Origin of the sequence: Micromonospora costi, assembly GCF_003626655.1 — a bacterium.
GTDB lineage: Bacteria > Actinomycetota > Actinomycetes > Mycobacteriales > Micromonosporaceae > Micromonospora > Micromonospora costi.
The window spans coordinates 511,007-566,268 of sequence record NZ_RBAN01000003.1 but is presented as its reverse complement, the minus strand read 5'-3'; the positions used below and the strand labels follow the sequence as shown (position 1 = coordinate 566,268).

At 74.3% G+C, this 55,262-nt stretch carries 56 protein-coding genes and 2 pseudogenes (2 of these 58 running past the window's edge); 39 read left to right on the top strand and 19 right to left on the bottom strand.

What is annotated here, in order from left to right; translation table 11 throughout:
• A protein-coding gene (gene thiC, locus D7193_RS19165; protein ID WP_120780889.1) for a phosphomethylpyrimidine synthase ThiC crosses the window boundary here: on the top strand, nt 1–882 show its 3' portion. It extends 711 nt beyond the left edge of the window; only the last 882 of its 1,593 coding nucleotides appear in the window; the start codon falls outside the window, past its left edge; the stop codon is at nt 880–882.
• A gap of 101 nt (nt 883–983) precedes the next feature.
• On the opposite strand, the gene D7193_RS19160 is transcribed toward thiC, so the two are convergent.
• The 4 genes from D7193_RS19160 to D7193_RS19145 form a co-directional block, all read right to left on the bottom strand.
• On the bottom strand, nt 984–3,971 hold the full coding sequence (locus D7193_RS19160) for a hypothetical protein (RefSeq protein WP_120780888.1): 2,988 nt from the start codon (nt 3,969–3,971) through the stop codon (nt 984–986).
• A gap of 77 nt (nt 3,972–4,048) precedes the next feature.
• Nucleotides 4,049–4,366: a cupin domain-containing protein gene (locus D7193_RS19155; protein ID WP_120780887.1), complete on the bottom strand. Its 318-nt coding sequence runs from the start codon at nt 4,364–4,366 to the stop codon at nt 4,049–4,051.
• On the bottom strand, nt 4,363–5,313 hold the full coding sequence (locus D7193_RS19150) for an LLM class F420-dependent oxidoreductase (RefSeq protein ID WP_120780886.1): 951 nt from the start codon (nt 5,311–5,313) through the stop codon (nt 4,363–4,365). Before D7193_RS19150 ends, D7193_RS19155 begins: the two co-directional genes overlap by 4 nt.
• Nucleotides 5,314–5,315: 2 nt before the next feature.
• A complete protein-coding gene (locus D7193_RS19145; protein ID WP_120780885.1) occupies nt 5,316–6,101 on the bottom strand; it encodes an ABC transporter ATP-binding protein in 786 nt (261 codons plus the stop codon).
• Between the two features lie 268 nt (nt 6,102–6,369).
• Between D7193_RS19145 and D7193_RS19140 the strand changes: the two genes are divergently transcribed.
• Nucleotides 6,370–7,398, top strand: coding sequence for an ABC transporter substrate-binding protein (locus tag D7193_RS19140; protein ID WP_120780884.1), 1,029 nt, complete (start codon nt 6,370–6,372; stop codon nt 7,396–7,398).
• Nucleotides 7,399–7,494: 96 nt separating this feature from the next.
• Nucleotides 7,495–8,352, top strand: a complete 858-nt coding sequence (locus D7193_RS19135) for an ABC transporter permease (RefSeq protein WP_120780883.1) — start codon at nt 7,495–7,497, stop codon at nt 8,350–8,352.
• A 70-nt stretch (nt 8,353–8,422) separates the two neighbouring features.
• Here D7193_RS19135 and D7193_RS19130 read toward each other — a convergent pair whose 3' ends face one another.
• Nucleotides 8,423–9,604 carry an ABC transporter substrate-binding protein gene (locus tag D7193_RS19130; RefSeq protein ID WP_120781367.1) on the bottom strand — a complete coding sequence of 394 codons (1,182 nt, stop codon included), beginning with the start codon at nt 9,602–9,604 and terminating at the stop codon, nt 8,423–8,425.
• Between the two features lie 447 nt (nt 9,605–10,051).
• Between D7193_RS19130 and D7193_RS19125 the strand changes: the two genes are divergently transcribed.
• The 4 genes from D7193_RS19125 (at nt 10,052) to D7193_RS19110 (ending at nt 14,608) form a co-directional block, all read left to right on the top strand.
• Nucleotides 10,052–13,150 (top strand): sensor histidine kinase, encoded by a 3,099-nt coding sequence (locus D7193_RS19125; RefSeq protein ID WP_120780882.1) that lies wholly within the window; start codon nt 10,052–10,054, stop codon nt 13,148–13,150.
• The gene (locus D7193_RS19120; protein WP_120780881.1) at nt 13,147–13,554 is read left to right on the top strand and encodes a roadblock/LC7 domain-containing protein; all 408 of its coding nucleotides are present in this window, start codon (nt 13,147–13,149) and stop codon (nt 13,552–13,554) included. The genes D7193_RS19125 and D7193_RS19120 overlap by 4 nt, the downstream gene beginning before the upstream one ends.
• A gap of 87 nt (nt 13,555–13,641) precedes the next feature.
• Complete coding sequence (locus D7193_RS19115) at nt 13,642–14,004, top strand: DUF742 domain-containing protein (RefSeq protein ID WP_120780880.1); 363 nt, start codon at nt 13,642–13,644, stop codon at nt 14,002–14,004.
• The gene (locus tag D7193_RS19110; RefSeq protein WP_120780879.1) at nt 13,985–14,608 is read left to right on the top strand and encodes a GTP-binding protein; all 624 of its coding nucleotides are present in this window, start codon (nt 13,985–13,987) and stop codon (nt 14,606–14,608) included. The genes D7193_RS19115 and D7193_RS19110 overlap by 20 nt, the downstream gene beginning before the upstream one ends.
• Before the next feature lie 49 nt (nt 14,609–14,657).
• On the opposite strand, the gene D7193_RS19105 is transcribed toward D7193_RS19110, so the two are convergent.
• The gene (locus D7193_RS19105; RefSeq protein ID WP_120780878.1) at nt 14,658–15,782 is read right to left on the bottom strand and encodes a uroporphyrinogen-III synthase; all 1,125 of its coding nucleotides are present in this window, start codon (nt 15,780–15,782) and stop codon (nt 14,658–14,660) included.
• 159 nt (nt 15,783–15,941) lie between these two features.
• Between D7193_RS19105 and D7193_RS19100 the strand changes: the two genes are divergently transcribed.
• From D7193_RS19100 to glmM, 6 genes are all read left to right on the top strand, one after another.
• Entirely contained in the window at nt 15,942–16,637 is a 696-nt protein-coding gene (locus D7193_RS19100; RefSeq protein WP_120780877.1) for a class I SAM-dependent methyltransferase, read from the top strand.
• A gap of 139 nt (nt 16,638–16,776) precedes the next feature.
• Nucleotides 16,777–17,034 carry a DUF6364 family protein gene (locus tag D7193_RS19095; protein ID WP_120780876.1) on the top strand — a complete coding sequence of 86 codons (258 nt, stop codon included), beginning with the start codon at nt 16,777–16,779 and terminating at the stop codon, nt 17,032–17,034.
• Nucleotides 16,973–17,317 (top strand): type II toxin-antitoxin system PemK/MazF family toxin, encoded by a 345-nt coding sequence (locus tag D7193_RS19090; RefSeq protein ID WP_174242666.1) that lies wholly within the window; start codon nt 16,973–16,975, stop codon nt 17,315–17,317. The genes D7193_RS19095 and D7193_RS19090 overlap by 62 nt, the downstream gene beginning before the upstream one ends.
• 195 nt (nt 17,318–17,512) lie before the next feature.
• Entirely contained in the window at nt 17,513–17,956 is a 444-nt protein-coding gene (gene rplM / locus D7193_RS19085) for a 50S ribosomal protein L13 (RefSeq protein WP_120780874.1), read from the top strand.
• A gap of 20 nt (nt 17,957–17,976) precedes the next feature.
• Nucleotides 17,977–18,441 carry a 30S ribosomal protein S9 gene (gene rpsI, locus D7193_RS19080; RefSeq protein ID WP_076466623.1) on the top strand — a complete coding sequence of 155 codons (465 nt, stop codon included), beginning with the start codon at nt 17,977–17,979 and terminating at the stop codon, nt 18,439–18,441.
• A 114-nt stretch (nt 18,442–18,555) separates the two neighbouring features.
• Nucleotides 18,556–19,914, top strand: a complete 1,359-nt coding sequence (gene glmM, locus D7193_RS19075; RefSeq protein WP_120780873.1) for a phosphoglucosamine mutase — start codon at nt 18,556–18,558, stop codon at nt 19,912–19,914.
• A gap of 6 nt (nt 19,915–19,920) precedes the next feature.
• Here the strand turns inward: glmM and D7193_RS19070 are convergent, their stop codons facing one another.
• Nucleotides 19,921–20,667 (bottom strand): ABC transporter ATP-binding protein, encoded by a 747-nt coding sequence (locus D7193_RS19070; RefSeq protein ID WP_120780872.1) that lies wholly within the window; start codon nt 20,665–20,667, stop codon nt 19,921–19,923.
• 3 nt (nt 20,668–20,670) lie between these two features.
• Nucleotides 20,671–23,499 (bottom strand): FtsX-like permease family protein, encoded by a 2,829-nt coding sequence (locus D7193_RS19065; RefSeq protein WP_120780871.1) that lies wholly within the window; start codon nt 23,497–23,499, stop codon nt 20,671–20,673.
• A gap of 78 nt (nt 23,500–23,577) precedes the next feature.
• On the opposite strand from D7193_RS19065, the gene D7193_RS19060 reads away from it, so the two are divergent.
• Entirely contained in the window at nt 23,578–24,186 is a 609-nt protein-coding gene (locus D7193_RS19060) for a PadR family transcriptional regulator (RefSeq protein WP_120780870.1), read from the top strand.
• Nucleotides 24,187–24,194: 8 nt separating this feature from the next.
• On the opposite strand, the gene D7193_RS19055 is transcribed toward D7193_RS19060, so the two are convergent.
• From D7193_RS19055 to D7193_RS19045, 3 genes are all read right to left on the bottom strand, one after another.
• A complete protein-coding gene (locus D7193_RS19055; RefSeq protein WP_120780869.1) occupies nt 24,195–25,400 on the bottom strand; it encodes a pyridoxal phosphate-dependent aminotransferase in 1,206 nt (401 codons plus the stop codon).
• A gap of 34 nt (nt 25,401–25,434) precedes the next feature.
• Nucleotides 25,435–26,139, bottom strand: a complete 705-nt coding sequence (locus D7193_RS19050; protein WP_120780868.1) for an MmpS family transport accessory protein — start codon at nt 26,137–26,139, stop codon at nt 25,435–25,437.
• A gap of 67 nt (nt 26,140–26,206) precedes the next feature.
• Nucleotides 26,207–27,037 (bottom strand): MmpS family transport accessory protein, encoded by an 831-nt coding sequence (locus D7193_RS19045; RefSeq protein WP_120780867.1) that lies wholly within the window; start codon nt 27,035–27,037, stop codon nt 26,207–26,209.
• A 254-nt stretch (nt 27,038–27,291) separates the two neighbouring features.
• Between D7193_RS19045 and glmS the strand changes: the two genes are divergently transcribed.
• Nucleotides 27,292–29,205, top strand: coding sequence for a glutamine--fructose-6-phosphate transaminase (isomerizing) (gene glmS / locus D7193_RS19040; RefSeq protein WP_120780866.1), 1,914 nt, complete (start codon nt 27,292–27,294; stop codon nt 29,203–29,205).
• Between the two features lie 99 nt (nt 29,206–29,304).
• Here glmS and D7193_RS19035 read toward each other — a convergent pair whose 3' ends face one another.
• Together D7193_RS19035 and D7193_RS19030 are read right to left on the bottom strand one after the other, a co-directional pair.
• Complete coding sequence (locus tag D7193_RS19035) at nt 29,305–30,903, bottom strand: alpha/beta hydrolase (RefSeq protein ID WP_120780865.1); 1,599 nt, start codon at nt 30,901–30,903, stop codon at nt 29,305–29,307.
• Nucleotides 30,900–31,196 carry a hypothetical protein gene (locus tag D7193_RS19030; protein ID WP_120780864.1) on the bottom strand — a complete coding sequence of 99 codons (297 nt, stop codon included), beginning with the start codon at nt 31,194–31,196 and terminating at the stop codon, nt 30,900–30,902. Before D7193_RS19030 ends, D7193_RS19035 begins: the two co-directional genes overlap by 4 nt.
• A gap of 173 nt (nt 31,197–31,369) precedes the next feature.
• On the opposite strand from D7193_RS19030, the gene D7193_RS19025 reads away from it, so the two are divergent.
• The 6 genes from D7193_RS19025 to ung all read left to right on the top strand — a co-directional run bounded on the left by D7193_RS19025 (nt 31,370) and on the right by ung (nt 36,820).
• Complete coding sequence (locus D7193_RS19025; protein ID WP_120780863.1) at nt 31,370–31,738, top strand: holo-ACP synthase; 369 nt, start codon at nt 31,370–31,372, stop codon at nt 31,736–31,738.
• Between the two features lie 55 nt (nt 31,739–31,793).
• Nucleotides 31,794–33,263 (top strand): NAD(P)H-hydrate dehydratase, encoded by a 1,470-nt coding sequence (locus D7193_RS19020; protein ID WP_120780862.1) that lies wholly within the window; start codon nt 31,794–31,796, stop codon nt 33,261–33,263.
• Nucleotides 33,264–33,366: 103 nt separating this feature from the next.
• A complete protein-coding gene (alr, locus tag D7193_RS19015) occupies nt 33,367–34,485 on the top strand; it encodes an alanine racemase (protein WP_120780861.1) in 1,119 nt (372 codons plus the stop codon).
• Nucleotides 34,482–35,570 (top strand): alpha/beta fold hydrolase, encoded by a 1,089-nt coding sequence (locus tag D7193_RS19010; protein ID WP_120780860.1) that lies wholly within the window; start codon nt 34,482–34,484, stop codon nt 35,568–35,570. The genes alr and D7193_RS19010 overlap by 4 nt, the downstream gene beginning before the upstream one ends.
• Complete coding sequence (tsaE, locus tag D7193_RS19005; RefSeq protein ID WP_120780859.1) at nt 35,567–36,049, top strand: tRNA (adenosine(37)-N6)-threonylcarbamoyltransferase complex ATPase subunit type 1 TsaE; 483 nt, start codon at nt 35,567–35,569, stop codon at nt 36,047–36,049. The genes D7193_RS19010 and tsaE overlap by 4 nt, the downstream gene beginning before the upstream one ends.
• 72 nt (nt 36,050–36,121) lie before the next feature.
• Nucleotides 36,122–36,820, top strand: coding sequence for a uracil-DNA glycosylase (gene ung / locus D7193_RS19000; RefSeq protein WP_174242665.1), 699 nt, complete (start codon nt 36,122–36,124; stop codon nt 36,818–36,820).
• 4 nt (nt 36,821–36,824) lie between these two features.
• Here the strand turns inward: ung and D7193_RS18995 are convergent, their stop codons facing one another.
• Entirely contained in the window at nt 36,825–37,496 is a 672-nt protein-coding gene (locus tag D7193_RS18995) for a helix-turn-helix domain-containing protein (RefSeq protein ID WP_241563196.1), read from the bottom strand.
• Between the two features lie 56 nt (nt 37,497–37,552).
• Here D7193_RS18995 and D7193_RS18990 point away from each other — a divergent pair, with 56 nt between their 5' ends.
• The 7 genes from D7193_RS18990 to D7193_RS18960 all read left to right on the top strand — a co-directional run bounded on the left by D7193_RS18990 (nt 37,553) and on the right by D7193_RS18960 (nt 43,883).
• Nucleotides 37,553–37,780, top strand: coding sequence for a hypothetical protein (locus D7193_RS18990; protein WP_120780856.1), 228 nt, complete (start codon nt 37,553–37,555; stop codon nt 37,778–37,780).
• Between the two features lie 27 nt (nt 37,781–37,807).
• Entirely contained in the window at nt 37,808–38,500 is a 693-nt protein-coding gene (tsaB, locus tag D7193_RS18985) for a tRNA (adenosine(37)-N6)-threonylcarbamoyltransferase complex dimerization subunit type 1 TsaB (protein WP_120780855.1), read from the top strand.
• Nucleotides 38,497–38,949, top strand: a complete 453-nt coding sequence (gene rimI / locus D7193_RS18980) for a ribosomal protein S18-alanine N-acetyltransferase (RefSeq protein ID WP_120780854.1) — start codon at nt 38,497–38,499, stop codon at nt 38,947–38,949. Before tsaB ends, rimI begins: the two co-directional genes overlap by 4 nt.
• Before the next feature lie 3 nt (nt 38,950–38,952).
• A complete protein-coding gene (gene tsaD, locus D7193_RS18975) occupies nt 38,953–39,999 on the top strand; it encodes a tRNA (adenosine(37)-N6)-threonylcarbamoyltransferase complex transferase subunit TsaD (RefSeq protein ID WP_120780853.1) in 1,047 nt (348 codons plus the stop codon).
• 10 nt (nt 40,000–40,009) lie between these two features.
• The gene (locus D7193_RS18970; RefSeq protein ID WP_120780852.1) at nt 40,010–40,264 is read left to right on the top strand and encodes a hypothetical protein; all 255 of its coding nucleotides are present in this window, start codon (nt 40,010–40,012) and stop codon (nt 40,262–40,264) included.
• Between the two features lie 80 nt (nt 40,265–40,344).
• Nucleotides 40,345–42,045, top strand: coding sequence for an ABC transporter transmembrane domain-containing protein (locus D7193_RS18965; RefSeq protein ID WP_120780851.1), 1,701 nt, complete (start codon nt 40,345–40,347; stop codon nt 42,043–42,045).
• Nucleotides 42,045–43,883 (top strand): ABC transporter ATP-binding protein, encoded by a 1,839-nt coding sequence (locus D7193_RS18960; protein ID WP_120780850.1) that lies wholly within the window; start codon nt 42,045–42,047, stop codon nt 43,881–43,883. The genes D7193_RS18965 and D7193_RS18960 overlap by 1 nt, the downstream gene beginning before the upstream one ends.
• A gap of 135 nt (nt 43,884–44,018) precedes the next feature.
• On the opposite strand, the gene D7193_RS18955 is transcribed toward D7193_RS18960, so the two are convergent.
• The 3 genes from D7193_RS18955 to ybaK all read right to left on the bottom strand — a co-directional run bounded on the left by D7193_RS18955 (nt 44,019) and on the right by ybaK (nt 45,839).
• Nucleotides 44,019–44,759, bottom strand: coding sequence for a DUF4142 domain-containing protein (locus D7193_RS18955; protein WP_120780849.1), 741 nt, complete (start codon nt 44,757–44,759; stop codon nt 44,019–44,021).
• 206 nt (nt 44,760–44,965) lie between these two features.
• A complete protein-coding gene (locus tag D7193_RS18950; RefSeq protein WP_120780848.1) occupies nt 44,966–45,259 on the bottom strand; it encodes a DUF1707 SHOCT-like domain-containing protein in 294 nt (97 codons plus the stop codon).
• A 94-nt stretch (nt 45,260–45,353) separates the two neighbouring features.
• Nucleotides 45,354–45,839: a Cys-tRNA(Pro) deacylase gene (gene ybaK / locus D7193_RS18945; protein WP_120780847.1), complete on the bottom strand. Its 486-nt coding sequence runs from the start codon at nt 45,837–45,839 to the stop codon at nt 45,354–45,356.
• A 248-nt stretch (nt 45,840–46,087) separates the two neighbouring features.
• Between ybaK and D7193_RS18940 the strand changes: the two genes are divergently transcribed.
• The 7 genes from D7193_RS18940 to D7193_RS18910 all read left to right on the top strand — a co-directional run bounded on the left by D7193_RS18940 (nt 46,088) and on the right by D7193_RS18910 (nt 49,581).
• The gene (locus D7193_RS18940; protein WP_120780846.1) at nt 46,088–46,624 is read left to right on the top strand and encodes a MauE/DoxX family redox-associated membrane protein; all 537 of its coding nucleotides are present in this window, start codon (nt 46,088–46,090) and stop codon (nt 46,622–46,624) included.
• Between the two features lie 11 nt (nt 46,625–46,635).
• Entirely contained in the window at nt 46,636–47,160 is a 525-nt protein-coding gene (locus tag D7193_RS18935) for a hypothetical protein (protein WP_120780845.1), read from the top strand.
• A gap of 223 nt (nt 47,161–47,383) precedes the next feature.
• A complete protein-coding gene (locus D7193_RS18930) occupies nt 47,384–47,956 on the top strand; it encodes a hypothetical protein (protein ID WP_120780844.1) in 573 nt (190 codons plus the stop codon).
• The gene (locus tag D7193_RS18925; RefSeq protein WP_120780843.1) at nt 47,953–48,381 is read left to right on the top strand and encodes a hypothetical protein; all 429 of its coding nucleotides are present in this window, start codon (nt 47,953–47,955) and stop codon (nt 48,379–48,381) included. Before D7193_RS18930 ends, D7193_RS18925 begins: the two co-directional genes overlap by 4 nt.
• A gap of 13 nt (nt 48,382–48,394) precedes the next feature.
• Entirely contained in the window at nt 48,395–48,937 is a 543-nt protein-coding gene (locus D7193_RS18920; RefSeq protein WP_120780842.1) for a thioredoxin domain-containing protein, read from the top strand.
• Complete coding sequence (locus D7193_RS18915; RefSeq protein WP_120780841.1) at nt 48,934–49,257, top strand: hypothetical protein; 324 nt, start codon at nt 48,934–48,936, stop codon at nt 49,255–49,257. Before D7193_RS18920 ends, D7193_RS18915 begins: the two co-directional genes overlap by 4 nt.
• Nucleotides 49,258–49,323: 66 nt before the next feature.
• A complete protein-coding gene (locus D7193_RS18910) occupies nt 49,324–49,581 on the top strand; it encodes a hypothetical protein (protein WP_120780840.1) in 258 nt (85 codons plus the stop codon).
• Nucleotides 49,582–49,633: 52 nt separating this feature from the next.
• Here the strand turns inward: D7193_RS18910 and D7193_RS18905 are convergent, their stop codons facing one another.
• Entirely contained in the window at nt 49,634–50,851 is a 1,218-nt protein-coding gene (locus tag D7193_RS18905) for a THUMP-like domain-containing protein (protein ID WP_120780839.1), read from the bottom strand.
• A gap of 250 nt (nt 50,852–51,101) precedes the next feature.
• Here D7193_RS18905 and groES point away from each other — a divergent pair, with 250 nt between their 5' ends.
• From groES to D7193_RS18890, 4 genes and pseudogenes are all read left to right on the top strand, one after another.
• Nucleotides 51,102–51,416 (top strand): co-chaperone GroES, encoded by a 315-nt coding sequence (gene groES / locus D7193_RS18900; protein WP_018222648.1) that lies wholly within the window; start codon nt 51,102–51,104, stop codon nt 51,414–51,416.
• A gap of 69 nt (nt 51,417–51,485) precedes the next feature.
• Nucleotides 51,486–53,132, top strand: a complete 1,647-nt coding sequence (groL, locus tag D7193_RS18895) for a chaperonin GroEL (RefSeq protein WP_120780838.1) — start codon at nt 51,486–51,488, stop codon at nt 53,130–53,132.
• A 124-nt stretch (nt 53,133–53,256) separates the two neighbouring features.
• Nucleotides 53,257–53,727 (top strand): annotated as a pseudogene (locus tag D7193_RS34890) (molybdopterin-binding oxidoreductase); the annotation flags it as partial.
• 159 nt (nt 53,728–53,886) lie between these two features.
• A pseudogene (locus D7193_RS18890) lies at nt 53,887–55,083 on the top strand (molybdopterin-dependent oxidoreductase); the annotation flags it as partial.
• A 77-nt stretch (nt 55,084–55,160) separates the two neighbouring features.
• Here the strand turns inward: D7193_RS18890 and D7193_RS18885 are convergent.
• Nucleotides 55,161–55,262 carry the 3' portion of a WhiB family transcriptional regulator gene (locus tag D7193_RS18885; protein ID WP_120781366.1) on the bottom strand. 282 nt of this gene lie beyond the right edge of the window, so 102 of the gene's 384 nt are visible here — the last part of the coding sequence; the start codon falls outside the window, past its right edge; it ends in the stop codon at nt 55,161–55,163.

Below are 55,262 nucleotides of genomic sequence, written 5' to 3'. Positions count from 1 at the left end.
GTGCACGCCGGCGTCCGGCTGCCGTACGTGCCGATGGCCGTCGACCGGGTCACCGGGATCGTGTCGCGGGGCGGCTCGATCATGGCGGCGTGGTGCCTCGCGCACCACGAGGAGAACTTCCTCTACACGCACTTCGAGGAGCTGTGCGAGATCCTCGCCCGGTACGACGTGACGTTCTCCCTCGGTGACGGGTTGCGTCCCGGCTCGATCGCGGACGCGAACGACGAGGCGCAGTTCGCCGAGCTGCGGACCCTCGGCGAACTCACGAAGGTCGCCTGGGCACACGACGTCCAGGTGATGATCGAGGGTCCGGGTCACGTGCCCATGCACAAGATCAAGGAGAACGTGGACCTCCAGCAGGAGTGGTGCCACGAGGCGCCGTTCTACACGCTCGGGCCGCTGACCACCGACATCGCCCCGGCGTACGACCACATCACCTCGGCGATCGGGGCCGCGATGATCGGCATGTTCGGCACCGCGATGCTCTGCTACGTCACCCCGAAGGAGCACCTCGGCCTGCCGGACCGGGACGACGTGAAGGCCGGGGTGATCGCGTACAAGATCGCGGCGCACGCGGCCGACCTGGCGAAGGGCCACCCCGGCGCTCAGGCCTGGGACGATGCGCTCTCGAAGGCGCGGTTCGAGTTCCGCTGGGAGGACCAGTTCAACCTCGCGCTCGACCCGGAGACCGCGCGGGCGTACCACGACGCGACGCTGCCGGCCGAGCCGGCGAAGAGCGCGCACTTCTGCTCGATGTGCGGACCGAAGTTCTGCTCGATGAAGATCACCCAGGAGCTCAAGGACTACGCGGCGCGCGGGATGCGGGACAAGTCGGCGGAGTTCGTCTCGTCCGGCGGGCGCGTCTACCTGCCGTTGGCCTGACCCTCTGCGCCGCTGGCCTGACCACGTCGGCGGCGGCCCTGCCGACAGACACGACGCCCGGGGCACGAGCCCCGGGCCCCGGGCGTCAGTGTCGTGTCGGGTCAGTCCCGGTGATGGCGACCGCTCGAACGCAGCGAGCGCCGGCCGTTCTCCTGCTCGGGTTCGTTGTCCGCCACCGACCGGCCCAGGCCGGTCACCCAGTCGACGTACTCCTCGTCCTGCGCGGCGAGCGGTTCCGACTCGGCGTCGCTGCCGGTGGCCTCGCGGGAGCGGTTGCGCCGGAACAGCCCGAGCCGCCCGCGACCCCGGCCCGCCGACTGGTCCGCGCCGCTCTGGTCCTCGGCGGAGCCCTCGGCCGACGTGTCCGCCGCAGCCGCCTCGGTCGCCGGGCCGGCCGATGCGGTCGCCTCCAACGGTGCGTCCTGCGCCGTGTGGCGCGGGCCGGTCGACTGCGGCCCGGCGCGCCGCGCGGTGGCCAGGGCCTCCCAGCTCGCCGCCCGGTTCAGGTCGGGCAGCGGTGCCCGGTGCCGCGCGCGCGGCGGCGGTTCCTCCCCGGACGCCGGTACGCCCGTCGCCTCCCGGGCCACCTCGTCGCCGACCGGCGCGGGCCGGGACGGCACCGGCCACGCGGGCCTGGCGTGATCCGGCAGGGCAGGCTGTGCCGGAAGGCCGTGGGTCGGCGCGGTCGCGGTGGCGGGGTCCTGCGGCGCGGGCTGTGCGGCCAGGCCGTGGGTCGGTGCGTCGGCCGCTGTGGCGGGGAGGCCGCGGGTCGGCGCACCGGCCGGGCGCTGCGGTTCGGTCTCTCGGCGCGCGCTGGGCTGCCGGTCCGCCGTCGGCCGGGTGTCGCGGCGGCTCGTCACGTCGTCGGCAGCCGGGGCCGGCGTCCCAGTCGGCTCGCCGTCGACCTGCGGTTCCCCAGCGGCCGTGCGCGCCCTGCCGGCCGTGCGCACCCTGCCGCCGGTGGTTGCTCTGCCCGCGGTGGCTGCCCCGTCGGCTGGGCCGTGCGCCGCTGGGTCGGCTCCGATCGGTTGGGCGGATGCGGCGGAAGCGCGTTTCGCGCTGCCCGTGGTCGGCGCCGTGCCACGGTCGGCGGCCTCCGCTGCGGTGCTCGCGGCGTGTGCCGTGCCGCCGCTCGTGGCGTCTGCCGTGCTGTCGGACAGGGCGGCGGGCTTCGACGTGGAACGGGCCTTGCGCGCACGCCGGGCCTTCGGTGCCGGCGCCGACTCCGCGCCCTCCTCCGGCGCACCGGCCTGCTCTGGCGCGTCCGCTGCCTTCGGGTTGCCTGTCTTCGGGTCGCCTGCCGACTCTGCCGGCCCTGTCCCGCTTGCCGGCCCTGTGGACGTCGGCGTGCCCGACGCAGGCGATGGCGTGGACGCTGCGGCCGAGCCGGCCGGGCGGGTGGAACGACGGCGGGGCCGGGGTGTCGTCCCGGCGTCCGTCGCCGGCTGAGGATCGGGCTCACCGTTGTCGGTCAGCCGGCGCGGGTCGAGCGTCGAGCCCTGGTCGACTGGCTGGGGAGCAGCTACCTGTTCTGGGCTTGATGCCTCAGAGGCATGAATATGACTCTGAGGCATCACGCTCGATGGGGAACCATCGGCCCCACGACCGGCGGAGTCGGGATCCGCGCGACGGGTCTCGGCCAGCTCGCCACTGAGGGCCGGCGCCGACGCGTGCGCGCCGGCAACCCGGGCCGTCCCGGAGGCGGTCTCCACACCCTGGCCGGGCTGTTCGGCGATCGGGCCGCGATCGGCGCCCGGGCCTAGCCGCTCGGCGGCGGAGACGGGCTCCGTGGCGGGGGCGGGCTCCGTGGCGGAAGCCGGCTCCGTGGCGGGGGCGGTGCGTTCGACCGGCCGGCCCAGCGTCGACGTGACGGTCAGCGGCGCCGTGGGCAGGTCGTCGGTGAGGGGTCGGCGAGCGGGATCGGCGCTCGACCGGTGCGCCGTGTGGGTGCCGGCCTCGGGCCAATCCCAGTGGGCCGGGGCACCGGAACGGCCGACACCGCCGCTACCGCCGACACCGCCGCGCGCGCTACCGCCGCTGCGGACGGCGCCGGTCGCGGGCACCGTACCGCCGGATCGGGCCGCCACGTCGGCGCCGGCCGGTTCCGCCCGATCCTCGTCGGGACGGTCGGCGCTCGTGGCGGCGGCGGTCGTGGCGGCGGAGGTGGGCAGGGCGGGACCGGCGGGCAGCGGGCGCAGGATGTCGCTCGGTTCGATGGCGTGGGCGCCGGCGCTGCGGGTGCCGGCCGGCCAGCGGAGCAGGGCGGCGGCCGCCGCGCCGAGGGCGCCGGCGGCGACCGCGATCAGCGCGCCGTAGTAGGGCGTGGTCTGGTACCGGTCGACCGCGTCACCGGGGCCGGCGGTCAGGTACGCGAACGCCGCGAGCACCGGGCCGGCCACCCCGGTCGCGCCGCTGACCAGCGGCACGTGGCCGCGCCGGCGGGCCAGGCCGGCGCTCGCCGCCCCGGCGAGCAGCGCCACGATCGGCAACAGCAGCAGGGACAAGCGCTGGGCGGCGTCGGCGTCCAGCCAGGTCGGCTCCAGCACACCGAGCCGGACGCTGCGCAGAGGCCCGCTCGCGCCGAGCGACGGCAGCGCCGAGACCAGGGCGAGCAGCCAGACGGCGCCGGCGACCGCCGCCACGTTCCAGCCCAGCGGCGGGTTGAGCAGGACGGCGATGGCCGCCCCGGCCCCCACGATGGCGCCGAGCACGGCACAGATGCCGACCGCGAAGACCGGGTCGACGGACACCAACTCCGCGGCGCGGGCGGGCTGCATGCACAACGGCGCCACGGTGGACGCGCCCAGCGCGGCCACCGCACCGACGGCCAGTTGCCGGCCCGTGGTGGCCGGCGGCCCGTCGCGACGGGCGAGGCGCTCGGTGAGCACCGCACCGACGACGGCGGCGTTCGCCGAGAACCAGCCGACCCAGACGAGCTGGGCGGGCCACTGGTTGACGGTCGCGCCCGTGAAGGCGCCGGTGAGCCGGACGATGCCGAAGCCGTACGCGATGCCCAGCTGCCCGGCCCCGGCCAGCACGCTCACCCCGAGCGCCGTGAGCAGCAGTCTGCCCCAGGTCCGAAAGGCCATGTCCGGCACGTTACGCACCTGGTGCACCGGATCGCCACCGGCACGCCGCGTGACGGCCGGCCGCGCGACCTGCCGAACTACTTGAGTTCGACCAGGCGGGCGAGGTACGTCGTGTTCCCGACGTTGGTGAGCATGTGCACCGCGCCCGGGTCCCGGTAGACGACCCCACCGGTCGGCTCGTCCGCGTCGATGCGGGTGCCGTCGACGGTCTGCACCACGTTCTTCGCGCCCTCGATCGCCACCACCAGGTACGGGTGGTCGTGGCGGTGCAGCGGCTGCCGCTCACCCGGCTCCAGGCGGATGTGCCAGACCCGCACCCGGTCGTTCTCGTACACGATCTCCTGACCCACCGGCCCGAGTTCGAGGCCGTCGGTCACGTCGGTCACGTCGCTCATCGGTCTCCGTCCAACTGCGGCAGCACGTCGCTGGCGATCAGTTCCAGGTGGTCGAGGTCGGCGAGCTCGATGAGGCGCAGGTGCACCCGGGAGGCGCCGATCGCCGCGAACTCGCCGATCCGGTCGACCAGTCGGGCGGGGGAGCCGACCACCGCGTCCTCCGGCGGCAGCGCGCTCGCGACGTGCAGCGGCGCGGCCCGCCGCTGCGCCTCGGCGTCGGACCGGCCGATCGCCACCACGATGCCGGCGGAGAGGACCAGCGGCGCACGCCCCGCCTCCGCCCGGCCGGTCCGGTCGCAGGCCTCGCGCACCCGCTCGTACGCTCCGGCGGTCTCCTCGACCGACTTGAACGGCATGTTGAACTCGTCGGCGAAGCGCGCGGCCAGGTCCGGGGTCCGCTTCGGCCCGCGGCCACCCACGATGACCGGTGGGCCGGGCACCTGCACCGGCTTGGGCAGCGCCGGGGCGTCCACCAGCCGGTAGTGGTCGCCGGTGAAGCTGTACGTCTCGCCGGGCGGGGTACGCCACAGCCCGGTGATCACCTCGAGCTGCTCGGCGAGGCGGTCGAAGCGCTCGACCACCGCGGGGAACGGGATGCCGTACGAGGTGTGCTCCCGCTCGTACCAGCCGGCGCCGATGCCCAGCTCGACCCGGCCGCCGCTCATCTGGTCCACCTGGGCCACCATCACGGCCAGCGGCCCCGGCAGGCGGAACGTGGCCGAGGTGACCAACGTGCCGAGCCGGATCCGGGTGGTCTCCCGGGCCAGCGCGGCGAGGGTCAGCCAGGCGTCGGTCGGCCCGGGCAGCCCGAGGTCGGCCCCCATGGACTGGTAATGGTCGGCGCGGAAGAAGCCCTCGAAGCCGAGGTCCTCCACGGCGCGGGCGAAGCGGAGCTGGTCCTCGTACGTGGCGCCCCGGTGCGGCTCGATGAACACCGACACCCGCATGGTCATCGTCCTTCCGCGCCGGCCACCGCCGGCTCGTCACGTTCCATCAGCAGCTCGTGCAGATCCGCGCTGACCCGGGCGACGTCGGCGAGGTGCGCGTTGCGGCCGAGCGTGCGCGGCCGGGGGATCTCCACCTCGACCACCTTGCGGATCCGGCCCGGTCGAGGGCTGAGCACGACCACCCGGTCGGCCAGCAGCACCGCCTCGTCGATCGAGTGGGTGACGAAGACGATCGTCGCGGCGCTCTCCATGTGCACGCGCTGGAGTTCGCCGGAGAGTTCCTCGCGGGTGAGCGCGTCCAGCGCCGAGAACGGCTCGTCCATGAGCATCACGCGGGGTTCGCCGATCAGCGACCGGCACAGCGAGACGCGCTGCTGCATGCCTCCGGACAGCTCGTGCGGCAGGCGCTTCTCGAAGCCGGCGAGCCCGGCCAGGTCGAGCAGTTCCCGGGCCCGGTCGCGGTACTTCGCCCGGCTCCAGCCGAAGATCTCCACCGGCAGCAGGACGTTGTCGAGCACCGTCCGCCAGGGCAGCAGGGCCGGCCTCTGGAACAGCATCGCGATGTCCCGGCGGGGCTTGCCGACCGGCGTGCCGCCGACGGTGATCTCGCCGGAGGTCACCGGTAGGAGCCCGGCGATCAGTCGCAGGAGCGTGGACTTGCCGCAGCCGGAACGGCCGAGGATGGCGACGAACTCGCCCTCGGCGACGTCGAGGTCGATGCCCCGCAACGCCTCGACGCGGCCGCTGCGGCCGTCGAAGGTGCGGGACACACCGGACAGTCGAATCATCGCCGGCGGGCCTCCCCTGATTGGGTGGTCAGGAATCTGCCAAAGGCTAGCGGTCGTGCGTCCCCATCGCACCGTCCGGGGTGGACATCAGTTTGTTTCCGTTCCGCAATCCGGCACGCCTGGCGTCGCAAAGGTGGGGTTCTCGTACGCTGTGCCCGCGAAGAGTCCCCTCACGACGGTGGTGCCGGCCTGCCCCCTTCACGCCGGTGCCCCGCGACAACCCCTCCGGCGGCCTGCCGGCCCCGGTCGGAAAGGACATGGTGCACTGATGAGAAGGCTGACCCGTACGGTCGCCGCGGCCGCGATGGCCGCCGCTCTCGCCCTGGTGGCCGGATGCAGCGGCGATTCGGACTCCTCCGACGACGCGAACGGCGGCGGATCGCTGGAGAAGGTGACCTACCTCACCTCGTTCGGCAACTTCGGCCGTGACGCCTACGCCTGGGTGGCGAAGGACAAGGGCTTCTTCAAGGAGGCCGGCTTCGACGTCGACATCAAGCCCGGGCAGGGCACCGGCGCCGTCATCCAGACCATCGTCGGCGGCCAGGCCGACTTCGGCCCGATCGACCTGACCGGTGGTCTGCTCCAGCTCGGCAACGGCCAGGCGAAGGACTTCGTGGCGGTGGCCGCGATCCAGCAGCGCACCATGGCCGCCATCGCCACCCTCGAGGGCAAGAAGATCGCCTCTCCGAAGGACCTGGAGGGCAAGAAGCTCGCGGACACCCCCGGCTCCGTCGTCCGCAACCTCTTCCCGACGTACGCCCGGATGGCCGGCATCGACGCGAGCAAGGTGACGTGGGTCAACGGTGAGGCCCAGTCCCTGATCGGCACGCTCGCCACCGGCCAGGTCGACGGCATCGGCCAGTTCGTCGTCGGCCAGCCGACGATCGAGGGCGTGGCCAAGGGCAAGAAGGCCGTCATGCTGCCGTACAGCAACGTGATGCAGGACCTCTACGGCAACGTGCTCATCACCTCGGCGAAGATCGCCAAGGAGAAGCCGGAGATGGTCAAGAAGTTCACCGCGGCGCTCATGAAGGGCCTGGAGTACAGCCTGGCCAACCCGCAGGAGGCGGCGGACATCCTGAAGAAGAACGTGGACGCCACCAACCCCGCCTCGGCCGCCGCCGAGCTGCAGCTGATGGCCGGGTACGTCCGCTCCAGCAACTCCGGCACCGCGCTGGGCACGCTGGACAGCGGCCGGGTGGCCAAGAGCATCGCGATCCTCCAGGGCGCCGGCACGCTGAAGCAGAACATCACCCCCGAGCAGATCATCGACTTCAGCCTCACGCCGAAGGCCTGATCAGCGCAGTGACCCGGGGTGCGTCCCGCCGGACTCCGGTGGGACGCACCCCGTCCGGCGTTCCGGCCACCGGCCGGAGGAACCAAGGAGGACACCATGACCGAGGTCCGCTCGGCGGAGCCGGCGACCGAGCCCGCGACCGCGGAGACCGTTCCCGCGGGCGCCCCGCGCAGGGCCGTCGGCGCACGGGCCGCCGGGGCCGGCGCCTCGCTGCTGCCCGCCGTGGGTCTGCTGATCGCTTTCGCGGTGTGGTGGCTCACCGCCCGGCTGGAGCTGATCCACCCGGCGGCCCTGCCACCACCGGGGGACGTGCTCACCGCGTTCGTCGACAAGCCGGCGCTGATGCTGGAGCACACCGGCGACACGATGCTGGAGATCCTCATCGGGTTCGCGCTGTCCGTGGTGGCGGGCGTCCTGATCGGGCTGGCGCTGGCGACGTCCCGCACGGTGGAGCGGATGTTCACGCCGCTGCTCGTCGCCGTGAACGCGGTACCGAAGATCACGCTGGGGCCGCTGCTGGTGGTGGCCTTCGGCTGGGGCCAGAAGCCCATTCTCACCATGGTCTTCCTGCTCTGCTTCTTCCCGATCGTGCTCTCCACGGCGACCGGCCTCACCACCACGCCGGCGGACCTCGCGGAGCTGGTCCGCTCCTGGAACGCCTCGCGGTGGCAGGCGTTCCGCAAGGTGCGTTTCCCGGCCGCGTTGCCGCAGATCTTCGTCGGCCTCAAGGTCGGTATGCCGCTGGCCGCGATCGGCGCGGTCATCGGTGAGTTCCAGGCCGGCGAGGGTGGCCTCGGCTACGTCATCCAGCAGTACGCGGGCGTGGGCGACACGGCCACCTCCTGGGCGGCGATCATGCTGGTGGCGTTGGTCAGCATCCTGCTCTACGCGGCCCTCGCGCTGATCGAGCGCCTGGCCCTGCCGTGGGTCCGGGCCACCACCAGCAGCCGCTGACCGGACGGAATCTCCCGGAACGCACCGCGGGCCGGCCCCCTGTCAGGGGAGCCGGCCCGCGGTGCGTCGGTCAGCCCGCGAGACGCCAGCGGCCGTTACGGGCCACGAGCGTGGTGAGAGCCTGCGGCATCAGCCCGGAGTGGTTGTCCGGCGTCATCCGGATGGGGCCGGAGAGACCGTCCAACTGCGACGTCTCGAGCACGTCGCGGATGCCGTCGCGGTTGACCCGGTCGGCCGGGCCGCCGGCCCGCAGCTGCGCGTCCGCGATGAGCTGCACGGCGTCGGCCGCGAACGACGACGCGCCGTTGTACCCACCGAACCGGGCCGTGTAGTCCTGGAACCACTGCCGGCGGGCCGCCTTGGCGGGCGTCGTGGCGATCACGTCGTCGATGACCATGGTCTGGGTGAAGATCAGCGTGGCCCGTTCGGTGGCCTTGGCGGACTCGCCGAGGAACAGGTCGCCGGCGGCGCCCGCGTCGAAGTAGAGCGAGCCGCTGAAGCCGACCTGCTGCGCCGCGGCGGCCGCCAGCATCGCCTGCTCCGGCGGGGTCCAGACGATCAGCGCGTCGGGCTTGCGCGAGGTGAGCGTCCGCACCGGCTGGCTGACGTCCGTGTCGGTGATCCGGACGGCGGCCTCGCGTACCGACTTGACACCGGACTTGCCGAACTCACGCTGGAGGGCGGTGAGCCCCTCGCGGCCGTAGTCGTCGGCGCTGTGCAGCAGGGCGACCTCGCGGATGCCCCTGCGGTCCAGCTCGGAGGCGAGGGCCGCGGCGCTGTCCGCGGCGTTCGGGCCGAGCTTGAACACGTACCGCCGGTCGGCGACCGGGCTCGCCACCGCGCCGGACGTGGCGAGGGCGATGGTGGGGATCTTCTTCTCGTTGATGGTGCGGACCGCGCCGATCGCGCATTCGTTGCAGCCGCCCATGATGATCGCGCTCACCTGGCCGTCGCTGCTGAAATCGCCGATGTTGCGCAATGACTCGCTGGCGTCGGAACGGTTGTCCTTCACCTTCAGTTCGATTCGCCGGCCACCGAGCGCACCCGAGGAGTTCAGCTGTTCGACCTTCAGTTCCAGCGCACGTTGGTACGCCTTGCCGACGGGTGCCGCGGCGCCGGAGAGTTCGAGGTCCGCGGCGATCACAATCGGACTCGCCGCCGCCTCCTCGGCGCCGAACGAACAGCCGGTGAGTGTGCCGGCCAGCACGACGGATGCGAGAGCCGCGATGGTCGTGGAGCGGATGGGGCTCAAGTCGTCCTCCAGGTGCGGGCGCGGGCGCTGCCCGGTCACCGCCGCTAGTCCGTCCTCAGTGGAGGGACGGGAAGAGTGTGCCGTACCGTGTGCGCGAAGCCTGCAAAACCTTGCCAACGGTGGGGCGCTGCGGTCAAGCGCGGGCGTCAACGGTCGTTTCGGGACGGCCGTCCCACATGTTGGGGACACGCGATGTTTGCAAACCGTCACGGTGCATACACGTGTGACCACTCTGGAGTCACATGCCCTGTTCACGGGCTTGCGGAATTGAAGGTATCAGTTGACCGGAACACGGGGTGCGCGCGGTGCGACCGTTATCTGCCCGGCTGCGGCTTCCCAAACAGGAGCGTCTCTGATGAAATCGCGGCCGTGCCGCGCGTGCCGCCGCCCACCGCGCCCGGCACGGTTTCTCGGTTCAGGCGTGGAAGAAACGACGGAGGCGATGTCGTGAGCACCGGACCGACGACCCTGCCCGAGACCCGTGCGAACGCGCGGCCGTCCCGTCGTCGACTGCCGCGGCTGCGCGACGCCCGGATCCGGTCGAAGCTGGCGCTCATCCTGGTGGTGCCCGTCGCCGCGGTCATCGCGCTGGCCACGGTCCGCCTCATCTCGGTCGGGCAGGGCGCGTACGAGGCGAGCGAGGCCCGGTCACTGACCGAGCTGTCCCGTGACGTCTCCGCCCTCACCCAGGATCTGCAGGCCGAGCGGATGGCCGCGGCGGCCTACCTGGCCGCGCCCCAGCAGCAGGCCGACGCCTACAACCTGCGCGTGCGCCAGACGCAGCAGCGCATCGACGCGTACCGCGAGGAGCGCCGGCGCATCGGTGAGGTGCCGACGTCGGTCCAGGACCGGCTGGCCGCCATCGACGGTCACCTGGAGACGCTGGACAGCACCCGGCAGGAGGTGCTGGACCGCCGGCAGATGGCCGTCGCCGAGGCGGTGCTCCGCTACGGCGTCATCCTCACCGACCTCGTCTCGTACGGCGACGGGCTCGCCCAGCTGCCCGGCAGCGAGCGCCTGTCCGACAGCCGGCGCGCCGTCGCGGCGTTCGCCCGCGCCAAGGCGGCGGTCGCCGAGGAGCAGGCGGTCGCCTTCACGGCGCTCAGCGCCGGCCAGCTCGACGAGGAGCAGTTCTCCGCGTTCGTGGCCACGCTCACCAGCCAGCAGGAGGCGCTGCTCGCCTTCTCGCTGGCCGCCGACCCGTCGCAGCGGGCCCTCGTGAACAGCACCGTCTCCGGTGACGCCGTCGGTCTCGCCGACCGGGTGGCCGCCGACATCACCCGCTCGGTCGGGCAGCGTCCGCTCGTCACCGCGCAGGACGCCACTGCCGCCATCGGCGCCGTCAACGACCTGATGCGCTGGGCCGAGGTCCAGTTGCAGAACCAGCTCTACGCACAGACCGACCAGGCGCGGTCGGACGTCATCCGGCAGGCCGTACTCGAATCGGTCCTGGTGCTGCTGACCCTGGTCATCGCGGTCTCGCTCGCCGTGGTGCTGGCCCGGTCGCTCAACGACTCGCTGCGCCGGCTCCGGGAGGGCGCCCTGTCGGTGGCCAACCGCGACCTGCCCGACGCCGTGCAGCGCCTGCAGAACATGGGCAGCGTCGGCGAGGGCGGCGTGGACGAGATCGTCCGCGAGGTCCACGACCCCATCAAGCTGACCAACCGCGACGAGGTGGGCCAGGTCGCCTCGGCCTTCAACGTCGTACACCGGGAGGCGGTGCGTATCGCGGCCGAGCAGGCCGCGCTGCGGACGAGCGTCTCGGCGATGTTCCTCAACCTGGCACGGCGCAGTCAGACGCTGGTCGACCGGATGATCGGCGAGCTGGACGCGATCGAGCGGGGTGAGGAGGACCCGAAGCGGCTGGCCCAGCTCTTCGAACTCGACCACCTGGCCACCCGGATGCGCCGCAACGACGAGAACCTGCTGGTCCTCGCGGGCGCCGACTCGGCCGTGCCGCGGCGCGACGACGCCCTGCTCGTGGACGTGCTGCGGGCCGCGCAGTCCGAGGTCGAGCTGTACGCGCGCATCGAGTTCGGCACGGTGGACACCGACATCTCGGTGGCCGCGCACGCGGTCAACGACGTCGTCCGGCTGGTCGCCGAACTGCTCGACAACGCCACCCGCTTCTCGCCGCCGAACACGGTCGTGGTCGCCGACGGCCGGCGCATCCGCGACTACGTGCTGATCCAGATCGAGGACCGGGGCCTCGGTCTCACCGACGAGCAGCTGGACTCGCTGAACCGCCGGCTCGCCGCGCCGCCGACGGTGGACGTCGCGGCGTTCCGGCTCATGGGTCTCGCCGTGGTGAGCCGGCTCGCGTCCCGCTACGGCATCCGGGTGGAGCTGCGTCGCAACGTGGAGGGCGGCACCGTCGCGCAGGTGACGTTGCCGAACTCGACGGTGGTGCTTCCCGCCCAGCGGGGTCGGGACCAGGCGCTGACCCGGCCGCGCCAGCCGATGGCGGTCGAGCAGGCGCCGCTCAGCCCGGTCGCCGTGGCCGAGCCGCGTACCGGCCTCACCTCGGCGGCGACGCTGACCGAGCAGTGGCCCACCAGCGCACCCGCCCCGGCGCCGTGGCCGTCGCCCGTGGACGCCCGGGCTACCGCGCCGACCGTGTCGGCCGGTGGCCTGACGGCGACCCCGCCGCCGGCCCAGCCGTCGTACGGCGGGCTGGCCGCGGACAACCCGACCGCCGCCCACCCGACCCTCGCCCCGCTGCCGCGGCGCGCGCCGGCCAGCGGCCTCACCGACACGCCGGCCCCGTCGGCGCGGCAGTTCGGCTCGCTCGCCGGCACCACGCCCGCCGCGCCGCCGGCCTCTCCCGTCGTGCCGCCGGCGGCGCCGGCTCCGCCGCCCATGCCGGCCATGCCGCCCGCGATGCCGGCCACGCCGCCGCCCATCGCGGCCCGGCCGGAGCCCGTGGCCGAGGCCCCGATCTTCCGGGACCTGGAGGCGGTGTGGTTCCGCTCCCACGGCAACGACGCCACCGCCATCTTCGCCCGGCCGCAGTTCGACGAGCCGCCGGCCGGAGCCGGGAACACCACCGCGCCGGCCACGGGTGCCCCGGCCCCCGCGGCGGCGCCTCCGCTGCCCACCCGCACTCCCGGGAGCACCGGCACCACTCCGCCGCCGCAGCCGCCACCGCCGTCGTACGCGCCGCCGGTCAGCACACCGCCCGTGGCCGCCACGCCTCCCGAGGCCCCGGTGGCGTCAGCGGCCCCGGCAGCGTCCGCCGCGTCGTCGGCGACCCCGTCGGCGGCGACCGACCCGGAGGCCTGGCGGACGGCGGCCGACGAGGGCTGGTCGCGTGCCAGCCGGGCGGCCGAGCCGGCCAGCGCGGGTACGACCCGTTCCGGCCTGCCGAAGCGGGTGCCCCAGGCGCAACTCGTGCCGGGCGGCATCGAGCCGCGCGGCGGCCGGGAACGCACGCGGCGCACCCCGGATGACGTACGTGGTCTGTTGTCGGCCTACCACCGCGGCGTGCAGCGCGGCCGGACGGCCGGAACGGACCAGACCCGCACCTCGACCAAGGAGACCCGATGAACAGGCCAGCGGCCATGCAGGACATGGGTTGGCTGCTCACCAACTTCGCCGACAGCGTGGCGGGCATCGCCCACGTGGTGGCGGTGTCCGCCGACGGGCTGCTGCTCGCCTCGTCCCGGGACCTCCCCCCGGACCGGGCGGACCAGCTCGCGGCGATCACGTCCGGTGTGGTGAGCCTGACCGACGGCGCCGCCCGGATGTTCAGTGCCGGTGGGGTGCTGCAGACGGTCATCGAGATGGACAGCGGCTACCTCTTCCTGATGTCGATCAGCGACGGCTCGTCGATGGCCGTGCTGGCCGCGCGCAGCTGCGACGTGGGCCAGGTCGGGTACGAGATGGCGCTGCTGGTGGAACGGGTCGGCGCCGCGCTGGTGCCGCTGCCCCGGGACGCGGTGCGCTCGTAGCCCACCGGGCGCCCCGGCCGGACGGCGACCGGGGGGCGGGGAACAGGAGGACCGGCAGGCGCCGGCACGGAGAGGAGGTGATCGCGGATGGAACCACGGCGCGACCCGCGCGGTGCGCTGGTACGGCCGTACGCGGTCACCCGCGGCCGTACCGAGCCCCGTCAGGACATCGCCCTGGAGGCGGTCCTCATGGCCACGGCCACCCAGGCCGCCGAGTCCCGCTTCGCGGGGCATGACAAGCACCGCATCGCCACCGTCTGCGAGGGCCGGGCGCAGTCGTTGGCGGAGATCGCCGCGTACACCCGGATGCCGCTCGGCGTCGCCCGGGTGCTGGTCGCCGACATGGTGGCAGAGGGCCTGCTGACGTTACACGCTGCTGCTCCCGCCGAGGGGTTCGAGGAGCGGATGGAACTGCTGGGAAGGGTGCTAAGTGGACTTCGCAGGCTATGACCCCGCGAGGGGGCAGCAGAGCCGCGGGATCGTGTCCGCCAAGATCGTCGTCGCGGGCGGTTTCGGCGTCGGCAAGACGACGCTGGTCGGCTCGATCTCCGAGATCACACCGCTGACCACGGAGGCGGTGATGACGGCGGCCGGCGTCGGGATCGACGATCCGTCCAAGGTGCCGGGCAAGGAGACGACCACCGTCGCCATGGACTTCGGCCGTATCACCATGGCGCAGGACCTGATCCTGTACCTGTTCGGTACGCCCGGCCAGACCCGCTTCTGGTTCATGTGGGACGAGATCATCAGGGGGGCGGTGGGCGCCGCCGTGCTGGTGGACACCCGCCGCATCACCGACGCCTTCGCGCCGCTGGACTACTTCGAGAACCGCAACCTGCCGTACGTGGTGGCGCTGAACGCCTTCGACGGCGCGCCGCGGTACGAGCTGGAGGAGGTCCGCGAGGCGCTGGCCATCTCGCCGCAGGTGCCCCTGATCATGACCGACGCCCGGCACCGGGAGTCGGTCAAGCAGGTGCTGGTGACCGTCGTCGAGCACGCCATGGCGCGGCTGCAGGCCGAGCACGGCCGGGGATTCCCGGCGCCCGTCGGCTGATCCGGCGCGGGCGCCGGCGCGGCCCCGGGATCGTCCGGGGCGGCGCGGCTCAGTCGACGCGGAGGCGGTAGCCGCGTTTGACGACGGTCTGCACCAGGCGGGGGGCGCGCAGGCCGGCGCGGAGCCGGGCGACGGCCATCTCCACGGCGTGCTCGTCCGCGCCTCGGGGCAGCGCCCGTAGCAACGCCGTGCGCGACAGCACCCGGCCGGGGTGCCGGGCGAGTTCGCGGAGCACCGCCATGGGGCCCGGCGCGAGCGACCGCAGCTCCCCGTCGATCACCGCGGCATGCCCGCGCAGGGTGAGCAGGTGGCCCGCCGCCTTGCAGGTGATCGCGCGGCCGGGCAGCTCGTCGACGACGGTCTGCACGAGCGCGCCCAGCCGGGCCCGCTCCGGTGTGCGGACCGGCACCCCGTGCCGGCGCAGGGGTTCCGCGGTCACGGCGCCCACGGCGGCGGCCAGCACGTCGGCGCGGAACGCGTCCAGCACGGTGTCGACGCGGTCGCCGGCGGCCCGCAGCAGCGCCTCCACGGCCGGGGCCGCGGTGAAGGTGACCGCGTCGACGAGCCGGCCGGCGACCAGGTCGACGAGCCGGTACAGCGGCGCCGGATCGGTGGGTGGCGCCCACCGGTAGACGGGCACCTCGATCACCGTGGCGCCGGCCGCCTCCAGCGCCCGCGTGCACTCGGGCTGCCGCTCGCCGTGCAACTGCATGGCGACCACCTGCCCGGCGACCCCGCGCCGGCGCAGGTGCTCGACCACCTCCTCGCACGTCTCCGAGGCGGGACTCCACCGGTCGGGCAGGCCGGCGGTCCGGAGCGCGGCGCGCGCCTTGGGGCCCCGGGCCACCACGTACGCGTCGGTGAGCGCCGAGCGCAGCGGGTCCGCCAGCCCCCACCCGTGTGCCGCCTCCAGCCAGCCCCGCATCCCGATGCCGGTGGTCGCCACCAGGACGTCCGGCGGCCGGTCGACGCAGGAGCGGGTCGCCTCGCGCAACTGGGTGTCGTCGGCCAGCGGCACGATCCGCAGCGCCGGCGCGACCACCACGCGGGCCCCGCGCCGTTGCAGCAGCGCGGCCAGTTCGTCGCGCCGGCGGTCGGCGGTCACCCCGACGGTGAAGCCGGCCAGGTCCCGCGCGCCCCCCGACCGGGTGGCCGAGCGTGCACCGTCCGTCATGTCGGCCAAGCGTGCCGCCGGGCGGTTTCCGGCCCGCGTCCGGTCTGTTTCGGCCCGGTCAATCGCGTGGGCACCCCCCGGCGCGGTGTCCCGTTCTCCCGTGGGCCAGGGGGAAGGTTTAGAATATGGGAGCATTGTCCCGCATGATGGGAGACCCCGATGACGGTCGCGGACGCTTTCGACGCCGTCGCCGGCACCTACGACGACGCTCGTCGCCGGCTGGTCCCGTGCTTCGAGACCTTCTACGGCACGGCCGTCGAGGTCGCCGCGCCGCCGCTGCGGGCCGCGCTGGCCGCCGGGCGTACCCCCGAGGTGCTGGACCTGGGCGCCGGCACGGGCCTGCTGTCGCTGCTGCTCGCCGCGGCGGTGCCCGGGGTCCGGCTCACCCTCGTCGACGCCGCGCCCGCGATGCTGGCCGTGGCCGCCGAGCGGCTGCGGGAACGCGGCGTCGCGCACCGGACGCTGCTCGCCGACCTGGCCGACCCCCTGCCCGCCGGCCGGTACGACGCGGTGGTCAGCGCCCTGGCGATCCACCATCTCGACGACCCGGGCAAGCGGGCCCTCTACCACCGGCTGCCGGCCGCCCTGGCGCCCGGCGGCGTCTTCGTGAACGCCGAGCAGGTGGCCGGCCCCACCCCGGCGCTGGACCGCCGGTACGACGAGGTGTGGCTGGAGCGGATCACGGCGCTCGGCTCGGACGCCGAGGAGATCGCCGCCGCCCGGGCGCGGATGGCGTACGACCGGCCGGCGCCGGTCGCCGACCAGTGCGCCTGGCTGGCCGAGGCCGGCCTGGTGGACGTGGACTGCTTCTTCAAGGAGTGGCGGTTCGCGGTGTTCGGAGGACGGGCGGCCTGACCGGGTGGGCAGCCTGACTGGGCGGGCGGCCTGGCTGGGCGGGCGGATCGTCCCGTCCTGGGCGTTCTGGCGGGTCCGGGGCGGTTACCGGCGGCGCGCGGGATGACTGGTGGTCATACCACTGGGTAGTCTCCCGGTCATGACTGCCAAGGTGACACTGTCGTTCTCCGACGAGACGATCGAGGAGGCCCGGCGGTTCGCCAAGCGCGAGGGGCTGTCGCTCTCGGCGTGGATGGACCAGGCGGCCCGGGAGAAGGCGCTGCGCGAGGTCTTCGCGGCGCACGCCGCCGCCGTCGGCCGCGCCGGCATGGATCTCGAGTCGGCCGCCCTGGCCGATGCCCGCGAGGTGGACATGGTCGACGACCTGCTTTTCCGCGGGCGTCCGCGTGCTGCGTAGGGGAGAGGTCTGGCGCATCGAGGGCGCCCGGGAACGGCTCGGCCTGGTGATCAGCTCGGACGTTTACAACTCCACCGACGTACCCATCGTGATCGTGGCCGAGGTGGTCGAGCAGGCGTTGCTGCGCGACTCGCCGCTCGCCGTGCCCATGGGCGGCTACGTGGTGATGCCCGACCGCGTCTCCTCGCCCATGAAGAAGTGGTTCACCGAGTGCGTGGACGTCGCCGACACCGATACGATGCTCCGGGTGGGCCGGGCGCTGCGGATCATCCAGCAGATCTGAGTGTCGCCGCTCACCGCCCGGCCGCGCTGGCGCGCGGGGCGGGACCCCGTTTTGACCAGCCGATGGGGCGTTCGGTATCGTTGCCTGCTGTTGTACGACATCCAGAGGCGTGCCACATCAGGTACGCTTGGTCGTTCGTGCGCGCCTGGTGACCCGGCGCGCGACCCCAGACCGACGACGAGACAAGGTAGACCTGTGCGTACGTACAGCCCGAAGCCGGGTGAGATCGAGCGTCAGTGGCACGTCATCGACGCCTCTGATGTCGTGCTGGGCCGCCTGGCCACCCACGCCGCCACGTTGCTGCGTGGCAAGCACAAGCCGACCTTCGCGCCGCACGTCGACACGGGCGACTTCGTCGTCATCGTGAACGCGGGCAAGGTGGCGCTGACCGGCAACAAGCGGCAGCAGAAGATCGCCTACCGCCACTCGGGCTACCCGGGTGGTCTGAAGCAGGTCGGCTACGACGAGCTGCTCACCAAGCGTCCCGAGCGGGCCATCGAGCTGGCCGTCAAGGGGATGCTCCCGCACAACAAGCTCGGCCGTCAGCTCATCAAGAAGCTGAAGGTCTACGCCGGTGCCGAGCACCCGCACGGCGCCCAGTCGCCGGTGCCGTTCGAGATCAAGCAGATCGCGCAGTGAGCGCGGGCGAAGGAAGCAGCATGACCGACATCACCGCCACCGAGGTCGCCCCCGAGGCCACCGAGGCGCCGGCGCCCGTCGCCCGCGCGCCCCGTGGTGACCGCCCGATCCAGACCGTCGGCCGCCGCAAGGAGGCCATCGTGCGGGTGCGGATCGTGCCGGGCACCGGCAAGATCACCTGCAACGGCCGGGACCTCGAGGCTTACTTCCCGAGCAAGGTGCACCAGCAGCTGATCAAGGACCCGCTGGTGACCGCCGAGAAGCCGGAGGCGTTCGACGTCATCGCCAACCTGCGCGGCGGCGGCATCACCGGTCAGGCCGGCGCGCTCCGGCTGGCCATCGCCCGGGCCCTGATCGTGAACGAGCCGGACGACCGCCCGGCCCTCAAGAAGGCGGGCTTCCTGACCCGGGACGCCCGGGTCAAGGAGAGCAAGAAGTACGGCCTCAAGAAGGCCCGTAAGGCTCCCCAGTACTCGAAGCGCTGACCTTCAGCACCACCTTGTACGTCTGACGGACGGCCGGTCCGCCTCCCCTCGCCTGGGAGGTGGCCGGCCGTTTCGCTTTCTCCTTCTTCGACCGTTCATCGGAGGTTGGCGGGTATGGGTCGGTTGTTCGGCACGGACGGCGTCCGCGGGCGGGCGAACGTGGATCTCACCCCTGAGTTGGCGCTCGCGGTGGCGGTCGCCGCCGCCCACACGCTCGCCGAGACGGACCGGAGCCATCCGCCCGTGGCGGTGGTCGGCCGGGACACCCGGGCCAGCGGCGAGATGCTGGAGGCGGCCGTGGTGGCCGGGCTCACCAGCGCGGGGGCCACCGTGGTCCGCGTCGGCGTCCTGCCCACACCCGCGGTGGCGTTCCTGACCGCGGAGGCCAAGGCGGACCTCGGCGTGATGCTCTCCGCGTCGCACAACCCGATGCCGGACAACGGGATCAAGCTCTTCGCCGCGGGCGGGCACAAGCTCCCCGACGAGATCGAGATGAAGATCGAGGCGGCGGTCGAGGCGAACGCCACCACCGCCTGGGAGCGGCCGGTGGGTGCCGGCGTGGGGCGGGTGCACGACCTGCTCGACGGCGCGGACCACTACGTGCAGCACCTGGTGGGGACCGTGCCGCACCGGCTCGACGGGATCAAGGTCGTGGTCGACTGCGCGAACGGCGCGGCGGCCGACGTGGCCCCGGCCGCGTACCGGGAGGCCGGCGCCGAGGTGATCGCCATCCACGCCGAGCCGGACGGGCTCAACATCAACGACGGGTGCGGGTCGAACCACATCGAGGCGCTGCGCGCCGCCGTGGTCGAGCACGGCGCGCACCTGGGCATCGCGCACGACGGCGACGCCGACCGCTGCGTGGCCGTGACCGCGGCCGGCGACGAGGTGGACGGCGACCAGGTCATGGCGATCCTCGCGCTGGCCATGCGGGAGGCCGGCACCCTCACCGACGACACCCTGGTCGCCACGGTGATGAGCAACCTCGGCCTGCGGCTCGCGATGTCCGCCGAGGGCATCCGCCTGGTCGAGACGAAGGTCGGCGACCGGTACGTGCTGGAGGAGCTGCGCGCGTCCGGGCTGGCGCTGGGCGGCGAGCAGAGCGGGCACATCGTCATGCCGGCGTACGCCACCACGGGCGACGGCGTGCTCACCGGCCTGCACCTCATGTCGCGCATGGCGGCCACCGGCCGCACTCTGGCCGACCTGGCCGCCGTGGTGACCAAGCTCCCGCAGGTGCTCATCAACGTGCCGGTCGGCGACCGTACCGTGGGCGCCGGGGCGCCGGCCGTACGAGCCGAGGTCGAGCGGGCCGAGGCCGAGCTGGACGGCACCGGCCGGGTGCTGCTGCGCCCCTCCGGCACCGAGCCCCTGGTCCGGGTGATGGTCGAGGCGGCCACCGAGTCGACCGCCCGTGCCGTGGCCGAGCGGATCGCCGACCAGGTTCGCAACGCGAGCCCCGTCGGCGCCTAGGACGCGTCAGAGCCGCAGGCGGGCGACCCGGTCGTACGTGTCGGCCGGGTCCTCGCCGTCGGTGAGGTCGAGGTCCTCGACGACCCGGCCGTCGCCCAGCCTCACCAGGCGGTCGCAGCGCGCCGCGACCGCCTGCTCGTGCGTGGCGAGCAGGATCGTCAGGCCGTGCCGCTCCCGGAGGCCGAGCAGCAGGTCGAGGATCTGGGCGCCCGTGGTCGAGTCGAGGTTGCCGGTGGGCTCGTCGGCGAGCAGCAGGCCGGGCCGGCCCATCAGCGCGCGGGCGATGGCCACCCGCTGCTGCTGCCCGCCGGAGAGGTGCGCGGGCAGGGCACGTTCCCGCCCGGCCAGGCCCACGGCGTCGATCAGGTCGCGGGCCTGAGCCAGGTGGTCGGCGCGACCGCGGCGGGGCAGCACGGGAGCGAGCACGTTGTCCAGCACCGTGAGCGCGGGCAGCAGGTGGTAGCGCTGGAAGACGAAGCCGACCCGCTGCCGGTAGCGTGCCAGCCCCGCCCGGCGGAGACCGGTGACGTCCACGCCGTCGACGGTGACCGTCCCCTCGTCGGGCTGCTCGATCGCGCCGATCAGGTGCAGCAGCGTCGACTTGCCCGACCCGCTGGGCCCGGTCAGTGCCACCACCTCACCGGCCCCGATCGTCAACGACACGTCGTCGACCGCCGTCAGCCGCTCCGCGCCGCTGCCGAACCGCCGGACCAGGTGTTCCACCGAGACCGTGCTGCCGGTGTGCTCGCTCATCGTCTACTCCTCTGCCAGTAGGCGTGCCGTCCGGAGGCGGCGCAACAGGGTGGTGGGCACGAGGGCGGCGAGGGAGGTCACCAGCACTCCGCCGAGGGCGACCAGCGTGGCGACCAGGACCAGTGCGCCGGGAAGGCCGCCGATCATCCAGGCCGCGCCGCCGAGACCCACGGCCGCCCCGGTCATCGCGCCCGCAACGCCCAGCGCCAGCCCCTCGTAGCCGACGAGCCGGGCCAGCGCGCCGTCGGTCCAGCCCAGCGCACGCAGGGTGGCCAGTTCGGCGGCCCGGTCGCGGATGTTGAGGTAGAGAACGTCCGCCACCGCCGCGGCGCCGAGCAGCACCGTCGCGGCGGCCGCCGCCGTGTCCGCGCCCCGCACGCTGAGCGACACCACGTCGCCGAGCAGGCTGCCGACGATGGTGCCGCGGAAGGCGTACGCCGCGGCCGTGACCAGCGTCAGCGCGGCCACGCCGATCGCCAGGGCGCCGGCGCCGAGGAGTGTGCGTCCGGGTGTGCGCAGCAGGTTCGTCACGGCGAGGCCCACCAGGGTGCGCGGGCGGCGTACCCGGCGGGCACCCGCCACCACCGGGCGCAGCGCGCCGGCCGGGTGGGCGCGCGCGGCCCGCAGCGCCGGCACCGCGCCCGCCGCCAGCGCGAGCAGCAGGGCCACCGGTACGGCCAACGCCGCCCGCCGCCAGTCGACCTCGATGCCGAGCGCGGCGCCGAGCGGCACCGCGAGGGCCAGCGAGAGCAGGCCCGCCCCGAGCCCGAGCAACGCGACCTCGCCGAGGATCAGCGCCCCGATCCGGCGGACCGGCCAGCCGAGGCAGGCGAGCACCGCCAGCTCGGGCCGCCGGTCCCGGACGGCGGCGCTGACCGCGTTGCCGAGGAACAGCGCGCAGACCACCAGCACCAGGAGGAACAGCACCACGCTCTTGCGGTCCACGGCCCGGGTGATGACCGAGGCCACGCCGAGCGCCGACCACGGCTCGGTCAGCCGTAGCTCGGGCCGGCCGAACGAGCCCGCGGGCAGCTCCACGGTCTGCGGAGCGGGAGAGGAGCCGAAGGTGAGATCGACGTCCAGCCCGGTCCTGTCGGCGATCCGCTCGGCGACGAGCCGGACCCGCTCGGCGGACCGCTCGGTGTAGCCGGCGACGTCGGTCACCCGGACCCGGATCGCACTGATCGGCGCGGTCCGGGTCCGGTTGGCATCGCCCTCCAGCAGCTTCGGCACCGCGGCGAGGCTGGTGAGCAGCAGGGGCGGAGAGGAGAGGTAGCCGGCCGGGTTGCCGCTCGGCTCCAGCGGCCGGCCGCCCAGCGCCTGGCGGCTACGTTCGTCGGCACCGTCGGTGCGTGGCGGCTCGTACGTCTCCAGCGGTACCCGGGACAGGTCGCTGAACCCGCTCAGCTTCTCCGGATCGAAGACGCCGACGGTCCGCCAGACCCGGATCTGGAGGTTCGAGCCCGTTGGCGGTTGCGGCAGGGCGGTCACCGGGCGGAAGCCGCTGTCATCGGCCAGCCACGGACGGGGGCGGAAGTTGAGATTGTTCTGGCCGCCGTAGAGCGCGGGATCGAAGGCTGGTCGCGCGACAGCTCGGAGGGTGCCATCGGGAAGTCGCTCGTACTCCGGGGCGCCCGCCTGGATGATCGTCTGCATGTCGCCCATGCAGCAGCCGGTGTCGGAGATGCCTTCGGCGAGCAGGTCGCGATACCCGTCGGTCAGCGCGTACTCCCGGACCCCGGCGCCGATCCCGGTGGCGCGGCGCATCGTCCGCTCCAGTTCGTCCACGTCAAGCCCCGCGGGCCGCGCCTGCGGCAGCCGGGTGAGGGCGGACCGCACGGTCACGTCGAGGTAGGGACGGCTGGTGCTCAACACCGGGATCGACCGCTGGAGCGCGCCGGGTCCGAGCGGGGTCTCGGTGGTGGTGTCGTCCGGCCGGAGCGGGCGGCCCTCGGTCACCGCGTCGCGCAGGCCGACGAGGCGCTGCTCCGCGTCGGGATCGACGGCGGCCAGCAGGAACGGCACCGTCACCCGGTAGGTGACCACCAGTTGGTCGGTGACGACGCGTTGGGCGCGGTCGGGCAGCCAGCTGTTCGCCTCGAAACGCCCATCGGGCAGCAGTCGGACGGTGTCGACACTCCAGCTCTCCCGTTCGGAGGTCAGCCCACCGTTCGCAGGCTGCACCATCAGCTGCGGGTCGCAGATCGGTTCGCTCCGTCCACCGGGGAGCGCCTCCCGTGGGACCTCCCCGCACTCTGGGTTGTACCGGTATGTTCGGCCGTCCGAGTACGGAGACGAGGAATCGTTCCGGTCCCCGTCCCACTCGGGGTAGATCAGTGGGCGCTTTGTCACGTACACGTAGCGCGGCCTGCTGGGAGCGGTGGAGAGCCCACGTTCGGCCATGAAGGTCGGGTCGAGCCGGATGACCTGCCGCTCCAAGGATCGGTCGACCGCGTCGGTCAGGTCGAACCGGACCCGCACCGACGAGGTCGAATAGCCCAGCATCGCGATCGGAGCGGCCACGTCGATGCCCGGGATCTGCCTCACCTGCTCGTACTGTGCGGGGGTTATGCCGCCGAAGAGGCCGGAGAGGTAGTTGGGCTGGACCAGGCGGCGCTCGGCCTCCAGGGGAGTGCGCGTCCCCTTGGGACGGACCAGGATGTCGTAGGCGGCCCGGGTGTTGCGCTCCACCGCGCCGGTGATGTCCAGGCGGGAGGTGGTGGTGGCGCCCGTGAGCACGACGAACCCGGTCGTCGCCACGAGCACGCCGACCATGAGCGCCACCGACCGGCCCGCACGGCCGCGAAGCTGGCCCCAGATGAACCTGAGCATTTTCGCGCCTCCCCGTTGTGCTGTCCCTCACTCTGCGCGTTACATTGTCACAATGCAAGCCTGAAATCGGAGGACACGATGGCGATCCAGCACGCGGTCCTGGCGTTGCTCGCCCGCGGGCCCAGCTACGGCTACGAGCTGAAGGGCGAGTTCGAGAGCGCCGTCGGTCCACAGTGGGGGCCGCTCAACATCGGGCACCTCTACCAGATCCTCGACCGGCTCTCCCGCGACGGCCTGGTGGTCGCCGAACGCCAGCCCCAGCCGGTCAAGCCCGACCGGGTGGTCTACGAGATCACCGATGACGGCCGCGCCGAACTGGACCGCTGGCTGGGTGCGCCGAGCCCGCGCAGCGGAGGCTTCCGGGACGACTTCTTCCTCAAGGTGACCGCCGCCGCGCGGTCCGGTTCCGCCTCCACCGTCCGCGGCGTGCTCGGCAACCAGCGCGGGCACCTGCTACGCGAACTGCGCAACCTCGACGGCCTCCGGCGCGCCGAGAAGGATCCGGTGGTGGTGCTGCTCCTCGCGGCCGCGAGCCGCCACGTGGAGGCGGACCTCGCCTTCGTGGACGACGCGGAGTCCGTGCTGCTCGCCGACGGCGGAACACTGCTCGCCACGATCGCCGCGAACCGCCGTCCGGCGGAGCCGCCCGCCACGGACGAACCCGGGGCGGCCAGAGCGGCCGGCTAGGGTACGGCTCAGGCGGCCGCGAGGCGGCGTAGGCGCGTGACCGCCTCGGCGAGCACCTCCGGGCGCTTGCAGAAGGCGAAGCGGACGAGCCGCCGCCCGGCCTCGGCGTCGTCGTAGAAGACCTGCGTCGGCACGGCCACCACGCCGCACCGCTCCGGCAGCGAGCGGCAGAACTCCACGCCGTCGCGGCCGCCGAGCGCGGTCACGTCGGCCGTCACGAAGTACGTGCCCTCGGGCGCGAGCACCTCGAAGCCGGCGTCGGTCAACCCGGCGACCAGCTGGTCCCGGCGTGCCTGCAGGTCCGAGCGGAACCCGGTGAAGTACGCGTCCGGCAGGCCCAGCGCCACGGCGACCGCGGGCTGGAGGGGCGCCGCGTTCACGAACGTCAGGAACTGCTTCACCCGGAGGACCGCGGAGACCAGCGCGGCCGGCCCGCTCGCCCAGCCGACCTTCCACCCGGTGCAGGAGAACGTCTTGCCGGCCGAGGAGATGCGCAGGGTGCGGTCCCGCATGCCGGGCAGCGTGGCGAGGGGGACGTGCGGGGCGGACGCGTCGGTGAAGACCAGGTGCTCGTACACCTCGTCGGTCACCGCGTACGCGCCGTGCTCCTGGCACAGCTCGGCGACGAGCGCCAGCTCGGCCGGGGTGAACACCTTGCCGGTCGGGTTGTGCGGCGAGTTGAGCAGCACGAGCCGGGTCCGCGGGCCGAACGCCGCGCGCAGCGCGGCCGGGTCGAAGGCGTACCGGCCGTCGTCCGCGGGGCGCAGCGTGACCGGCCGGCGGACCGCGCCGGCCAGGGCGATCGAGGCGGCGTACGAGTCGTAGTACGGCTCGAAGCAGACCACCTCGTCGCCCGGCTCGCACAGGGCGAGGATCGCGGCGGCGACCGCCTCGGTGGCGCCCGCCGTCACCACGATCTCGCCGTCCGGGTCGTACTCCAGCCCCCAGAACCGGCGCTGGTGCTCCGCGACCGCCGTGCGCAGGGCGGGAATCCCCGGCCCGGGCGGGTACTGGTTCTGCCCGGAGCGCAGCGCCTCGGCCGCCGCGGCCAGCATCTCCGGCGGGCCGTCGGTGTCGGGGAAGCCCTGCCCCAGGTTGACCGCGCCGGTGCGGACGGCGAGGGCGGACATCTCGGCGAAGATGGTCGTGCCGAACGGCCGCATCCGGGCCACCAGCGGGTCGGCATCGGTGGTCGTCGTCGTCACGCCCGCCAGCCTACGACGCCCGACCGCCGGCTCGACCGGCCGCTCAGCCGAAGCAGCTGGCGCGCCACGCGTGGCCGTCGACCTCCTCCGTCACCGGTGCCTCGCCGTCCACGGCCAGCGAACAGGCGATCTGCTCCCCGGTCGTCGCGTCGGTCCTGCCGACCTGCACCATCACCTGGTCGCGGCGATCGGTCCGGATGCTCTTCCGCCACGGCAGCCGCGCCCCGTCCACCCAGACCGGCTCACCGTTCGCGTCGGAGTAGAGGACGTCGGCCCGTCCCTGTCCGGTCACCTCGTAGACCACCGAGATGCGGCCGGGTCCGGTGGACGGCGTCGTGGCGGGCGCGGCCGACGGGGTCGGCGACGCGTCCGCCGCGGCCTCGGCGTTCCCCCGGTCCTGCCACGGGCTTTCGGCTGCCGGCTCGTCCCGTGCCTCGTCGGCGGGACCGTCGCTGATGGAGACGGCGATCCCGACGCCGCCGCCGACGAGGAGCGCCACGGCGAGCGCCGCGCCGATCACCACCCGCCGGAGCCGCCGGCCCTGGGCCGGACGGGGACGGTGCGCGTCGGCCGCCGGCTCGCCGCCGTACGGGTGGGTCGCGGCGGACGGGGCGGGCGCCCCCCACGGATGCGGGTCGACCGGAAGCCAGGGATCGGAGAGGCGCGCCGACGGCTGGTCGGGCGGCGCCCACGGGTGCGGGGCCGCCGACGGCTCCGGCGGTTCGGAGGGTGGATGCTCCTCGGGCATGGCTGCTCCAGGGGGGTGGGACCGGTCGGCGGGCGCGGCCAGCCTACGTGTCGTCCGCCCGGCGGCCTCAGCCGAAGCAGCTCGTGCCGTAGCCGGTGGCCGTCTGGCGGTCGACGGTCCGGCCGTTCACCGTGATCCGGCAGGTGAGCCGCGCCTGCCCGTCCGAGGTGTGCGCGAGCACCATGAGCCGGTCGGCATTCTGCTTCCTGAGGTCCAGCCGCCAGGGCAAGGCCACGTCCGGCTCCTGCACGAAGTCGCCGTTCGCGTCGTAGTACTCGAGCGCGACCGGGCCGTCACCGGTGACCTCGTAGACCACGCGGGTTGTGCCCGGCGCGCCGGACGCCGTCAACGCCGGTGACACGGGCCACGGCTCCTCGTCGTCCTCCTCGTCGTCCTCGCCCTCGTAGAACGGGCCGTCGTACGGCTGCTCGGCCACCGGGCCGTCCGGGCTCGGCATGTCCGACCAGCGCAGCAGGGCGACCGCGCCGAGGGCGCCGCAGAGAACGAGCACGAGCACGGCGGCCACGGCGACGGTCGCGCCGACAGCCGAGCCTTTGCGCGGCCGGGCCGGCGGGGCGGCGGGGTGGCCGTACGGCCAGGGGTGCCCGTACGCCTGACGGCCTGGCGCGGACCAGCCCGGCGGCGTGGCGCCGGGGATCGGCGGTGGAGGCCAGCCGGGCGGCACGGTGCCCGGGGCCGGCGGGTGGACCCAACCGGCCGGCGGCGGCGCGGCGGCGGGAACCGGGCCGTGACCGTGGCCGGCCGGCCCGCGCGCATCGGGAGGCGCCCACGGGCCCGGATCCGGCGCGGTCCACGGCCCCGGAACCGGCGCGGCCGGCGGGCTCGGGTCGGCCGGTGCCGATGGGGTCGGGTCGGCGGAGGGTGACACCTCGGACATCTGGTCTGCTCCGGGGACGGACGCGGCGGCCCGCCGCGACGAGGGGGTGCCCACCGGCGAGGTTGTCGCCCGCCCGCCGGTTGCGGCCCTCAATGTACGGGTAGGCGGGGGGCGGTGGGCGACCGCGTCGCGGCACTCCAGGCCGGGGATTCGACCCGGATGGCGGTGTCCGTCGACCGTTCGCTCAAGTGGTGTGATTGTTTGCCGGACTTTCGCGCACGCGCGATGAGCGAAACTGGGTTAGGCTGCGGACCATGTGTGGAATCGTGGGTTACGCCGGCGCGCGGCCGGCGCTCGGCATCGTGCTGGACGGGCTGCGGCGGCTGGAGTACCGCGGCTACGACTCGGCGGGCGTCGCCATCGTGTGCGACGGGGAGCTGCTGACCGAGAAGAAGGCCGGCAAGCTGGCCAACCTCGAGAAGGTGCTCTCCGAGCGCGCCGCCGAGGACCCGTCGTCCTGCGCGGCCAGCCCCATCGGCATCGGTGACGGCACCACCGGCATCGGGCACACCCGCTGGGCCACCCACGGCGGCCCCACCGACCGCAACGCCCACCCGCACGTCTCCCCGGACGGCCGGGTCGCGGTCATCCACAACGGCATCATCGAGAACTTCGCGAAGCTCCGCGCCGAGCTGGAGGCCGACGGCGTCCAGTTCACCAGCGACACCGACACCGAGTGCGCCGCGCACCTGCTCGCGGGCGCGCTGGCCGACCTGCGCTCCGCCGGCCACCCGGAGGGCCCGCAGCTGCTCGCCGCCGCCATGCGGGTGGTCTGCCAGCGGCTGGAGGGCGCGTTCACCCTGCTCGCCGTCGACTCCGCCGTGCCCGGCGCGGTGGTGGGCGCCCGGCGCAACTCGCCGCTCGTGGTGGGCCGGGGCCAGGGGGAGAACTACCTCGCCTCCGACGTCGCCGCGTTCATCGAGCACACCCGCGACGCCGTGGAGCTGGGCCAGGACCAGATCGTGCTGATCACCGGCGACACCATCGAGATCACCGACTTCGCGGGGCAGCCGGCGAGCGGCAAGGACTTCCACATCGACTGGGACTCGTCCGCCGCCGAGAAGGGTGGCTACGACTGGTTCATGCTCAAGGAGATCGAGGAGCAGCCGCAGGCGGTCGCCGACACGCTCCTCGGCCGGCTCACCGAATCCGGCGAGATCATGCTCGACGAGGTCCGCCTCAGCGACCAGGACCTGCGCGACGTCGACAAGATCTTCATCGTCGCCTGCGGCACCGCGTACCACTCGGGCCTCGTCGCCAAGTACGCCATCGAGCACTGGACCCGGATTCCCTGTGAGGTGGAGCTGGCCAGCGAGTTCCGCTACCGCGACCCGGTGCTCGACCGGTCCACCCTCATCGTGGTGATCTCGCAGTCCGGCGAGACGATGGACACCCTCATGGCGCTGCGGCATGCCAAGGAGCAGAAGGCCCGGGTGCTGGCCATCTGCAACACCAACGGCTCCACTATCCCGCGCGAGTCCGACGCCGTGCTCTACACCCACGGCGGCCCCGAGATCGCCGTGGCCTCCACCAAGGCGTTCCTCACCCAGCTGGTCGCCTGCTACCTGATCGGCCTGCACCTGGCCCAGGTACGCGGCATCAAGTACGCCGACGAGGTGGCCGCCGTGGTCGAGCAGCTCCAGGAGGTGCCGGCCAAGCTCCGGGAACTGCTCGACCGCATCGAGCCGGTGCGCGAGCTGGCTCGGGAGCTGAAGGCCGAGCCGACCGTGCTCTTCATCGGCCGGCACGTCGGTTACCCGGTGGCGCTGGAGGGCGCGCTCAAGCTCAAGGAGCTGGCGTACATGCACGCCGAGGGCTTCGCCGCCGGCGAGCTGAAGCACGGGCCGATCGCGCTGATCGACAAGGGCACCCCGGTGGTCTGCGTGGTGCCGTCGCCGGCCGGCCGGGGCGTGCTCCACGACAAGGTGGTCTCCAACATCCAGGAGGTGCGGGCGCGGGGCGCGCGGACCATCGTGATCGCGGAGGAGGGGGACGAGGCGGTCGTCCGCTACGCCGACCACCTGATCTACGTGCCGCGTACGCCCACCCTGCTCTCGCCGCTGGTCACCACCGTGCCGCTGCAGATCCTCGCGGCCGAGATCGCCGCCGCCCGCGGCCACGACGTCGACCAGCCGCGCAACCTCGCCAAGTCGGTCACCGTCGAGTAACCCGACCCACCCGGGTCCCGGCCGCCACTCCCGGCGGCCGGGACCTCGTCGTTCCCGGCCTCGACGGTGACCCCGGTCGGCCCGCCCACATGCGCCCCGTCAGCGGCCGAGCACGATGCGGGCCATGCCGTCCAGCGCCGGATTGTCCGCGTCCCAGTAGCCGGCGTGGCCGTGCCGGCCGCTGCCGAAGACCCGCCCGCCGAAGCCCGGATCGGCCGGATCGTGGCCGAACCACAGCTCGTGCCCGTCGCGCCCCGCCCACCCGAGCGCCGCGGCCAGCGGGGACGTCACGGACAGCGCGCGCCGCGCCAGGTCGTCCGGTGGGCGGGCCAGCCGGATCACGTCGTCGGGCGCGCTGCTCGCCCACACCTCGCCGGCCGGGAGGCGCAGGTCGGCCGCGTGCGCCACACCGACCCCCGGTGAGCCGACGAAGACCAGGGCGTCGGCGGCCAGGCCGTGGTCGCGGGCGGCCGTGCCGACCACCAGCGACCCGTAGCTGTGCCCGAGCACGGTCTGCCGGGCGGGCGGGCCGTCGTGGGTGGCCCGCAGCCCCTCCTGGAAACGGTGCAGCGCCGGGCCGGCGTCCCGGGCCTTCTCGGCCGTGACCGCCTCGTGCAGGAAATCCGGGGCGTCGTAGTCCAGCCACAGCACCGCCGCGCTCCGCTCGCCCGGCGCCAGCTCGGCGCAGCGACCCAGCACGCGCGCGGTGCGCGCCAGCTCGCCGGGAGCGTCGTCGAGGCCGGCGGTCATTCCCGGCACGTAGGTGAGCACCCGGTCGGCCTGATCCGGGTCGCCGAGCGCGACCACCACGCGCCCCTCACCCGCCGGGTCCAGCCCCAGCAGGTACGCGCGGGGCCCGCCCGCCCCGCCCAGCCGCTCAGCGAGCGCGTCCAGGCCGGCGAGCCGGGCGTCGAGCAGGTGCAACCGGGCGGTGTCGACCGGCCCCGGCGGCAGCCGGGCCAGCAGGCGCGCCCGGTCGGCGAGCAGGGCCGCGCGGTGGGCGCCGAGCAGCAGCCGGTTGGCCTGGTCGCGCCCCGACACGGGCACCCCGTCCAGGCCGCCGACCAGCGTCGGCTCGTGTGCCACCAGCCACCGCCGCTGCGCCGGCGTCAGCCCCGCCCACCAGGCGCGCACCCGGCTCGGCTCGGTGCCCGGGGCGGGGCGGCCGGGAGGCGGTGGGGACTGCCAGCCGGTCGCGGTGGCCGCGGCCAGGTCGGCCAGCCGTGCCGCGGCCACCCGGTCGGCGGCACCGGCCAGGTCGAGCGCCGACCGCAGCGCCGCCGCCACCCGGGCCGCCGCCGGGCCGTCCCGCTCGCCGGGCCGCGCCCGGGCCGGATCGGGGCCGACGCGGCCGTCCCGGTCGACGGACAGGCCGGCCGCGTCGGCGAGCGCCACCGCGGCGGCCAGGCGGCCCTTCGCGGCGGCGAGCCGTGCCGCGAACTCGGCGAGCACCTGGTCGGCCTCGATCAACGCGGGCACCACCGTGGTCAGCTCGGCGGCCAGCCCGGTGACCCGGGAACCGGCCACCGTGGCCGCGGCGCCGGACCACCCGCCGCCCAGCTCCGCCGCGCGCGCCCGCAGCTCGGTGGCCCGCCGGCCGACCGGGGCCGCGAAGCCTGCCCAGGCCGCCCCGGCGGCCCGCCACGCCGCCGGGTCGGCCGCCCAGAGCTGCGCGTAGCCGATGGCCAGGCCGGTCATCGGGGCAGCGCGCCCAGGCGGCGGGCGGCTCGCTCGTCCGCGGCCTGGTACGCCTCCAGCGCCGACCGGACCGCGCCGCCCGTCGCCGCCACCCGGCCGCCCAGCCGGCCGAGCCAGCCGTGCACCGCCGCCTCCAGCCCGGCCAGCGCCGCGCCGGTCGACCACTCCGGGGCGGCCACGACCAGCCCGGGCACCCCGGTCAGCCCGTGCGCAAGCCCGTACGCGTCGGCGTCCAGCGCGCGGGCCACCCCGCGCAGCGCCTCCGGTCGGACGCCGAACGGCTCCTCCGTCATCCCTCACCCCCGTGCGGACCGGCATCGACGGCACCGACGCTAGGGGCGGCGCCCGTGATCCGGGACGCCCTGTGGACGGCGGGCCGTGGGCGTACGCCGGGGTCGTCCACAGGCGTTGCCCGGTGCGTGGCCGGCGGCTAATGTGCCGCCCGCGTGCCGGTTAGGGTGGGCTCGTGATCGTCGCTGTCGGCATCGACGTCGTGCTGGTCGACCGGTTCGCCCGGGCCCTGGCGCGGACGCCGCTGCTCGCCGACCGGCTGTTCACCGAGGCGGAGCGCTACACGCGCTCCGGCAACCCGCGTGCGCCCGAGTCGCTCGCCGCCCGGTTCGCCGCCAAGGAGGCGGTGGCCAAGGCGCTCGGCGCGCCCGCAGGGCTGAGCTGGCACGACTGCGAGATCGTGCCGGATCCGGACGGCCGTCCGTGGCTGACGGTCTCCGGCACGGTGGCCGCGGCCGCCGTCGAACGCGGGGTCAACCGCTGGCACCTCTCGCTGTCGCACGACGGCGGGATCGCGTCGGCGATGGTGGTCGCGGAACGCTGAGATCGGTCGGGCCGCCGGTGGGCGCGCCCGGGACGTGGGACGGGGGGCCGGCGGCATGAGACCGGTGTGGCGGGTGGCGGACGTACGCGCGGCCGAGGCGGGCCTGATGGCCACGCTGCCGCCCGGGACGCTCATGCAACGCGCGGCGACCGGTCTGGCCCGCCGCTGCGCGCTGCTGCTGGCCGACCGGGGTGGCGTCTACGGTGCCCGGGTGCTCCTGCTGGTCGGCTCGGGCGACAACGGCGGCGACACCCTCTTCGCGGGCGCGCACCTGGCCCGGCGCGGCGCGGCCGTCTCGGCGCTGCTGCTCACCCCGGGCCGGGCGCACGCCGAGGGCCTCGCCGCACTGCGCGCCGCGGGCGGCCGGGTCGTGGAGCGCCCACCTGCGGTGGTCGACCTGGTGCTCGACGGGATCGTCGGGATCGGCGGTACGGGCGGCCTGCGGGACACCGCGGACCAGCTGGCGGCCAGCCTGGTGCGGCACTGCGGGCGCGACGGCGTACGCGCCACGGTGGTGGCGGTGGACGTGCCCAGCGGGGTCTCGGTGGACACCGGCCATGTGCCGGTGACACCGTCCGGCCGGCCGAGCGCGGTCCGGGCCGACGTGACGGTCACGTTCGGCGCGTTGAAGCCGGCCCTGGTGGTGGGCCCGGCCGCGCCGCTCGCCGGTCAGGTCGAGCTGGTCGACATCGGGTTGGCGCCGTGGCTGCGCGGCACGCCGGCGCTGCGCGTCACCGAGTGGTCGGACGTCGTCGACTGGTGGCCGGGGCTCGGCCCGTCGTCGGAGAAGTACAGCCGCGGGGTGGTCGGGGTGGCCACCGGCTCGGCCACGTACCCGGGCGCCGCCGTGCTGTCGGTGGGCGGTGCGCTGGCCGGGCCGACCGGGATGGTCCGGTACGCCGGCGGCGCCCGGGAGGAGGTGCTGCACCAGCACCCCTCGGTCATCGCCACCGGGCGGGTCGCCGACGCCGGCCGGGTGCAGGCGTGGGTCTGCGGCTCCGGGCTCGGCACCGGCGAGGACGCGGCCGCCGAGCTGCGGGCCGTGCTGGCGGCGCCGGTGCCGGTGGTCCTGGACGCCGACGCGCTCACCCTGCTCGTGGACGGCTCCCTGGCCGACCAGCTGCGCAAGCGGGACGCCCCGATCGTGGTCACCCCGCACGACCGCGAGTTCGCGCGGCTCTGCGGCGAGGAACCGGGCGCCGACCGGGTGGCCGCCGCGCTGCGGCTCGCCGCCTGGATGAACGCGGTGGTGCTGCTCAAGGGCGACCGCACGGTGATCGGCACGCCGGACGGCCGGGCGTACGTCAACCCGACCGGCACCCCGGCGCTGGCCACCGGCGGCACGGGGGACGTGCTGGCCGGGTTGCTCGGCTCGCTGCTGGCCGGCGGGGTGCGGGCGGAGCGGGCGGCCGCCGCGGCCGCGTACCTGCACGGGCTGGCCGGCCGGGAGGCGGCCCGGGGCGGCCCGGTGACCGCGCCGGACGTGGCGGCGGCGCTCCGCCCGGTCGTCGCCCGGTTGGGCTGACCGTCCCGTATCGCGGGGTCCGCGAGCTCCGGCGGGCCGGCAGGGTCCGGCTCGCGCGAGCGTCGGGCCGCGGTGTGATCACGGTGGAAAGTACGCTGGGCGCATGTGGCAGGCCGAGGTACGCGTCGATCTTGACGCCATCCGTGACAACGTGAGCCGGCTCCGGTCCGGCACCGCCGCGGACGTGATGGCGGTGGTGAAGGCCGATGGCTACGGGCACGGCATACTCCCGGCCGCCCGCGCGTCGCTCGACGGCGGGGCGACGTGGCTCGGCGTCTGCACGCTCGACGAGGCGCTCACGTTGCGCCGGGGCGGCATCACCGCTCCCGTGCTGGCGTGGCTGCTCGCTCCCGGGCTGCCCCTGCACGAGGGGATCACGGCCGGGGTCGACCTGGCCGCCGCCAGCCTGCCGCAGCTGGACGAGATGGTCGAGGCGAGCCGCCGGGCGGACCGGCCGGCCCGGCTGCACCTCAAGATCGACACTGGGCTGTCCCGGGGCGGGGCCACCGTCGCGGACTGGCCGGCCCTGCTCGACGCCGCCGCCAAGGCGCAGGCCGACGGCCTGGTCGAGGTCGTCGGGGTGTGGAGCCACTTCGTGTACGCCGACATGCCGGGCCACCCCACGACGGACCGCCAGCTGGCCGTCTTCCACGAGGGGCTGGCCATGGTCGAGCGGGCCGGCCTGCGCCCGCGCTACCGGCACCTCGCGAACTCGGCGGCCACCCTGACCCGGCCCGACACCCACTTCGACCTGGTCCGGCCCGGGATCGCCGTCTACGGCCTGTCCCCGGTCGCCGGCGAGACGTTCGGGTTGCGGCCCGCCATGACCGCCCGGGCCCGGGTGATGCTCACGAAGCGGGTGCCGGCGGGGACCGGTGTCTCGTACGGGCACACGTACACGACCGATCGGGAGACCAACCTCGCCGTGGTGCCGCTGGGCTACGCCGACGGGGTGCCCCGGCACGCCTCGAACAGCGGCCCGGTGCAGCTCGGCGGCGTGCGGCGGGTGATCTCCGGACGCGTCTGCATGGACCAGTTCGTGCTCGACTGCGGCGACGACGCCGTGGCCGCCGGTGACGTGGCGACCCTCTTCGGCAGCGGCGCCGACGGCGAGCCGACCGCCGACGACTGGGCCGACGCGGTCGGCACGATCAACTACGAGATCGTCACCCGGTTCGGCGGCAGCCGGGTCCAGCGGATCTACGACGGCGAGCGCCCGTGAGTCCGTACCGCATCCCCCGGCCGCGGACCGCGACCGGCCGGGTCGCCGGGGTGGTCGGCGCCGCCGTGGGTGTGGCCGCCGCCGGGCTCGCGGCCGGTGTCGCCACCGAGCGCGCCCTGGTCCGCCGCCTGAAGGCCGACCCCGCCGACCGGTACGCGCACGAGCCGTTCGGCCAGCAGCCGTACGACGAGGCGTTCCGGCTGGAGCTGCCGGACGGCACCGACATCCACGTCGAGGTGGTCGAGCCGACCCGCCCGGTGCCCGGCAACCCCACGGTGGTGCTGGTCCACGGCTTCTGCCTGGACATGGGCACGTTCTACTTCCAGCGCAAGCTGCTCAGCGAGCGCGGCGAGCACCGGGTCGTGGCGTACGACCAGCCCGGGCACGGCCGGTCGGGCCGGCTGGAGACCGGCGAGTACGACCTCACCGTGCTCGGGCGCACCCTGCGCCGGGTCATCGACCGGACCGTCCCGGAGGGGCCGCTCGTGCTGGTCGGCCACTCGATGGGCGGGATGACCATCATGGCGTTCGCCGAGCTGTTCCCGGAGCTGTTCGGCGACCGCGTCGTGGGCACCGTGCTGATGGCCACCTCGGGCGGCCTGCTCGCCGAGACGAAGCTGGTGGCGCCGGCGCTGCTCGGCCGGGTCGGCGGGCCCGTGCTCCAGGTGATGAGCAACGCCACCCGATACGGCGGCACGGTCATCGACAGGGCCCGCAAGTCGACCTCGAACGTCGCCTGGCTGCTCACCCGCCGCTACGGCTTCGGCGGCGGCAGGCCCAGCCCGGCCCTGGTGTCGTACGTGGAGACGATGAACTCGCGGACCTCGGCGGACACCGTGACCCGGTACCTGCGTACGCTGGCCACGCACTCCCGGTTCCCGGCGTTGGCCGCGCTGGCCGACACGCCGGTGCTGGTCGTGGTCGGCGACAAGGACATGATCACTCCGGTGACACACTCCGAGGAGATCGTCCGCCGGCTGCCGCACGCGGAGTTCGTCAAGATCTCCGACAGCGGGCACGTGGTCATGCTGGAACACGCGGACGAGGTCAACGCCGCGCTGGTGAGGTTCCTGGAGGAGCTGTGAGTCTGGTCGTGAAGCTGCCGACCGTCAGCGACACGCAGGAGTTCGGCCGGCGGCTGGCCGAGCTGCTGCGGGCCGGCGACCTGGTGCTGTTGACAGGCCCGCTGGGCGCCGGCAAGACCGCCCTCACCCAGGGCATCGGCGCCGGGCTCGGCGTGCTCGGCGAGGTCACCTCGCCGACCTTCGTGATCGCGCGGGTGCACCGGCCGGACCCGGCCCGGGGCGGACGCGTCCCGCTCGTGCACGCCGACGCGTACCGGCTGGGCGACGCCGCCGATCCCCGGGCCGAGATCGACGACCTGGACCTGGACGCCTCGGTCGACGAGTCGGTCACCGTGGTCGAGTGGGGCGAGGGCATGGTCGAGCAGTTGACCGACGCGCACCTGAGGGTCCGCCTCGACCGCCGGGACGACGACACCCGGATCGTCGAGCTCGACCCGGTGGGCGGCGACTGGGCCCAGCGCCTCACCACCCTCGGCTGAGCCCGCGGACGGCCTCCGCGGCGGTGTCGGTGGTTGCTGGTAGGAAGGGGGCCGATCGACGAAAGGTTGCCGATGGCTGACGTCCCCGCCCTCGACCTGCTGGCGCTGCTGCCGGAGGAATGGCGTGCCGTGCTCACCCCGCACCTCGACCCGGCGCGCACCGCGGCGCTGGCCGACTTCGTGGCTGGCGAGTACGCCAGCCAGACGGTCTTCCCGCCGCTGCCCGACCTGTTCTCTGCCTACCGGCTCTGCCCGCCCCAGGCGTGCCGGGTGCTGATCCTCGGGCAGGACCCGTACCACCGGGCCGGGCAGGCGCACGGGCTCAGCTTCAGCGTCCGCGAGGGAGTGGCCGTCCCGCCGTCGCTGCGCAACGTCTTCAAGGAACTCGGCGACGACCTCGGCGTGCCGAAGCCGCGCGGCGGCAACCTCGCCGGCTGGGCGGCGCAGGGGGTGCTGCTGCTCAACTCGGTGCTCACCGTCCGGCAGGCGACCCCCGGCTCGCACGCCAACCGGGGCTGGGAGGAGTTCACCGACGCCACGATCCGGGCCCTCGACGCGCTTCCCGACCGGGTGGTCTTCCTGCTCTGGGGCGGCTACGCCCGCAAGAAGGCGGCCCTCGTGACCAACCCCCAGCACGTGGTGCTGGAGGCGGGCCATCCCAGCCCGATGAACCCGCGCGGCTTCCTCGGCAGCCGCCCGTTCAGCGCGGCCAACAAGGCCCTCGCCGACGCCGGGCTGCCCACGATCGACTGGGAGCGCACGGCCGGCTGACCGCTCACCGTCGCTCCCGCCAGCGGCGCAGCAGCGCGGCCGCGCGGGGATCGGTCACCTCCAGCTCGACCACCGGCACCACCCGGTAGCCGCGCTCGCCGTGCCGCACCTCGACGGCGTCGGGCAGCTCGTCGCACATGGTCGCGCGGATCTCGCCGTACCGCGTGCGCCAGCGATGCTCGCCCGGCTCCGCCGGGTCGACGTGCAGCCCGCCGAACTCGCTCCAGCGGGCGTTCCACCGCCGCCCGTACGCGGCCTCCAGCCAGCGCGTGAACCGGGCCGAGTCGCGCCACCGGACGGCCACCTCGGTGGCCTCCACCGGAACCGGCGCGCCCGGGAGGACGGCCGCCGTGGCCCCGGTGACCACGTACGGCAGGTCGCCGAGCCGGTCGAGCAGCCGGTCGAGGTTCAGCGCGTCGATCCGGTCGGCGACCGGCCGGGCGGCCAGATCGGTCATCGCGGCGTCGAGGTGCGCGTCGAGCGGCTCGACGGCCACCGCGAGCTGCACGTCGATGGCGGCGAGCAGCCGCTCCAGCAGCGGCACGCCGGGCGACCGGTCACCGCGCTCGATCCGGGCCACCGCGGTCTGGCTGACCCCGGCGAGGTCGGCCAGCTCGCGCTGGGTGAGCTCGCGCGACTCGCGCTGCTGGCGGAGGGTGCGACCGAGGATCGTCACGAGGCGGGACACCCCGGCATCTCGGCGATGGCACCCGAGGGCGGTACCGCAGAGGCATGTTCACGACTCTCCGGTTCGTGGGCGCCGGCGGCCGGGGTGGCGTCGGGCGTGAGGTCCAGGCAGTCGACGTCCAGCAGCCGGCCGGAGTCGCGGACCAGGCGATGGTGGTGGGGCTCGACGACCGGAGCCGGCTCGGGTGCGAGGTCGACGGCGGCCGGGGGGCCGTGCACGGCGCGACGGCGGGTGCTCCGCGCGGGCGGGGGGCGGGGCGTCACGTGGCGTGACGGCGGGGGCGGCTAGGCTGGCATACCGTGCTCGTACTCCTGGTGGACAGCTCGACCCCCGCGGTGACCGCGGCGCTGGTCGAGGTCTCGGCGGACAGCGTCGCGCTCCGGGCGCACCGGTGCACGGTCGATGCCCGGGCGCACGGCGAACTGCTCGCGCCGGAGGTCGACGCGGTGCTCGCCGACGCGGACGCCCGCCCGGCCGACCTCGCCGCGATCGTGGCCGGCCTCGGCCCCGGCCCCTTCACCGGGCTGCGGGTGGGCCTCGTCACCGCCGCCACCATGGGCCAGGTGCTGGGCGTTCCGACGTACGGCGTCTGCTCGCTGGACGGCATCGGTTACCCGGCGGCCGCCGGCGAGCCGGTCCTCGCGGCGAGCGACGCGCGGCGCAAGGAGATCTACTGGGCCGTCTACGACGGCGCCGGCCAGCGGATCGCCGGGCCGGAGGTCGACGCTCCCGACGCGGCCGCCGCCCGCGCGCGCGACCTCGCGGTGACCGTCGCGGTGGGCGACGGCGCCCACCGGTACGCCGACGTGCTCGGGCTTCCGGTCCGTGCCGAGCCGCGCTACCCGGACCCGGTGGCGCTGGCCCGCCTGGCCGGCGAGCGGATCCGGGCCGGCGCGCCCGGCGAGCGGCTCACCCCGCTCTACCTGCGGCGCCCGGACGCCGTGGCGTCGATCGGCCGCAAGCCGGTCCTGCCCCCCGCGGTGACGCCGTGAGCGGTGTCCGGCTCGGCCGGTTCCGGTGGTGGCACATCGACGAGGTACTGCCGCTGGAGGCGGACCTGTTCGGCGCTGAGCAGTGGTCGCCGGCGATGTTCTGGAACGAGCTGGCCAACGGGCACTACTACCGCATCGCCACGGACGACGACGGCGCCGTGGTCGGCTACGCGGGCCTCACCGTCGCGCCGCCCGACGAGGCGTGGGTGCAGAACATCGCGGTGCGGCGCGACGCCCAGCGCCGGGGCATCGGCCGGCTGCTGCTGGAGGACCTGCTCGCCGAGGCGGTCCGCCTCGGTGCCCGCCGCACCCTGCTGGAGGTGGCGGCCGACAACGCCCCGGCCCAGCGGCTCTACGCGATGTACGGCTTCGAGCCGGTCGGCATCCGGCGCGGCTACTACCAACCGAGCAACACGGACGCGCTGGTCATGCAGCGGAACGAGGACTGACCCATGGCTGACGAACCGCTCATCCTCGGCATCGAGACCTCCTGCGACGAGACGGGGGTCGGCATCGTGCGCGGGCACACCCTGCTCGCCGACGCGCTCGCCTCCAGCGTGGAGGAACACGCGCGGTTCGGCGGCGTGGTGCCCGAGGTGGCGAGCCGGGCCCACCTGGAGGCGATCGTGCCCACCATGGACCGGGCGCTGAAGGAGGCCGGCGTCACGATCGCCGACATCGACGCGATCGCGGTCACCTCCGGCCCCGGGCTGGCCGGCGCGCTGCTGGTCGGCGTGGCCGCCGCCAAGGGGTACGCGCTCGCCGCCGAGAAGCCGGTCTACGGGGTGAACCACCTCGCGGCGCACGTCGCCGTCGACACCCTGGAACACGGTCCGCTGCCCGAGCCGGCGGTCGCGTTGCTGGTCTCCGGCGGGCACTCCTCGCTCCTGCTCGTGGACGACCTGGCCCGCGGCGTCACGCCGCTCGGCGCCACCATCGACGACGCGGCCGGTGAGGCGTTCGACAAGGTGGCCCGCCTGCTCGGGCTGCCGTTCCCCGGTGGCCCGCCCATCGACCGGGAGGCCCGGGCGGGCGACGCCGGGGCCATCGGTTTCCCCCGCGGGCTCACCGCCGCGAAGGACCTGGCTGCCCACCGGTACGACTTCTCGTTCTCCGGCCTCAAGACGGCGGTGGCGCGCTGGGTCGAGGCCCGGCAGCGGGCCGGGGAGCCGGTACCCGTGGCCGACGTGGCCGCCTCGTTCCAGGAGGCGGTCTGTGACGTGCTCACCGCCAAGGCGCTGGACGCGTGCCGCGCGCACGGCATCGAGACGCTGGTGATCGGCGGGGGAGTGGCGGCGAACTCGCGGCTGCGCGCGATGGCCGAGCAGCGGGCCGAGAAGCACGGCATCCGGGTCCGGGTGCCGCGCCCGCGGCTCTGCACCGACAACGGCGCGATGGTCGCCGCGCTCGGCTCGCACCTGGTCGCCTCCGGGGTCGCCCCCAGCCGGCTGGACCTGCCCGCCGACTCGGCCATGCCGTTGACCGTCGTGAGCGTCTGAGGGGAACGGCGTGATCGTCCGGATGTGGGAGGCGCGCGCGGAGTCGTACGGCCTCGCCGACCTCATCACCTGGGTCTGCGACACCGCGCTGCCCGAGTTCGAGCACGACCCGCGGCACCTGTCCAGCGAGGTCTACTCGTCCACCGACCACCGGGTGGTGGTCATCTCCAAGTGGCGCAGCGACCCGCGGCCGCTGCCCGACCCGCCCGCCATGCTGGTCGCCCGCCCGCCGCACGCCTGGGACTTCACCCAGGTCGACCGCTGATCCGGTGTGACGGAACCCTCGCTCACCGGGCGGTAATTGGTTCGCGCGGGTCACGGCCGGCCGCCTAGCGTCGAGGGGCCATGCGCTCCTTACCGGCCGGTGACCCCGGCGTACCCGACGACCGGTCGGCGACCCGCTACCTGATCTGGCTGGCGGGCCGGCAGAAGCTGCTGTTCACCGCCGGCATCCTGCTCGGCGTCACCTGGATGGTCGCCCAGGCGCTCATGCCGGCCGCCGTGGGCCGCGCCGTGGACGGGCTCAGCCACCGCGACGAGGACGCGCTGCTCACGTGGGGGCTGGTCCTGTTCGGGCTCGGCGTGCTCCAGGCGGTCGCCGGCATCCTGCGGCACCAGTGCGCGGTACGGAACTGGCTGGCCGCCGCGTACCGGACCGTGCAGCTCACCGTCGACACCGCGAACCGGCTCGGCGCGGCCCTGCCCCGGAGGGTGGCGACCGGCGAGGTGGTCAGCATCGGCACCTCCGACATCGACCAGATCGGCCACGCCGTCGACATCACCGCCCGGGGCACCGGCGCCGTGGTCGCCATCGTGACCGTGGCGGCGATCCTGCTGGACGCCTCGATGCCGCTGGGCCTCGTCGTGGTGCTCGGCGTGCCGGTGTTGATGGCCGTGGTGGCGCTGCTCATCCGGCCGCTGCACCGGCAGCAGCACGCGTACCGGGACGCCGAGGGGGCCCTCACCGGCCGGGCCGGCGACATCGTGTCCGGGCTGCGTGTGCTCCGCGGCATCGGCGGCGAGCCGGTGCTCTCCGCCCGCTACCGCGCCGAGTCGCAGGCGCTGCGCGCGCACGGCGTCCGGGTGGCCCGCGTCCAGTCGATGCTGGAGGCGGCGCAGGTGCTGCTGCCCGGCGCGTTCCTGGTGCTCGTCACGTGGCTCGCGGCCCGGTTCGCGCTGGACGGCCGGATCAGCCCCGGCCAGCTCGTGGCCTTCTACGGCTACACGGCCTTCCTCGTGAGCCCGCTGCGTCAGCTCACCGAGGCTGTGGACAAGCTGACCCGCGGGCACGTGGCGGCCCGGCGGGTGGTCCGGCTGCTCCGGCTCACCCCGGACCTGGTCGACCCGGCCCGGCCGGCGACCCTGCCGGCCGGCCCGGGCGAGCTGGTCGACGTCGAGTCCGGGGTACGGGTCCCGGCGGGCCGGTTCACGGCGCTCGCCGCCACCGCGCCCGAGGACGCGGCGGCCATCGTGGACCGGCTCGGCCGGTACACCGACTCGGACGCCACGCTGCACGGCGTACCGCTGCGGGACCTGGCGCTGGCCACGGTGCGCGAGCGGATCCTCGTGGCCGACAACGACGCGCACCTGTTCACCGGCCCGCTGCGCGCGGAGCTGGACCCGCATGATTCGGCCGACCCGGCGGCGCTCGACGCCGCGCTGCGGGCAGCGAGCGCCACGGACATCGTCGAGGCGCTGCCCGATGGGCTGGACAGCCGGGTGGCCGAGCGGGGCCGGGAGTTCTCCGGCGGGCAGCAGCAGCGGCTGCGACTGGCCCGGGCGCTCGTCGCCGACCCGGAGACGCTGCTGCTGGTCGAGCCGACCAGCGCCGTCGACGCGCACACCGAGGCCCGGATCGCGGGCGGGCTCGCCGCCGCCCGGGCCGGCCGAACCACCCTGGTGTGCACCACGAGCCCGCTGCTGCTCGGGCACGCCGACCACGTGATCTTCGTGGAGGACGGCAAGGTGGTCGCGGAGGGCGGCCACGCCGACCTGTACGACGGCGAGCCGCGCTACCGGGCCACAGTCAGCCGGGGGGAGGACTGATGGCCACGATGCTGCCCGTCGCGGACGCGGCACAGGTACGCCGCTACGCACGCACGCTGATCCGGCGGCATCCGCGCGCCCTCACCGTGGCGCTGGGCCTGCACGCTCTGGCCGCCGCGGCCGGTCTCGCGGCACCGCGCCTGCTCGGCGACCTCGTCGAGGGCATCTCCCGGGGCACGTCCCGGGTGACGGTGGACCGGATCGCCCTGCTCATCGCGGGGTTCGTGGTGGTACAGGCCGTGCTGGTCCGCTTCGCCCACCTGGCGTCCGCGCGGCTGGGCGAGCGGGTGCTGGCCCAGTTGCGCGAGGAGTTCGTCGACCGGGTGCTCGCGCTGCCGCTGGCCACCGTGGAACGCGCGGGCACCGGAGACCTGCTCACGCGTACCTCCCGCGACGTCTCCGCGCTCTCCCGTACGGTGCGTCTCGCCGTGCCGGAGACGCTGATCGCCGTCGTCACCGTGGCGTTCATCCTCGGCGCGCTGCTCCTGGTCGGCCCGCTGCTCGCGCTGCCCTGCCTGATCGCGGTGCCGGTGCTCTGGGCCGGCACCCGCTGGTACCTGCGCCGCGCTCCCGCCGGCTACCTGCGGGAGAACGCCGCCTACTCGGACATCACCGACGGGATCAGCGAGACGGTCGAGGGGTCGCGGACCACGGAGGCGTTGCGCCAGCAGGCCCGCCGCCGGGCCCGCACCGACGCCGACATCGGCCGGTCGTACGCGGCCGAGCGCTACACGCTCTTCCTGCGGACGGTCTTCTTCCCGGTGGCCGAGATCGGGTACGTGGTGCCGGTGGTGGCGACCCTCGTCATCGGCGGCTGGTTCTACCTGAAGGGGTGGGTGACCCTCGGCCAGGTCACGGCCGCCACGCTGTACGTGCAGCAGCTCGTCGACCCGGTGGACCGGCTGCTGTCCTGGCTGGACGAGTTGCAGGTCGGCGGGGCCTCGATGGCGCGCCTGCTCGGCGTGGCCGGGCCGGCGGCCGGCGCCGCGGGTTCGGCTACCGCCGCGGGTTCGCCCGCCGTCTCCGGGTCGCCCGCCGCCTCCGGGTCGGCCGCCGGCGCCGGGTCGGCAGCCCTCTCCGGGTCGGCCGTCGGCGCCGTCGAGGGGGACCGGCGGGTGGTGGTCCGGGACGTGCGGTACGCGTACCGGGTGGGGCGGGACGTGCTGCACGGCGTGACCCTGGAACCGGAACGGGGCGAGAAGCTCGCCATGGTGGGGCCGTCGGGCGCCGGCAAGTCGACGCTCGGCCGGCTGCTGGCCGGGGTGCACGCCCCGCGCAGCGGCTCGGTCACCGTGGCGGGCCGCCGGCTGGACACGCTGCCGCTGGCCGAGCTGCGTTCGCACGTCGCGCTGGTCACCCAGGAACACCACGTCTTCATCGGTACGCTCCGCGAGAACGTCGCGATGGTCCGGCCGGCCGCCACCGAGGCCGACGTGCGGGCGGCGCTCGCCGCGGTGGCCGCGCTGGACTGGGCGGAGGCGCTGCCGGACGGGCTGGACACGGTCGTGGGCTCCGGCGGGCACCCGCTCTCCCCGGCACAGGCGCAGCAGCTGGCCCTGGCCCGGCTCGTGCTGGCCGACCCGCACACCCTCGTCCTGGACGAGGCCACCTCGCTGATCGACCCGCGGGCCGCCCGCGAGCTGGAACGGTCGTTGGCCGCCGTCCTCAAGGGGCGGACGGTGATCGCGATCGCGCACCGGCTCTTCTCGGCCCACGACGCGGACCGGGTGGCGGTCGTCGAGGACGGCCGGATCACCGAGCTGGGCTCACACGACGAGCTGGTCGCCGCCGGCGGTTCGTACGCCGCCCTCTGGCGCTCCTGGCACGGAACCCCCTGACCGACCCTCCGCGCGTCCCCGCGCCTGTCCCCCCTTGCGCGTGATCATGAAGTTATTGCCCGCTGGCTCGGCGTGTCGTGGCAATAACTTCATGATCAACGCTTGCGGGGCAGGCGGGGCAGGCGGGGCAGCGGGCTAGGTGCGGCGGAGGAGGCGGTAGGTGGCCACGCCGCCGGTGCCGAGCGCGGCGAGGAAGACCAGCCAGACCACGGTGCTGCTCACCCCGACGCCGGGACCGCTGTTCGCGGAGGCGGCGGCGAGCAGCCCGTCGCTCCCCGGTGCGGGGAGGGCGGCCGGCGGCAGTTCGGGCCAGCGGACCAGGCCGGTGCTCTCCAGCATCTGCATGTGGTGCAGCACGAACCGGTTGGCGTCGTCGCAGAGCTTCCGTACGGTGGCGTCCCGGGTGCTGGCCCGCACCGCCCCGATCACCGGAAAGATCTTGCCGTGGGCGACCCGGAGCCGGGTCACGAAGATCTGGTCGAACCGGGCTCCGGAGGCGTTCTGCATCTCCGTGAGCCAGCCCTTCTGCTCGGCCGTGGGCTCCGACGGGATGCTGGCCCGCAGCTTGTTGGCCGCGTCCACGACGAGCTGGTCCAGTTCCTGGTGCTCGCCGGCGATGCCCGCGCCGATCTCCCGTACCTTGGCCGACTGGCCCTTCTCGGCCGCCATCTGACCGGCCGGCATCTCCCACAGTCCGGCCAACCGCACCCCGTTGAGCAGGGTCATGTCCGCGGCGTTGAGCTGTTGCCCGCCCGTGGGGGCGGCCACGGCGACGCCGGGCAGCACCGCGATCCCGGCCACGATCGCGGTGAGCAGCACCGCCGCGCGGTGAACCCGGTGTCCCGACCGGCGACGGACGGATCTGAGCGGTGCCATCTCTGCGGTGCCTCCTCGGTGCGGACCAACAGGGTCTGACCGGGCGGCCACCCGCCGGCCGCCCGCCGCCCACTGGTACGGACCGACCGACCGATCAGTTCAGCGCGTGACGGAAGCGGGCCGCCACAGCGGGCGACCGCGCTCGGGAGACGGCACGGGCCCGTTGGGCGGCCCGGCGCGGCCGGCGGAGCGGCGGTGGCCGGGTGTCAGCGGCTCACGGCCATGAACACGCCGAGCACGAGCAGGGTGAGTGCGGCGGCCGCGAAGACGACGAGCAGCTCGCGGCGACCGTGGGTCGTGGACGGCGGGCCGGCGGCAGCGGCCGGCGCGGGCAGGTCACGGGTCAGCGCGGCGAGGTCGCCGAGGGTCCGGGCGTTCCAGACGGCGCCCACCCGGTCGGAGAACTCGTCGAGGGTGAGCCGGCCCGCCGCGGTGTGCCCCTGCAGCTCGGCGACCACCCGCTGGCGGTCGTCGTCGGAGGCGCGCAGCTCGACGTCCACGCCGACAGCGTACGCAGCGCGGCGCGTCCGCGGGCTCCGTCGCTCGGTGGAGCATCCGCCGCGCGGAAGACCCGACGGCCGGCTCCCCGACCGGCTACGCGCGCCCCGCGGCGACGGGTGCGACGTGCGCCTGGGTCAGGCTCACGAGGTCGGCCGGGGCGAGCTGGAGCTGGAGGCCACGGCGACCGGCCGAGACGTAGATCGTGGGGAAGTCCAGCGCGGATGCGTCGAGCACCGTGGGGAGCCGTTTGCGCTGACCCAGCGGGCTGATCCCGCCGCGCACGTACCCGGTGGTGCGTTCGGCGACCGCGCGGTCGGCGAGCGCCGCCCGTTTGCCGCCGACGGCCGCCGCGAGGGCCTTCAGGTCCAGTTCGCCGGTGACCGGTACGACCGCCACGGTGAGCGCCCCGTCGACCTCGGCGACGAGTGACTTGAAGACCCGCTCGGGCGGCACGCCGAGGGCCGCCGCGGCCAAGGCGCCGTAGTTCGGCGCGTCCGGGTCGACGTCGTACGGATGGACGCTGTGCGCGATCTTCCGCTTGGTCAGCAGTGCCGTCGCCGGTGTGCCCTGTCCCGCCACGGTCCACAACCTACCTCCGACCTGCGGTCACGGTGCGCCCGCCGGAGGCCGTCGCGTGGTGCCGGCGTCCCGAGGAGTGGCCGCCCCGGCACCGAGAGCTTGACTGTCATCGATGTTCACAGTAAGAATCTGATCGCTCACTGAGAGATACACGACGATGAATTGTCGGCGTTCACCTGCCGCGACGCCGACCGACACGGGGGTGAGGCAGTGCCGGTGACCCATGTCCGGAAACGGACGACAAGATCATGATCGGCGCCGGCCTCGTCCTGGGTCTGATCGTCTGTGCCACGGCCGCCGTCTACGTGTCCGCCGGACTCGGCAAGTTCGCCGCACCCGAGCACACCCGGCGGGCCGTGCGGGAACTGTTCCGGCTCGACGAGCCGACCGCGCACGCCGCGGTCCGCGTCCTGGCCCTCGTGGAGCTGGCCGCGGGAGCGGGTCTCCTCGTCCCGGCGGCGCGTCCGGCCGCGGCGGTGGCCGCCGGCGCGCTGGGCCTGGCGTTCGCCGCCGCCGGTGCGCTCGGCCGGGCCCGCGGCACGGCCACCCCCTGCGGCTGCTTCGGCCGGGCGGACAGCGCGCCCCTGGGCCTCCGCTCCGTCGTCGTGGGCCTCGCGCTCGCGGCCGCCGCGCTCGCGGTGCTGGGCGGCGCGTCGGCCCTCACCCGACCCGATCTGCTCCCGGTGGGCGCCGCCGGCCTGACGGTGCTCCTCGCCGCCTGGACGTGGCGGGACATCGTCCGCGAGCTGATCCGCCCCCGGCCCACCCCGGCCAGCGACCATTGAGGAGTGTCGTCATGACGTACGTGTTCGGGTTCGCCCTGCTCGTCCTCGCCGGGGCCGTGGTGGTGCTCTTCGCGATGCTCGGCCAGCTCTCCGAGCGCTCCGGTGTGACTCCGGCGCAGGGCAGCGGCGTGCGGCTGCTGGAGGAGGCCCGGGTGGGCCGGGCGCCGGACGCCTGGCCCGCCGCGCTCGCCGCGTTCGCCGACGGGCCGCTGCGGATCGTCCTGGTGCTGAGCACCGCCTGCAACAGCTGCCGTACGGTCGCCGGCCAGCTCGCCGAGCGGACGGACGTGGCGGACGTCGCCGTGGTGGTCTCCACCGCCGACGCGCCGGTGGGCGCCGAGTTCGTGGCCGCCAACGGCCTGACCCGCCTGCCACACCACGTCGACGAGAGCGGTGCCTGGGTGTCCAGCCAGTTCGGCATCTCGGTCAGCCCCGCGGCCCTCGTCTTCCGCGACGGAGTGCTGATCTCCGCGCTGGCGTTCACCGACTTCACCGCGTTGCGGTCGACCGTCTCGCCGACGCGCCAGCGGGTGTAGCCCGACCACCCGACCACCCGACCACCCGACCCGACCACACCCGACCCCGGCCCGCACCCGACCGGTCCGCCAACGACCGACCGGTCGAGCGCGCCCGAAACCGTCCACGCAACGCCACGATCCGCCCGCCCGTGCCGTCAGAAGGGAGCTGTCCATGGTCGTCTGGGTCGTCCTCGGCATAACCGGCGCCATGCTGCAGGCCCTCAGCCCTTGAGGCGTGTCCATGGCCGGGGTCGCCGGTCCCATGTTGCGGCGGAACGCGTTCGAGGGCGTCCGGTTCCTGGTCGGCCTCGCCGTCGGCGGGCTGATCGCCGGCGTCGTCCTCGCGGTCCCGCTGTATCTCGCGGGTGAACTGCTCCAGCGGGCGCTGCCCGAGTGGCTGCGGCTGGTGCTGCTCGCGGCGGTCGCCGTCTGGCTCGGCGTGTCCGACCTGCGCGACCGTACCCCGCACATCTGGCGGCAGGTGCCGCAGCGGCTGGTCCGCACCCTGCCCGGCGGCACGCTCGGCGTGGTGTGGGGGATGGACCTGGGCCTGCTCTTCACCACGCAGAAGACGGTGTCGCTGATCTGGCTCGCGCTCGCCGCCGTCCTGCTGGTCGACGCCGGTTCGGCACCGCTCGTGCTGCTCTGCGTCGTCCTCGTCGCCAGCCTGCTGGTGTCGCTCTGGAGCCTGACCAGGTACGCCGACCTGCCGGAGAAGAGGAGTCGGAAATGGGTGGTCCGCGCACGACGCGTCTCGGGCGCGACGATGCTCGCGGTGGCGCTGTCCCTCGTCGCGACGGTCGTGGCGACATGACCCCGGTCATCGAACCGGACCCGGCGAAGGGCCAGGTGGTGGTGACCCGCTTCAACTGCGGCAACCTGCCCAGGATGCTGCTCGTCCTGATCATGCATGTGCGCATGAAGCGGCACGTCCGGCGGCAGGCCGTTGGCTACCTGGGCATCAAGGTGCTGGTCGACTGGCGGCAGCGGGTGGTGTTGAGCATCTCGCTGTGGCGGGACCTGGACAGCGTCTACTCCATGGGCCGGGTGACCCGGCACGTCGGCGCCGCCCGCGCGCCCGGCCGCCTCGGCATCACCACCACCTGCGGCGTCTTCTGCTACGCGGGCGAGTGGACCCGCGTGATGTTCGGCGGTCCCACCCGGTCCACGTCGCCCCTGCACCCACCCGCCCCGGCTCCCGACCGCCCGTCGCGGCCGGCCACCGCATCGACCGTGTGAAGGAAGGGACCCGATGAACTACCTGACCATCCTCGTGATGCTGCTGGTCGCCGGCGCGATCGTCCTGCTGTTCGCCATGGCCGGCGAGCTGTACGCGCGGACCGGTGGCCTGGAAGGCTCCCCGGAGTCGACGCCCGGCGGCACGGGCGTGCGTCCCCTGGAGGGGGCGCGGTTCGGTGCCCGCCCGCGTACCTGGCCGGAGCCCTTCACGAGGTTCGGCAGCGGGGGCCCGCACCTGCTCCTGGTGCTCAGTACGACCTGTGCGAGCTGCGAGGACGTCGCCGTGCAGCTCGCCGCCCAGCCCGACACCGACGATCTCGGCGTCGTCGTCACGACGGCCGACGCCGCGGACGCGGCGCAGTTCATCCACCGGCACGGCATCGCCCGGTTCCCGTACCTCGTCGACGAGGGCGCGACCTGGGTCTCCACCGAGTTCGGCGTCAAGATCAGCCCGTCCGCCGCGGTCATCAAGGACGGCCGGCTGGTCTCCGCATTGTTGTTCAGCGACGTCGCGGCAACCCGTGCCGCGGTGCACGCAGCGAAGGAGGCGGTATGAGCAACGACGAACGCGAGGCTCCCCGGTCCCGCGGAGGCGGGACCAGGCGGGGGTTCCTCGCCAAACTGGGCGCCGTCGGCCTGGTCACCTCGGGCGCGGTCTTCGCCCGGTCCACCCCGGCCATGGCCGCGAACTACCAGTGCTGCAACCTCGTCTACCCCCCGCCGAGCAGCAAGTTCATCAGCTTCAGCTCGTGCCGGTCGGCGACCAACTACACCTGGTCGTGCACGACGTCCGGCGGCTACCTCTGGTGCCAGTGCTGCGAGAAGAAGTCGGGCACCACGACCGTGGCCTCGGCCGCGTCCTGCCAGTACGGCTGATCGTCGGCCGGCCCAGCAACGAATCCCCCGAGCAGCACCGCCAACGACAGCAGAAAGGGGCGTGCGGTGAAACTTCCCATCGACCGCGGTCTCGTCGTCGTGGACGACGAAGCCGACGGCACCCAGACCGTCCGGGTCTGTGCCGACATCAGGAACGGCGAGGCCGTTGACGTCTTCGCCGAGCACAACGGCGCCGACCGGGTGAAGATCCACGACGGGGTGAACCTCACCCGGCGTGGCGCCCGCAGCTTCTCCACCCAGATCCTCGAGGTGTTCGACGAGGGCGGCGTGGTCAACATCAAGCGGGTCAGCTCCCACCGCTGATCCATGGAGGGTTGCCGGGCGGGCGGATCCCGTGCCCGCCCGGCAACCGGCCTCAGGCGGGTTCGTCGCCAGTCGTGCGGGGGACCGGTTGGCAGAGCAGCACGGTCGGCTGCCCGGCGACCCGGGTGAGCACCAGGCTGGTCGCCGCGTCGCCGGAGAGGCGCAGGTCCCGCCGGAGCTGTTCCGGCGTCAACGCGGAGCCCCGCTTGAGGATCTCCACGCGGCCCACGCCCCGGTCCCGCAGCAGCGCGCGCAGCCGCTTCAGCGAGAACGGGAGCACGTCGGTGATCTCCAGGCAGCGGGTGAACGGGTTCCGCCGCGGGGCGTCCGTGTACAGGTAGGCGATGGCGGGGTCGGCCAGGGTGGCGTCCAGTTCGTCGGCGAGTTCGGCGACGAGGTGCGCGCGGACCACCGCGGCGTCGGGGTCGTGCAGGAAGCGGCGCACCGGCCCGACGGCTGCCTCCCGGTCGCCGCTGCCGACCAGTCGTACGGCGGGAATCGCCGGGTCGTCCCGGAGGATCGTGGCGCGGCGGGGGACCTCGGCCAGCCGGCCGCACCAGAGCGCCGCCTCGACCAGGTCGCCGGCCACGCTGACCCACTCCGCCTCGGCGCCCGCGGGGATCAGCCCGTGGTCGATTCCCGGCGCCACCTTCACGACCGTGCGGGGCACCCGCTCCGCGAGCGCCGTCACGAAGTCCCACGGCGGCGAGTAGGCGCTCGGGTCGAAGATCCGCCGACCGGTGCCCGTGGCGCGGCGGGCCGGGTCGCAGAAGACGGCGTCCACCCGGCTCACGTCGAACGCGGTGGCGTCGCCGCACTCCACGGTGAAGAGGTCGGCCAGCCCGGCCGCCTCCGCGTTCGCGGCGGCCATCGCGGCGGTCAGCGGGTCGGCTTCCACCCCGTACACACGGATGCCGGCACGGGCGGCGGCGAGCGCGTCGGCGCCGAGCCCGCAGCCCAGGTCGGCCAGGGTGCGCACACCGGCCGCGCGCAGCCGCTCGGCGCGCCGCGCGGCGACCGCACCGCGGGTCGCCTGTTCGAGGCCGGCACGGGTGAGGAACATCCCGGCCGCCACCGGCCCGAACTTGGCCGCCGCGCGCCGGCGCAGCCCGGCCTGGGTCAGCGCCGCGGCCGCGAGCCCGGCCGGCACCCCGGCGGCGCGGAGGGCGGAGGCCGCGGCCAGCGGGTCGCCGTCGGCCACCCGCGCCGCCGCGTCGAGCGCGGCCGCTCCCTCGGGGGTACGCAGGGCGGCCAGTTGGTCGAGATCCACCCGGTCATTGTGGTGGCCGGCCGCGACGCGCCGCCCGCCGGGTTGGCACTCTCCTTGACGGAGTGCTAGCCACGGAATAACCTGCGATTAGCACTCTCACCCCGAGGGTGCCAGCTTCCGGGCCATCCGACCCGGTGGCTGGAACGCCAGGCGGACCGGCACCCGCGACGACGGCCCCGCCCGGTGGCATGTGGCAGATTGACCTGGCCGGCCCCGCCGGCCGGCACAGAAACCAGTACCCCAGGAGGGTATGCCCGTGACTACCGCGACCAAGGTTGCGATCAAGCCGCTCGAGGACCGCATCGTGGTCCAGGCGAACGAGGCCGAGACCACCACCGCCTCCGGCATCGTGATCCCCGACACCGCCAAGGAGAAGCCGCAGGAGGGCACCGTCCTCGCTGTCGGCCCGGGCCGGATCGACGACAAGGGCAACCGCGTGCCGATCGACGTCAAGGTCGGCGACACCGTCCTCTACTCGAAGTACGGCGGCACCGAGGTCAAGTACGCCGGCGAGGAGTACCTGGTGCTCTCCGCCCGCGACGTCCTCGCGGTCATCGAGAAGTAAGCAACCGATCAGTGTCGTTGCCCCGGTCCGGCTCGCCGGGCCGGGGCACCGCCGCTTGAAGGGACATTCATGGCGAAGATCCTGAGCTTCTCGGACGACGCGCGGCACCTGCTGGAGCACGGTGTCAACGCCCTCGCGGACGCGGTGAAGGTCACCCTCGGCCCGCGCGGGCGCAACGTCGTCCTGGACAAGAAATTCGGTGCGCCGACGATCACCAACGATGGCGTGACCATCGCCAAGGAGATCGAGCTCACCAACCCGTACGAGAACCTCGGCGCGCAGCTGGTCAAGGAGGTGGCGACCAAGACCAACGACGTCGCCGGCGACGGGACCACCACCGCGACCGTGCTGGCCCAGGCCATGGTCCGCGAGGGCCTGCGCAACGTGGCGGCCGGGGCCAACCCGACCGGCCTCAAGCGGGGCATCGACGCGGCGGCCGCCAAGGTCTCCGAGGCGCTGCTGGGCCGGGCCGTCGAGGTGGCCGGCAAGGAGTCCATCGCGCACGTCGCGACGGTCTCCGCGCAGGACGCGGCCATCGGCGACCTGATCGCCGAGGCGATGGAGAAGGTCGGCCGCGACGGCGTCATCACCGTCGAGGAGGGCTCCACCCTCGCCACCGAGCTGGACGTGACCGAGGGTCTCCAGTTCGACAAGGGCTTCATCTCGCCGAACTTCGTCACCGACGCGGAGGCGCAGGAGGTGGTCCTGGAGGACCCGTACATCCTGATCACCACGCAGAAGATCTCGGCGATCGAGGAGCTGCTGCCGCTGCTGGAGAAGATCCTGCAGAACAGCAAGCCGCTGCTGATCATCGCCGAGGACGTCGAGGGCCAGGCGCTCGCCACCCTGGTGGTCAACGCGCTGCGCAAGACCCTCAAGGTCTGCGCCGTGAAGGCCCCCGGCTTCGGCGACCGCCGCAAGGCGATGCTCCAGGACATGGCCATCCTCACCGGCGCCGAGCTGATCGCCCCCGAGCTGGGCTACAAGCTCGACCAGGTCGGCCCGGAGGTGCTGGGCTCGGCCCGCCGGGTCGTGGTCGACAAGGACACCACCACGATCGTCGACGGCGGCGGCCAGTCGGCCGACGTCGCCGACCGGGTGGCCCAGATCCGCAAGGAGATCGAGGCCTCGGACTCCGAGTGGGACCGGGAGAAGCTGGCCGAGCGGCTGGCGAAGCTCTCCGGTGGCATCGCGGTCATCAAGGTGGGCGCGGCCACCGAGGTCGAGATGAAGGAGCGCAAGCACCGCATCGAGGACGCCATCGCCGCGACCAAGGCCGCGGTCGAGGAGGGCACGATCCCCGGCGGGGGCGCCGCCCTGGCGCAGATCCTGCCGGCGCTCGCCGACGACCTCGGCTTCACCGGTGACGAGAAGGTCGGCGTCTCGATCGTGCGCAAGGCGCTCGTCGAGCCGCTGCGCTGGATCGCCCAGAACGCCGGCCACGACGGCTACGTGGTGGTCCAGAAGGTCGCGGGCGCCGAGTGGGGCACCGGCCTCAACGCCGCCACCGGCGAGTACGTCGACCTGGCCAAGGCCGGCATCGTGGACCCGGTGAAGGTGACCCGCAACGCGGTCTCCAACGCCGCCTCCATCGCCGGCCTGCTGCTCACCACGGAGAGCCTCGTGGTGGAGAAGCCGGCCGAGCCGGAGCCGGCCGCCGCCGGTGGGCACGGCCACTCGCACGGCCACGGCCACCAGCACGGCCCGGGCTTCTGACGCACGTCGTACGCCCGGTCGGGGCACACCGCCACCGGCGGTGTGCCCCGACGCGTACGTGGCGCTTCTTACCGAACGCTGACGGCACTACCGACCGGCCCGGTCGATCGGAAACACTGGGCCGATGAGCACCACCCCCCGCCGGTTCGCCGCCCTGGCCGGGATCACCGCCGCCGCCGTGGCGATCGGCGTCGCCGAAGTGGTGGCCGTGCTGACCGGCCCCCGGTCGGCGCCGCTGGTCGCGGTCGGCGGAGTGATCGTCGACGCCGTGCCGGAACCGCTCAAACAGTTCGCGATCGACCTCTTCGGCACGTACGACAAGCCCGCCCTGCTGATCGGGACGGCGGTCCTGCTGGCCGGCTTCGCGGCGCTCCTGGGCGCGCTGTCCGTACGCCGCCTCGTGATCGGTCTCGCGGGCATCGCTGCCTTCGGGGCGCTCGGCGTGGCCGCAGCCCTGACCCGGGCCGGCGCGGACGCCGCCGACGCCCTGCCGTCACTGGTCGGCGCCGGCGCCGGCGCGTTGGTGCTCTGGGCCTTCGTCGCCGGCCCGCTGGAGCTCGACCCCTGGCCGTGGACCCCGCCCACAGCGCCGTCTGCGCCCGCGACGCCGGCCACGGCCACGGCCACGGCCACGGCCACGGCCCCGCCGGTGGACCCCGTCCCCTGTCGAGCTGCCCCAGAAATGGGGCGCCCCATTTCTGGGGCAGCTCGACAGGACGCCACCGCGGCACCTGAGCAAGGCCCCACGATCGGCGCCGTGGCCGCCGAGCCCGCGACGGCGGCCGGGCCCGTGACCCCCGGTCCCGCGTCCGCCGGGCCCGTGACCGCCGGGCCCGCGACCACCGGGCCCGCGTCCGCCGGCGTGCCGCTGGAGACCTCCGACCCGGAGTCCCGGCGCCGCTTCCTCACCGGGACCGGGGCGCTGCTCGGCGCGGCCGCCGTGGCCGGTCTCGGCGGGCGCTGGCTGGCCGGCCGGCGCGGGGTGTCCGCGGCCCGCGAGGCGGTCGTGCTGCCCGCTCCGGCCTCGCCCGCACCCGCGGTGCCCGCCGGGGCCGACCTGTCGCTGACCCAGCTCGCGCCCTACGTCACGCCGAACTTCGGCTTCTACCGGATCGACACGGCGCTCGTGGTGCCGCAGGTCGACCCGGACACCTGGCGGCTGCGCATCCACGGCCGGGTCCGCAACCCGATCACGCTGAGCTTCGCCGACCTGCTGGCCCGGCCGCTGGTCGAGCGGTACGTGACGCTCGCCTGCGTGTCGAACGAGGTGGGCGGGGACCTGATCGGCAACGCCCGGTGGCTGGGCGTCCCGCTCCGGGACCTGCTGGACGAGGTCGGGCCGGAGGAGGGCGCGGACCAGGTGGTGGGGCGCTCGGTCGACGGCTGGACCTGCGGCACCCCGACGGCCGTGCTGCGCGACGGGCGGGACGCGCTGCTGGCGGTGGGGATGAACGGCGAGCCGCTGCCGGTGGAGCACGGGTTCCCGGTGCGGATGGTCGTGCCCGGTCTGTACGGCTACGTGTCGGCCTGCAAGTGGGTGACCGAGCTGGAGCTGACCAGCTTCGCGGACTTCGACGCGTACTGGGTGCCGCGTGGCTGGTCGGCACAGGGACCGATCAAGACCCAGTCGCGGATCGACGCGCCCCGGGCGCGCAACCGGCTGACCGCCGGCCCGGTCATGGTGGCCGGTGTGGCCTGGGCGCAGCACCGGGGCGTCCGCCGGGTCGAGGTACGCGTCGACGACGGCCCCTGGCAGGAGGCAGAGCTGGCGCCCACGGTCTCGGTGGACACGTGGGTGCAGTGGTCGTGGCGGTGGGAGGCCACGCCGGGCGAGCACCGGCTCCAGGTGCGCGCCACGGACGCCACGGGCGAGACGCAGACCGATCGCCAGCAGGACGTGGTTCCGGACGGCGCCACGGGCTGGCACACCGTACGCGTCACCGTCCGCTGAGCCCGCTCACCGACGAACGCCGGCGCCGCGCCCGGGGAGGGGGCGCGGCGCCGGAAGATCGCGGTGGGGGAGGAGGCTCAGGCGACGTTGCGCTGGGCCGGGACGGTCGACTTGTGCGGGCGGCCGAGGCGGGCCTCCAGCCGGGCGACGTCGACCCGGGTCTGGCGGCGGTCGGCCAG

Coding starts and splice junctions, on each gene's coding strand:
- alr (WP_120780861.1), top strand. CDS start 33,367: ATGTGGCAGGCCGAGGTACGCGTCGATCTTGACGCCATCCGTGACAAC.
- D7193_RS19105 (WP_120780878.1), bottom strand. CDS start 15,782: ATGACGGACGGTGCACGCTCGGCCACCCGGTCGGGGGGCGCGCGGGAC.
- groES (WP_018222648.1), top strand. CDS start 51,102: ATGCCCGTGACTACCGCGACCAAGGTTGCGATCAAGCCGCTCGAGGAC.
- D7193_RS19135 (WP_120780883.1), top strand. CDS start 7,495: ATGACCGAGGTCCGCTCGGCGGAGCCGGCGACCGAGCCCGCGACCGCG.
- D7193_RS18955 (WP_120780849.1), bottom strand. CDS start 44,759: ATGGCACCGCTCAGATCCGTCCGTCGCCGGTCGGGACACCGGGTTCAC.
- D7193_RS19150 (WP_120780886.1), bottom strand. CDS start 5,313: ATGCGGGTGTCGGTGTTCATCGAGCCGCACCGGGGCGCCACGTACGAG.
- D7193_RS18925 (WP_120780843.1), top strand. CDS start 47,953: ATGACCCCGGTCATCGAACCGGACCCGGCGAAGGGCCAGGTGGTGGTG.
- D7193_RS19065 (WP_120780871.1), bottom strand. CDS start 23,499: ATGCTCAGGTTCATCTGGGGCCAGCTTCGCGGCCGTGCGGGCCGGTCG.
- D7193_RS19155 (WP_120780887.1), bottom strand. CDS start 4,366: ATGAGCGACGTGACCGACGTGACCGACGGCCTCGAACTCGGGCCGGTG.
- D7193_RS18920 (WP_120780842.1), top strand. CDS start 48,395: ATGAACTACCTGACCATCCTCGTGATGCTGCTGGTCGCCGGCGCGATC.
- D7193_RS18915 (WP_120780841.1), top strand. CDS start 48,934: ATGAGCAACGACGAACGCGAGGCTCCCCGGTCCCGCGGAGGCGGGACC.
- D7193_RS18990 (WP_120780856.1), top strand. CDS start 37,553: ATGTTCACGACTCTCCGGTTCGTGGGCGCCGGCGGCCGGGGTGGCGTC.
- D7193_RS19020 (WP_120780862.1), top strand. CDS start 31,794: ATGAGACCGGTGTGGCGGGTGGCGGACGTACGCGCGGCCGAGGCGGGC.
- D7193_RS19115 (WP_120780880.1), top strand. CDS start 13,642: ATGGAACCACGGCGCGACCCGCGCGGTGCGCTGGTACGGCCGTACGCG.
- D7193_RS19030 (WP_120780864.1), bottom strand. CDS start 31,196: ATGACGGAGGAGCCGTTCGGCGTCCGACCGGAGGCGCTGCGCGGGGTG.
- D7193_RS18935 (WP_120780845.1), top strand. CDS start 46,636: ATGACGTACGTGTTCGGGTTCGCCCTGCTCGTCCTCGCCGGGGCCGTG.
- rpsI (WP_076466623.1), top strand. CDS start 17,977: ATGACCGACATCACCGCCACCGAGGTCGCCCCCGAGGCCACCGAGGCG.
- D7193_RS19090 (WP_174242666.1), top strand. CDS start 16,973: ATGCCCGCGAGGTGGACATGGTCGACGACCTGCTTTTCCGCGGGCGTC.
- D7193_RS18960 (WP_120780850.1), top strand. CDS start 42,045: ATGGCCACGATGCTGCCCGTCGCGGACGCGGCACAGGTACGCCGCTAC.
- D7193_RS19160 (WP_120780888.1), bottom strand. CDS start 3,971: ATGGCCTTTCGGACCTGGGGCAGACTGCTGCTCACGGCGCTCGGGGTG.
- D7193_RS19120 (WP_120780881.1), top strand. CDS start 13,147: ATGAACAGGCCAGCGGCCATGCAGGACATGGGTTGGCTGCTCACCAAC.
- D7193_RS19095 (WP_120780876.1), top strand. CDS start 16,777: ATGACTGCCAAGGTGACACTGTCGTTCTCCGACGAGACGATCGAGGAG.
- D7193_RS18940 (WP_120780846.1), top strand. CDS start 46,088: ATGATCGGCGCCGGCCTCGTCCTGGGTCTGATCGTCTGTGCCACGGCC.
- D7193_RS19045 (WP_120780867.1), bottom strand. CDS start 27,037: ATGTCCGAGGTGTCACCCTCCGCCGACCCGACCCCATCGGCACCGGCC.
- D7193_RS19050 (WP_120780868.1), bottom strand. CDS start 26,139: ATGCCCGAGGAGCATCCACCCTCCGAACCGCCGGAGCCGTCGGCGGCC.
- D7193_RS19070 (WP_120780872.1), bottom strand. CDS start 20,667: ATGAGCGAGCACACCGGCAGCACGGTCTCGGTGGAACACCTGGTCCGG.
- glmM (WP_120780873.1), top strand. CDS start 18,556: ATGGGTCGGTTGTTCGGCACGGACGGCGTCCGCGGGCGGGCGAACGTG.
- D7193_RS18930 (WP_120780844.1), top strand. CDS start 47,384: ATGGCCGGGGTCGCCGGTCCCATGTTGCGGCGGAACGCGTTCGAGGGC.
- glmS (WP_120780866.1), top strand. CDS start 27,292: ATGTGTGGAATCGTGGGTTACGCCGGCGCGCGGCCGGCGCTCGGCATC.
- D7193_RS19100 (WP_120780877.1), top strand. CDS start 15,942: ATGACGGTCGCGGACGCTTTCGACGCCGTCGCCGGCACCTACGACGAC.
- D7193_RS19145 (WP_120780885.1), bottom strand. CDS start 6,101: ATGATTCGACTGTCCGGTGTGTCCCGCACCTTCGACGGCCGCAGCGGC.
- groL (WP_120780838.1), top strand. CDS start 51,486: ATGGCGAAGATCCTGAGCTTCTCGGACGACGCGCGGCACCTGCTGGAG.
- ung (WP_174242665.1), top strand. CDS start 36,122: ATGGCTGACGTCCCCGCCCTCGACCTGCTGGCGCTGCTGCCGGAGGAA.
- D7193_RS19140 (WP_120780884.1), top strand. CDS start 6,370: ATGAGAAGGCTGACCCGTACGGTCGCCGCGGCCGCGATGGCCGCCGCT.
- D7193_RS19035 (WP_120780865.1), bottom strand. CDS start 30,903: ATGACCGGCCTGGCCATCGGCTACGCGCAGCTCTGGGCGGCCGACCCG.
- D7193_RS19060 (WP_120780870.1), top strand. CDS start 23,578: ATGGCGATCCAGCACGCGGTCCTGGCGTTGCTCGCCCGCGGGCCCAGC.
- D7193_RS18965 (WP_120780851.1), top strand. CDS start 40,345: ATGCGCTCCTTACCGGCCGGTGACCCCGGCGTACCCGACGACCGGTCG.
- tsaD (WP_120780853.1), top strand. CDS start 38,953: ATGGCTGACGAACCGCTCATCCTCGGCATCGAGACCTCCTGCGACGAG.